The following is a 56849-nucleotide window of genomic DNA, read 5'->3' as shown; positions in this document are numbered from 1 at the left end:
ATCGAGGTGCCGGCGATGTCGACATACTGGCCGGCGAAATAGTGGTCGGCGATGATTTCCTCACCCACTTCGACCAGGTTTTCCTCGGCCACGCGGAATTCCGCGATCTTGCGCTTGGGGGCCACGCTCGCCTTGGCGAAATGGCCGCGCATGGCGCCGGTCACGCGCTTGGCCTTCGCCTCGCCCGCGCCCAGTTGCAGCGCAACGTAACCATCCTTGTCGGTGGTCCGCTGAGCAATGACCTGCACGTTATCGACGTGCAGAACGGTGACGGGAACCTGACGCCCGTCTTCCAGGAACAGCCGGGTCATGCCCAGCTTCTTGGCGATAACACCAGTCCGCAGCATGGGGGCCTCCTTACACCTTGATTTCGACGTCAACGCCGGCGGCGAGGTCGAGCTTCATCAGGGCGTCGACGGTCTGGGGCGTCGGATCGACAATGTCCAGCAGACGCTTATGCGTGCGGATTTCCCACTGGTCGCGGGATTTCTTGTCGATATGCGGGCCGCGCAGAACGGTGAATTTCTCGATCTTGTTGGGCAGCGGGATCGGACCACGGACCTGGGCGCCGGTGCGCTTGGCGGTGTTCACGATTTCCTGCGTGCTGGCATCCAGAACGCGATAATCGAACGCCTTCAGCCGGATGCGGATGTTTTGACTTTGCATCAGTCATCCCTCTATCGGGGAGTTTCAGTTGAGAGGCTGACGACACACCACGCATCGCCAGCGTCGAACCGCAAAAAACAGTGCAGGCCGCCCCATTAGCGGGCGACCCGGCACAAGGCAACCGATTCTTGTGGAATTCGCGATACCGGCTGCGACAGCGGCCCCAATGCCTCATCCGCCGGGGCAAGTCAAGGGCCGGCGCGGGAAATCCCGCGCCTTTCCCCCTAGCCGCCGATCTGATCGTATTTCAGCATCATGTAGCGGGCCGGGCGGTTCTTTTTCTCATTGCCCTCATCGCTCATCAGCAGCAGCCGCGGCTCGCCGTCAATGGTGATCGCGTCGATGGATTCGACATTGTTGAGATTGATGATATCGGGCAGCGCCACCGGCTCGGGCGCGGCATCCGGCTCGCCCGACCATGACCATAGCTGCGAATAGCGGTTGCCCTCGTAGCCCTCGATCTCGTTGACGATCAGGAAGCTGCGCAGCACCGGATCGTAGCTCAGCGCCCGGATGCCGCCGCCCTTCAGATCCAGCAGGATCGGATCGCCAAAGCGCGGCGCGGCTTCGCGTTCGAACACCGCGTCGGGATTGGTGATCACCAGGATCAGCGAACGCTCCTCGATCATCGGCTCGCGCAGGCCGATCAGCAGGTGGCCGGCCTCCCTGTAATAGGACAGGCCCTCGATATTCAGCTTGTCCAAGCTCACCTGGTCGTCGCTCATTGCGGCAAGCCCGGCCCGCAGCCCCTCATCCTGGGTGATCGCGTCGTGCAGCCCGGTGAAACTGCTGATCTCGCCCACAGAATTGCCGAGAATGCGGAAACGCAGCAGTTGTTCACGGTCCGGGCGACGCTGGCCGTCATTGTTTCTGGAATGCGAGGTCACGGTATAGACATAGCCCTCATCGTCGATCGACAGACCCTCCAGATCGTTCATCTTGCGGCCGAATGCGCGGGTGATGCGCAGATCGTTCGCGGGGTTCTCGATCAGGCCGCCATCCTCGCCCAGGGTCATCACGCTCATGGCGCGCGAGGCTTCGTCCTCGACCACCAGCACGCGGCCATCCGCCAGCTGCTGCACGGCCGAGGGCTCGTAGATATCGGTAAACTCGGCGATGCCCAGGTTATGCAGCCGCGTCACGGACTTGCCCGACAGGCCCGGGAACAGGCCCGACAGCGACTTGACGCTGATAAAGGTCAGCACCGAAACCAGCAGCCCCCAGCGAAAGATGGTATAGGACACGTCCAGCAAGCGGAACTTGCGGTCGGCCATCTGCCCCAGCCAGTACAGCTGGTCGCTCATCTGGCGATAGATTTCCTCGCGGTCATTCAGCAGGACCTTCATGCGCTGCCAGTGATCGGCACGGGTCAGCGTCGCGCGGTGCTCATAGATCAGCAGGTTCAGGTCGCCATCCGCGGGACCCGCATTCTGGCGACGCAGATAGGTCCGCAGATCGGACAGCCGCGCCTGCCCGCGAAACAGGTCGACGACCCAGTCGCGCAGGCCCGAAAACAGGCCCACCCGCTCGGGCGAGGCGGCCAGCAGCGCGAATACGATAGAGGCGGCGGTGGTGATCATGAACACCCCCGCCGGCAGCAGGAACGCCACCGTCGAGGCAAAGATGAACGCGCCCGAGATCATCAGCGCCGAAATGATCAGCCCGTTCAGCGAGATCATGATATTGGCCTTGGTGGCGGCCAGCGCGATGATGTCCAGCTCGGCCCGGATGGCATTGCGGAACATCGTCTCGACCGCCTTGGCAGAGCCCAGAGCCTTGTCCTTTTTCGTCGCATCGCCGGCCGGGGCGGATTCCTCGGGCGTTTCGGCTTCGACCGGCGGGGTCACAGGCTGGGCGATGCTATCCTGATCGACCTCTGCCGCGGCCTTTTGATCCTTGTCTTTTTTACTCATCAACGCCCCCTGCTATGTCGTAACAAGGAATACGGCTGTCGCGGGAGGCTATTCCCGGCATTGCGGACAAGCGCGCGGAACTCCGCCGAGAGAACCGCGATCCGGCGATCAGGTCAATACGCCCCGGCAACGAAAAAGCCCGCCCCTTTCGGGACGGGCCTTCGGTCTTTCCGCGCGGGCGGGGCCGCAGCCCCGGCCGCAGGCGCGATCACGCGATGATCTTCGCCACCACGCCGGCGCCGACCGTGCGGCCGCCTTCGCGGATCGCGAAGCGCAGCTTTTCTTCCATCGCGATCGGCGCGATCAGCTCGACCTCGAATTTCAGGTTGTCGCCGGGCATCACCATCTCGGTGCCCTCGGGCAGCTTCACCGTGCCGGTCACGTCCGTCGTGCGGAAGTAGAACTGCGGGCGGTAGTTCGCGAAGAACGGCGTGTGGCGGCCGCCCTCTTCCTTGGTCAGGATATAGGCCTCGGCCTCGAACTTCGTGTGCGGCTTGACCGAACCCGGCTTGCACAGGACCTGACCGCGCTCCACGCCGTCACGCTCGATGCCGCGCAAGAGCGCGCCGATATTGTCGCCCGCCTCGCCGCGATCCAAGAGCTTGCGGAACATCTCGACCCCGGTGCAGGTGGTCTTCTTGGTGTCGCGGATGCCGACGATTTCAAGCTCGTCGCCCACGTTCACCGCGCCACGCTCGACCCGGCCGGTCACAACCGTGCCGCGGCCCGAGATCGAGAACACGTCCTCGATCGGCATCAGGAAGGGCTGGTCCACGGCGCGCTCGGGCGTCGGGATGTATTCGTCCACCGCCGCGATCAGGGCGCGGATCGAGTTCTCGCCGATTTCCGCATCGCGGCCTTCCAGCGCGGCCAGCGCCGAGCCCTTGACGATCGGAATGTCGTCGCCGGGATAGTCGTAGCTGGACAGAAGCTCGCGCACTTCCATCTCGACCAGTTCCAAGAGTTCCTCGTCATCGACCTGGTCGACCTTGTTCAGGTAGACGACCATGAAGGGGATGCCGACCTGGCGGCCCAGAAGGATGTGCTCGCGGGTCTGCGGCATCGGGCCGTCGGCCGCGTTCACCACCAGGATCGCGCCGTCCATCTGCGCCGCGCCGGTGATCATGTTCTTGACGTAGTCGGCGTGGCCGGGGCAGTCGACATGCGCATAGTGGCGCGAGTCGGATTCGTATTCCACATGCGCGGTCGAGATGGTGATGCCGCGGGCCTTTTCCTCGGGCGCGCCGTCGATCTGGTCGTAGGCCTTGAAATCGCCGAAATATTTCGTGATCGCAGCCGTCAGAGTCGTCTTGCCGTGATCGACGTGACCAATGGTCCCGATGTTGACGTGCGGTTTCGTCCGTTCAAACTTTGCCTTTGCCATCCTTGGCCTCCTGAATATTAGTCTGTGCCGTGGTGGTGGGGCCAGTCAGCGCCAGCCGGGCACGTGTCATGAATTGCTGAGCCAGCTGTTCCAGCTCGGTGTTCTTGTCTTCCAGCGACATCACGCCGATGATACCGCCGGCGTAATAGCCACCGCCGCCGGAGCTGATCTCGATCGGGGCGACGATCGGCTCACCGCTGCGCGCGTCGAGCAGGGCCACCGTGCCTAGCATGACGCTTTCGCCGCCGAGCATCATCGACTGGCCGGCGGACAGGATATTGACCGACGTCACCTTGATGCTGACGACCGCCTCGGTCCTGCCGCCGCGCCATTTGACCAGATTCGAGCGGCTTTCCAGCGCCGCCTTGATCTCCTCGGCCGACACCTTGCGTCCACGGCTGCCCTCGGCAACGGCGGAAACGTCGATATCGGCACGCTGGGCGGTATAGAGCTGCGTCTGCTCGGCGGTGAGCGCCGCCTTGTCCGGCGCGGATCCGGCGCAGCCCGCAAGGGCCGCGCCGACCGCCAAGGCGGCCAGAAGCTTCGTATGACGTTTCATCACGCGTATTTCTTCTGGATCTCGTCCGAGATGTTCTGCGGCACGGCCTCGTAATGGTCGAACTGCATCGTGAACACCGCGCGGCCCGAGGACATCGACCGCAGGTTGTTGATATAGCCGAACATATTGGCCAGCGGCACGAAGGCGTCGATGACATTGGCGTTGCCGCGGCTGTCCTGCCCCCGGACCATCCCGCGACGGGAGGTCAGATCGCCGATGATCGAACCCGTATATTCCTCGGGCGTGACCACCTCGACCTTCATGATCGGCTCGAGCAGTTTCGCACCGGCCTTGCGCAGACCTTCACGCATCGCGGCGCGGGCCGCGATCTCGAACGCCAGCACCGAGGAATCGACGTCGTGGAAGGCACCGTCGATCAGGGCCACCTTGAAGTCGATCACCGGGAAGCCGGCCAGCGGACCGGAATCCATCACCGACTTGATGCCCTTTTCGACGCCCGGAATGTATTCCTTGGGCACCGCACCGCCGACGATCTTGGATTCGAAGGAATAGCCCTCGCCCGGCTCGGTCGGGGTGATGATCAGCTTCACGCGCGCGAACTGGCCGGTACCGCCGGTCTGTTTCTTGTGCGTATAGTCGATCTCGGCCTCGGTCGAGATGGTCTCGCGGTAGGCCACCTGCGGGGCGCCGATATTCGCCTCGACCTTGAACTCGCGCTTCATGCGGTCGACGAGGATGTCGAGGTGAAGTTCGCCCATGCCCTTCATGATGGTCTGGCCCGACTCGATGTCGGTCTCGACGCGGAAGGACGGGTCCTCGGCGGCCAGGCGCTGCAGGGCAAGGCCCATCTTTTCCTGGTCGGCCTTGGACTTCGGCTCGACGGCGATCTCGATCACCGGCTCGGGGAAGGTCATGGTTTCCAGAACCACCGGCTTGGCGGGATCGCACAGCGTGTCGCCCGTGGTGGTTTCCTTCAGACCCGCCAGCGCGATGATGTCGCCGGCGAATGCTTCCTCGATTTCCTCGCGGTTGATCGCATGCATGATCATCATGCGGCCGACACGCTCGCGCTTGCCCTTGGTCGAGTTCAGCATCGAGTCGCCCTTCTTGAGCTGACCCGAATAGATCCGCGTGAAGGTCAGCGAGCCGACAAAGGGGTCGTTCATGATCTTGAAGGCCAGCGCCGAGAAGGGTTCGGCATCATCCGCCTTGCGGGGGATGTTGCGCTCTTCCGTCTCGTCATCGGGCGAGAAGCCCATCAGCGTCGGCACGTCCTGCGGACCCGGCAGGAAGTCGATCACCGCGTTCAGCAGCGGCTGCACGCCCTTGTTCTTGAAGGCGGAACCGGCCAGCATCGGGAAGAAGGCCATCGACAGGCAGCCCTTGCGGATCAGCTTGCGCAGCGTGTCCACATCGGGCTCATTGCCTTCCAGGTACTGCTCCATGGCATCATCGTCCTGCTCGACAGCAAGCTCGATCATGTTGGAACGCCATTCGTCGGCCATGTCCTGCAGCTCGGCGCGGATCGGCTGGCGCACCCAGTTGGCGCCCAGATCCTCGCCCTTCCAGACCCATTCTTCCATGGTGATCAGGTCGATGATGCCTTCCAGCTTGTCCTCGGCGCCGATCGGCAGGGCGATCGGGCAGGGAATGCCGCCGGTGCGGTCCTTGACCATGCGCACGCATTTGAAGAAGTCGGCCCCGATCTTGTCCATCTTGTTGACAAAGACCAGACGCGGCACCTTGTAGCGGTCGGCCTGACGCCAGACGGTTTCCGTCTGCGGCTCGACGCCCGCGTTCCCGTCCAGCAGAGCGACAGCACCGTCCAGCACCGCCAGCGAACGCTCGACCTCGATGGTGAAGTCCACGTGGCCGGGGGTGTCGATGATGTTGAAGCGGTACTTGGTCTCCGAGGTCCCCTCGGCGGTCGGATCTTCCTGGCGCTGCCAGAAAGTGGTCGTCGCGGCCGACGAGATGGTGATCCCGCGCTCGGCTTCCTGTTCCATGAAGTCCATGGTCGAGGCGCCGTCATGCGTCTCGCCCATCTTGTGGTTCTTGCCGGTGTAGAACAGGATACGTTCGGTCGTCGTGGTCTTGCCGGCATCGATGTGGGCCATGATGCCGAAGTTCCGATAGCGCTGCAGCGGATATTCGCGTGCCATTAAGGGCCTTCCTTCCGGTTACCAGCGGTAATGGCTGAACGCCTTGTTCGCGTCGGCCATCTTGTGGGTGTCTTCGCGTTTCTTGACGGCGGTGCCGCGGCCGTTCACGGCATCGGCCAGTTCGCCGGCAAGGCGTTCTTCCATGGTGTGTTCGTTGCGGTTCTTGGCCGCGGCGATCAGCCAGCGGATGGCCAGCGCCTCGCGGCGGACGGGACGAACCTCGACCGGCACCTGATAGGTGGCACCGCCAACCCGGCGCGAACGCACCTCGACCGAGGGTTTCACGTTATCGAGGGCCTCGTGGAAGATCTCGATCGGTTCGCGCTTGAGCTTGCCTTCGACGCGATCCAGCGCGCTGTAGACGATACGCTCGGCAACCGATTTCTTGCCGTCAACCATCAGGTTGTTCATGAATTTGGTCAGCACGCGATCGCCATATTTGGCGTCGGGCAGGACTTCGCGCTTTTCAGCGGCGTGACGACGTGACATTGCAGCCTCTCCTTATTTCGGACGCTTGGCGCCGTATTTCGAACGACGCTGACGGCGGTCTTTGACGCCCTGGGTATCCAGCACACCGCGCAGGATGTGATAGCGGACACCCGGAAGGTCCTTCACACGGCCGCCACGGATCAGCACGACGCTGTGCTCCTGGAGGTTGTGCTTTTCGCCCGGAATATAGGAAATGACCTCGAAACCATTGGTCAGGCGCACCTTGGCGACCTTGCGCATGGCCGAGTTCGGCTTTTTCGGCGTCGTGGTATAGACACGCGTACAGACACCACGCTTCTGCGGGCATCCTTGGAGGTGCTGCGACTTCGAGCGCTGCACTTTGGGCTGCCGCGGTTTGCGGATCAGCTGTTGGATCGTCGGCATTCGGTTCCCCGTCTTGCTTTCGTCAATACTCGCAGTCGGCTGACTGCGCCACTTCTCGACGGCGCCCCACGCGAATCGTGAAACGCCAGAACCCATCCAGTCCCTTGACGGGAGGACGGGTCGTTTTCCAGAGGATCAAGGGCTTAACGGCCCGGATCGTGACCATAGATGGTTCTGGGCACCGGGCAGAAACCTGCCGGGTGTGCGGCGTATATGGGGATTCCGGGGGTGAGTCAACAGCCAGCCGGGCAACTGCGGCGCCAAAGCCCGGCCATGGCCGGCGCGTCCCAAGCGTCAGCGTTTCCAGCCCAGTTGCGACTCGCGCAGGATGGTGTAAAGCCCCGCACCGACCACCAGCCCGGCGCCGATCCAGGTCCACAGGTCCGGCCATTCTCCGAACAGCACCAGACCGGCAAGGATGGCGACCAGAAGCGAGGTATAGCGGAACGGCGCGACATAGGAAATCTCGCCGATACGCATGGCGCCGACCGCGCTCATATAGCCCACGGCCAGGAAACAGCCCGCCAGCAGTATCAGCACAAGCTGCAGCGGGCTGGGCGCCACCCAGCCCTCGGCCGCGCTGCCGATGGCCCCCATCAGCGTCACCCCCATCGCCGCGTAAAACGCCACCGCCGTGGTGGTGACCGCGCGGCTGAACTTGCGCGTGGACAGATCGCGCAGCGCCACCATCAGCATCGAGCCAAGCGCGACCAGCGCCCAGATGTCAAAAAGTTCGCCGCCCGGCCGCAGGATGACCAGCACGCCGATCAGCCCGACCAGCGCAGCGCTTGAGCGCCGCCAGCCCAGCCTTTCGCCAAAGACCAGCGCCCCGGCCAGCATGACGACCAGAGGCAATGACTGCATGATCGCCGACAGATTGCCGATGGCCATATTATGCAGCGCATTCAGGAACAGCAGTGTCGAGGCGATCTCGCCGATCAGTCGCAGCGCCATTGCCATGCGATCGCCCGAGCCGACATGCAGCACCCCAAGCCCCTTGCGCAGGGCAAGCGCCAGAAGAAAGACCATGACCACCGCGCCGCGCATGAAGATCGCCTGATATAGCGGCATGTCCTGGATGACGAATTTCATCACCGCGTCGTTGCAGCCGAAACTGACCATCGAGAGTGTCATCAGCCCTGCCCCGCGCAGGTTCTCGCCGGCCTGCGGCGGGGCGGGACGCATCGAGACCGGCCGCACACGCCGGATCGGGGATATGATTGGGGTGCGCATCTCGGATCACCGGGGGACTGTTTCCCAAGCGATATTCGTCTCATGGGTAGAAAGCCAGTGCTCTTGTCCCCGATCCGGTTTTCAGCCCGTCGCCCCGGCCGCAACTCAACGCGTCCCGGCTATGGTGCCGGTCCGGGCGCTCTGCGAAAAATGGAAAGGCCCGGCGCGAGGGCCGGGCCTTTCCGTGGTTTTCCCGCGCGGGCGGCCGCGATCAGTCCTCGCTGCCCGCCGTGACCGGGGCCTCTTCGGGCGCGGCCAGGGCGGCGGCGGCCTCGGCCTCGGCGCGGCGCGCCTCGATCACCTCATTGTCGCGCTCGGTGGCGATGCGGCGCACCCGGGCGGTGGCCCCGCCCGTGCCCGCCGGGATCAGCCGGCCGACGATGACGTTCTCTTTCAGGCCGACCAGCTTGTCGCGCTTGCCCTGAACGGCGGCCTCGGTCAGCACCCGGGTCGTTTCCTGGAACGAGGCGGCCGAGATGAAGCTGCGGGTCTGCAGGCTGGCCTTGGTGATGCCCAGAAGCACCGGCTCGCCCAGTGCCGGCTTGCCGCCCTTGGCCTCGATCTTGGCGTTCTCTTCCTCGAACTCGTCGCGATCGACATGCTCGCCCTTCAGCAGCGTGGTGTCGCCGCTGTCGAGGATCTCGATCTTTTGCAGCATCTGCCGCACGATCACCTCGATATGCTTGTCGTTGATCTTGACGCCCTGCAGGCGATAGACGTCCTGCACCTCGTCGATCAGGTAATCGGCCAGGGCCTCGATCCCGATGATGCGCAGGATGTCATGCGGCGCCGGGTTACCGTCCATGATATAGTCGCCCTTCTGCACGAAGTCGCCTTCCTGCACCGGGATGTGCTTGCCCTTGGGCACCATGTATTCGACCGGCTCAAGGCTGTCATCCGTCGGCTCGATGGCGATGCGGCGCTTGTTCTTGTAATCCTTGCCAAAGCGCACATAGCCGTCGATCTCGGCGATGATCGCGTGATCCTTGGGACGACGGGCCTCGAACAATTCCGCCACGCGGGGCAGACCCCCGGTGATGTCCTTGGTCTTGGCGCCTTCGCGCGGGATCCGGGCCACCACGTCGCCGGCCTTGATCTCCTGCCCGTCCTCGATCGACAGGATCGCGTCGACCGACATCGGATAGGTGACCGGGTTTCCGGCCTCGTTGCGCACCGGCTCGCCCTCGGCATCGACGACGATGATCTCCGGCTTCAGATCGTTGCCCCTGGGCGCCGAGCGCCAGTCGGTCACGATCTTCTGCGTCATGCCGGTGGCGTCGTCGGTCTCGTCCCGGACCGAGATGCCGGTGACCAGATCGACGAATTTCGCCACACCCGCCTTTTCGGCGATGATCGGCAGGGTATAGGGGTCCCATTCGAACATCTTCTGGCCGCGCGCCACGGCATCGCCGTCGCGCACGAACAGTTTCGAGCCGTAGAACAGCTTGTGGCTGGCCAGCACCTCGCCCTGCGCGTTTCTGACATGCAGCTGCATGTTGCGGCTCATCACGATCAGCTCGCCACTGGCGTTTTCCAGCGTGTTCTCGTTCTCGAAGGCCACCACGCCCTCTTGCGCCGCGGCGATGAAGGATTGCTGGCCACCCTGCGCGATCCCGCCGATATGGAAGGTCCGCATGGTCAGCTGGGTGCCCGGCTCGCCGATCGACTGGGCGGCGATGATGCCGACCGCCTCGCCGATATTGACCAGCGTGCCGCGCGCCAGATCGCGACCGTAGCACAGCGCGCAGACGCCATCCTCGGATTCGCAGGTCAGGGCCGAGCGGATGCGCACGGATTGCACGCCCGATGCCTCGATCTCATCGGCCTTGCGCTCGTCGATCAGCTCGTTCTTGCGCACGATGACGACATCCTCGCCCGGCACGACCACGTCATCGGCCGCGACGCGGCCCAGGATGCGTTCGGACAGCGGGCTGACGATTTCGCCGTCATTGATCGCGGCCGAGGCGGTGATCGCCTGATCGGTGCCGCAATCGTGCTCGCGGATGATGCAATCCTGCGCCACGTCCACCAGACGGCGGGTCAGGTAGCCCGAGTTCGCCGTCTTGAGCGCGGTGTCGGACAGGCCCTTCCGCGCGCCGTGGGTCGAGTTGAAGTATTCAAGAACGGTCAGACCCTCCTTGAAGTTCGAGATGATCGGCGTCTCGATGATCTCGCCGTTCGGCTTGGCCATCAGGCCCCGCATGCCGCCCAGCTGCTTCATCTGGCTGACCGAGCCGCGGGCGCCGGAATGGGCCATCATATAGACCGAGTTGGGTTCCTGTTCGGCCCCCGCCTCGTCCCTGCGCGAGGTCGAGATGGTCTTCATCATCGCCTCGGTGACCCGGTCGTTGCATTTCGACCAGGCATCGACGACCTTGTTGTATTTCTCGCCCTGGGTGATCAGACCGTCCAGATATTGCTGTTCGAACTGCTTGACCTGATCCTGGGTTTCCTGGACCAGTTCCCATTTCGTCGGCGGGATGACCATGTCGTCCTTGCCGAAGGAAATGCCGGCGCGGAACGCCTCGCGGAAGCCGAGCCCCATGATCTGGTCGCAGAAGATCACCGACTCTTTCTGGCCGCAATAGCGGTAGACGGTGTCGATGACGTTCTGGATGTCCTTTTTCCGCAACAGCCGGTTGACCAGCTCGAAGGGCGCTTTCGCGTTCTTCGGCAGAAGGGCGCCCAGACGAATACGGCCCGGCGTGGTCTCGAACCGGCGGATCACCTCATTTCCGTTCTCGTCGATCTGCGGCAGGCGCGCGGTGATCCTGGCATGCAGGTGCACCTCGCCGGCGGCAAGGGCGTGCTCGACCTCTTCGAGATCGGCAAAGGCCATGCCTTCGCCCTTCATCCCCTCGCGTTCCATGGTCGTGTAGTAAAGACCCAGAACCATGTCCTGCGACGGCACGATGATCGGCGCGCCGTTGGCAGGCGACAGCACGTTGTTCGTGGACATCATCAGCACGCGCGCCTCAAGCTGGGCTTCCAGCGAGAGGGGGACGTGCACGGCCATCTGGTCGCCGTCGAAATCGGCGTTGAAGGCCGAGCAGACCAGCGGGTGCAGCTGGATCGCCTTGCCCTCGATCAGGATCGGCTCGAAGGCCTGGATGCCCAGACGGTGCAGCGTCGGCGCGCGGTTCAGCAGCACCGGATGCTCGCGGATCACCTCGTCGAGGATATCCCAGACCTCGGGGCGTTCCTTTTCGACCAGCTTCTTGGCCTGCTTGACGGTCGAGGACAGGCCCTTGGCCTCAAGCCGCGAATAGATGAACGGCTTGAACAGCTCCAAGGCCATCTTCTTGGGCAGGCCGCATTGATGCAGCTTCAGCTCGGGCCCGGTCACGATGACCGAGCGGCCCGAAAAGTCCACGCGCTTGCCCAGCAGGTTCTGGCGGAAGCGGCCCTGCTTGCCCTTGAGCATGTCCGAGAGCGATTTCAGCGGGCGGCGGTTGTTGCCGGTGATGACGCGGCCGCGGCGGCCGTTGTCGAACAGCGCATCGACCGATTCCTGCAGCATCCGCTTTTCGTTGCGCACGATGATGTCGGGCGCGCGCAGTTCGATCAGCCGCTTGAGGCGGTTGTTGCGGTTGATCACCCGGCGATAGAGGTCGTTCAGGTCCGAGGTCGCGAAGCGGCCGCCATCCAGCGGCACCAGCGGCCGCAGTTCCGGCGGAATGACCGGGATCACGGTCAGCACCATCCATTCCGGGCGGTTGCCGGATTCCAGGAAGGATTCGACGATCTTCAGCCGCTTGATGATCTTTTTCGGCTTCAACTCGCCGGTGGCCTCTTTCAGGTCCTCGCGCAGCTGCTCGGCGGTCGCGGCCAGGTCGATATTGGCCAGCATGGTGCGGATCGCCTCGGCGCCGATATCGGCGTTGAAGGCGTCGGCGCCGTACTGGTCCTGCGCGTCCATGTATTCTTCTTCGGTCAGCAGCTGACCATAGCTCAGGTCGGTCAGACCCGGCTCGATCACCACGTAGTTTTCGAAATACAGAATGCGTTCCAGATCGCGCAGCGTCATGTCCAGCATCAGACCGATACGGGACGGCAGCGATTTCAGGAACCAGATATGGGCGACCGGCGCGGCCAGTTCGATATGGCCCATGCGCTCGCGCCGGACCTTCTGCAGCGTGACTTCAACGCCGCATTTCTCGCAGACGAGGCCGCGATATTTCATCCGCTTGTACTTGCCGCACAGGCATTCGTAATCCTTGATCGGGCCAAAGATACGCGCGCAGAACAGACCGTCACGCTCGGGCTTGAACGTGCGGTAGTTGATGGTTTCGGGTTTCTTCACCTCGCCAAAGGACCAGGCCAGAATTTCTTCGGGCGAGGCCAGCGAGATCTTGATTTCGTCGAACTGCCGCGGCTGGGCCAGCGGGTTCAGGGGATTGGTGGCGAGTTCCTGGTTCATTTTCAATTCCTGATGAGGGGCGCGTTGGACAAGGCGGCGGGGCATGCGCCCCGCCCGACGGCGGCTGCCGCTATTCCTCGTCCTCCGCATCCAGGAGTTCCATGTTGAGGCCCAGACCCCGGACCTCCTTGACCAGCACGTTGAAGCTTTCCGGCACGCCGGCCTCGAAATTATCCTCGCCCTTGACGATGGATTCGTAGACCTTGGTCCGGCCGGCCACGTCGTCGGACTTGACCGTCAGCATTTCCTGCAGGGTGTAGGCCGCGCCGTAAGCTTCCAGCGCCCAGACCTCCATCTCACCCAGACGCTGACCGCCGAACTGCGCCTTGCCGCCCAGCGGCTGCTGGGTCACCAGGCTGTAGGGGCCGGTCGAGCGGGCATGCATCTTGTCATCGACAAGGTGATGCAGCTTCAGGATATATTTCATGCCCACGGTGACCGGGCGGGCGAACTGCTCGCCGGTGCGACCGTCGAAGACGATGGACTGGCCCGATGTGTCGAAACCGGCCCGCTTCAGCGCGTCGTTCACATCGGCCTCTTTCGCGCCATCGAAGACCGGCGTGGAGATGGGAACGCCGCCGCGCACGGCCTCGGCATGCTCGACCAGCTGCGCGTCATCGACGCCGCCGAAGGTCTCGGCAAAGAACTCCTCGCCATAGCCGTTCTTCATCGCCTCGCGCACCGGGGTCAGGTCGCCGTTGCGGCGATAGTCCTGCAGCGCCTCGTCGATCTTGACGCCCAGGCCGCGCGATGCCCAGCCCATATGGGTTTCAAGGATCTGGCCCACGTTCATCCGCGAGGGCACGCCCAGCGGGTTCAGCACCAGATCGACCGGGGTGCCGTCGGCGAGGAAGGGCATGTCCTCCATCGGCACGACCTTGGAGACGACGCCCTTGTTGCCGTGACGGCCGGCCATCTTGTCGCCCGCCTGCAGCTTGCGCTTCACGGCGACAAAGACCTTGACCATCTTCATCACGCCCGGCGGCAGGTCGTCGCCCTGACGGACCTTTTCGACCTTGTCGTCGAAACGGTTGTCCAGCGCGCGTTTCTGCGCGTCGAATTGCTGGTTCAGCGCCTCGACTTCCTTGGCGGTGTCCTCGTCCGCGACGGCAAGCTGCCACCACTGGCCACGGCTCAGCGGGGCCAGCAGATCGTCGTTCACGGTGGCGCCGGCGCGGATGCCCTTGGGCCCCTTGACGACCTCCTTGCCCATGATCAGCGTTTTCAGGCGCGCATAGATGTTGCGCTCGAGGATCGCCAGCTCGTCGTCCCGGTCGCGGGCCAGACGCTCGACTTCCTCGCGCTCGATCTGAAGCGCGCGCTCGTCCTTGTCGACGCCGTGGCGGTTGAAGACGCGAACCTCGACGATGGTGCCGTAAGCCCCCGGCGGCAGGCGCAGCGAGGTGTCGCGCACATCGCTGGCCTTTTCGCCGAAGATGGCGCGCAGAAGCTTTTCCTCGGGCGTCATCGGGCTTTCGCCCTTGGGGGTGATCTTGCCCACAAGGATGTCGCCCGGGCCGACCTCGGCGCCGATATAGACGATGCCCGCCTCGTCGAGGTTGCGCAGGGCTTCCTCACCGACGTTCGGGATGTCGCGGGTGATTTCCTCGGGACCCAGCTTGGTGTCGCGGGCCGCCACTTCGTATTCGTCGATATGGATCGAGGTGAACACGTCGTCGCGGTGGATCCGCTCGGAGATCAGGATCGAGTCCTCGTAGTTATAGCCGTTCCAGGGCATGAAGGCGACGACCACGTTGCGGCCGATCGCCAGTTCGCCCTGATCGGTCGAGGGACCGTCCGCGACCACCTGCCCCTTGACCACCCGGTCGCCCACCTTGACCAGCGGCCGCTGGTTGATGGTCGAGGACTGGTTCGAGCGCTTGAACTTGCGCAGGCGATAGATGTCCACGCCGGCATCGCCCGCGCCCAGATCCTCGGTCGCGCGGATAACGATCCGCTGCGCATCGACCTGGTCGATGACACCGCCCCGCCGCGCCATGATCGCAGCGCCGGAATCGCGGGCCACGGTGGCCTCCATCCCGGTGCCGACAAAGGGCGCCTCGGCACGCAGCAGCGGCACCGCCTGACGCTGCATGTTCGAGCCCATCAGCGCGCGGTTGGCGTCGTCATTTTCCAGGAAGGGGATCAGCGCCGCGGCGACCGAGACCAGCTGCTTGGGCGAGACGTCGATCAGATCGACGGCCTCGACCGGGTTCAGCATGAAATCGCCCGCCTGCCGGGTGCTGACCAGTTCCTGAACGAACTTGCCGTCGCCATCCAGTTCGGCATTGGCCTGCGCGATGGTATGGCGCATTTCCTCGGTCGCGGACATGTAGACCACGTCATCGGTCACCTGCCCCTCGACCACCTTGCGGTAGGGGGTTTCGATGAAGCCGTATTTGTTGACGCGGGCGAATGTCGCAAGGCTGTTGATCAGGCCGATATTCTGGCCTTCGGGCGTCTCGATCGGGCACATCCGGCCGTAATGGGTCGGGTGCACGTCGCGCACCTCGAAGCCGGCGCGTTCGCGGGTCAGACCGCCCGGCCCAAGCGCCGAGAGACGGCGCTTATGCGTCACCTCGGAAAGCGGGTTGGTCTGGTCCATGAACTGCGAGAGCTGCGACGAGCCGAAGAATTCGCGCACCGCCGCCGCCGCCGGCTTGGCGTTGATCAGGTCCTGCGGCATGACGGTGTCGATCTCGACCCCGGACATGCGCTCGCGGATGGCGCGTTCCATGCGCAGCAGGCCGACGCGATACTGGTTCTCCATCAGCTCGCCGACAGAACGCACGCGGCGGTTGCCGAGATGGTCGATATCGTCGATCTCGCCCTTGCCGTCGCGCAGCTCGACCAGACCGCGCACACAGGCCACGATGTCCTCGTGGCGCAAGGTGCGCTGCGTGTCGGGCGCGTCCAGATCCAGACGCATGTTCATCTTGACCCGGCCCACGGCGGACAGGTCGTAACGCTCGGCGTCGAAGAACAGGCTGTCGAACAGCGCGCTGGCGGCCTCGACCGTCGGCGGCTCGCCCGGGCGCATGACGCGATAGATATCCATCAAGGCGCCTTCGCGGTTCATGTTCTTGTCCGCGGCCATGGTGTTGCGGATATAGGGGCCGACATTGACATGGTCGATGTCGAGGACCGGAATATCGTCGATATCGTTGTCCAGCAGCACCTTGAGCAGGCCGCCCGACAATTCGCCGTCCTTGTCGTATTCGGCGGTGATTTCGTCGCCGGCCTCGGCATAGATGAAACCGGTCTCGTCATTGACGAGATCCTTGGCGACGAAACGGCCGATGATCTTGTCGAAGGGCAGAAGCAGGTTGATCTCGCCCTCGGCCTCGTTCAGCTTCTTGACCAGACGCGGGGTGACCTTGTCGCCGGCCTTGGTGATGACCTCGCCGGTTTCGGCATTGACCAGATCATAGCTGGGACGGGTGCCGCGCACGCGCTCGGGGAAGAAGCGCGTGACCCAGCCGGAATCCTTGCCCTTGCCGGCGCGCTGCAGCCGGTAATCCACCGTGTCGTAGAAGGCATCCATGATGCCTTCCTGATCCATGCCAAGCGCATAAAGCAGCGTCGTCACCGGCAGTTTCCGGCGGCGGTCGATGCGCGCGAAGACCAGATCCTTGGCGTCGAATTCGAAATCCAGCCAGGAGCCGCGATAGGGAATGATGCGGCAGGCGAACAAGAGCTTGCCCGAGCTGTGCGTCTTGCCGCGGTCATGGTCGAAGAACACGCCGGGGCTGCGGTGCATCTGGCTGACCACGACTCGCTCGGTGCCGTTCACGATGAAGGTGCCGTTCTGCGTCATCAGGGGCATGTCGCCCATGTAGACATCCTGTTCCTTGATGTCCTTGACCGATTTGGCGCCGGTGTTTTCATCGACATCGAACACGATCAGGCGCAGCGTCACCTTAAGCGGCGCGGCATAGGTCATGTCGCGCTGCTGGCATTCATCGACGTCGTATTTCGGCTTTTCCAGCTCGTATTTGACGAATTCCAGCGTCGCCGTCTCGTTGAAATCCCGGATCGGGAACACGGACTGGAAGACACCCTGAATGCCTTCGCCATCCTGATGGGCCGCCGCATCGCCCGACCGCAGGAACAGGTCATAGGACGATTTCTGAACCTCGATGAGGTTCGGCATTTCCAGAACTTCGCGGATATTGCCATAGTAACGCCGGATGCGTTTCTGGCCGACATAAGCTTGCGCCATAGAGGGTCTTACCTTTCGTCTTTCGCTTGCAGCGGTCGTCGGGGCCCGACCGGCGCAACGCGGCGAATGAGGGGCGGGGTTCCATTCGTGCCGCGCGTCCCACCGCACGGCTCCCGAACCCCGAACATGCCCTGAAGGAAGGTTTCCCGCGCGATCATGCGAAACCGCCCTTCAAGACAGGCTCGGCAGGGACCGGGAAAACCCCGGACCCTGCCCAATCTTTCAGCACTCGATCGGCCGGCACGGCCAACCGCGCGGCCGATTACTTCAGCTCGACCTTGGCGCCAGCCGCTTCGAGCTTGGTTTTCAGCTCTTCGGCTTCGGCCTTCGAGACGCCTTCTTTCACCTTGCCACCGGCTTCGACCAGGTCCTTGGCTTCTTTCAGGCCCAGGCCGGTGATGCCGCGAACTTCCTTGATCACGTTGATCTTGTTGGCACCGGCTTCGGTCAGGACGACGTCGAATTCGGTCTTTTCCTCGACGGCGGCGGCGTCGCCACCGGCAGCCGGGCCGGCCATCATGACGGCGCCACCGGCGGCCGGCTCGATGCCGTATTCGTCTTTCAGGATGGTTTTCAGTTCCTGGGCTTCCAGCAGGGTCAGGCCCACGATTTCTTCGGCGAGTTTTTTCAGATCAGCCATTTTTCCGTTCTTTCCATTAAGTGTTCCAACGTCGGGGTTTCAACCCCACGGGGAATCGGGATTGCCCTATGCGGCCTCGCGCTCTTCCAGAGTGCTGAGGATGCCCGCGATGTTCGAAGCAGGTGCGCCAATCGCACCGGCGATGTTGCTGGCAGGGGCACCGATGCAACCCACGATCGAAGCGATAAGCTCTTCGCGCGAGGGCATCTGGGCCACGGCTTTCACACCGGCCGGATCAAGCGCCGTGTCGCCCATGGCACCGCCCAGGATCACGAACTTGTCGTTCCCCTTGGCGTATTTATCCGCGACCTTGGCAGCAGCCACAGGGTCCTCGGAATAGGCGAGCACGGTCATACCCGTCAGATAGTCGGCAATGCTGGCGCAAGGCTTTCCATCCAGGGCGATCTTGGCGAGCCTGTTCTTGGCAACGCGAACGGACCCGCCAGCTTCGCGCATCTGCGCGCGCAGGTCCTGCATTTGGGCAACCGTCATTCCCTCGTAGTGGGCAACCACCACGACGCCAGAGGCATCAAAGATCTGGCCGAGTTCTTCGACCACCTGTTCTTTTTGCGCTCTATCCACGGTTTCACTCCAAGTATGGGGGTTTCCCCCCGGCTCTCACTTTCCTGTCGCCAGAACAGCGGCAGGAACGGGTCCGTGACGGTCCCAAGATCACCCGGAAAGCCCCGGAAAATGGTCTTGAACCCATCTCAGGAAGGACATTAAGCAAGGTTTCCCCGGCACCCTCCGTCTCGGACAGGACGGGGCATCGCTGCCCCGCCATCCGCCGCGGGCGACCAGCGCCCTTGGCGAAACTCATACGCGCTTACTGCGCGGCGGCCGTCGAGCCCAGGTCCAGCGACACGCCCGGACCCATGGTCGAGCTGATCGAGACCTTCTTGACATAGGTGCCCTTGGCACCCGAGGGCTTGGCGCGGTTCACCGCCTCGACGAAGGCGCGGATATTCTCGGCCAGCTTGGCGGCGTCGAAGGACGCCTTGCCGACGCCGGCATGCACGACACCGGCCTTTTCGGCCTTGAACTGGACCTCACCGCCCTTGGCGGCCTGCACGGCGGCGGCGACATCCATGGTCACGGTGCCGACCTTGGGGTTCGGCATCAGGTTGCGCGGCCCCAGGATCTTGCCCAGACGGCCGACCACCGGCATCATGTCCGGGGTGGCGATGCAGCGATCGAACTCGATCTTGCCGCTCTGGATGGTCTCCATCAGGTCCTCGGCCCCGACGATCTCGGCGCCGGCCGCCTTTGCCTCGTCAGCCTTGGGGCCGCGGGCAAAAACAGCGACGCGGACATCCTTGCCGGTGCCGTTGGGCAGCGTCACCACGCCGCGAACCATCTGGTCGGCATGGCGCGGATCGACGCCCAGATTCATCGCGATCTCGACGGTCTCGTCGAATTTCGCCTTGGCGTTGTCCTTGACCAGCTTGACGGCATCCTCGACCGAGAGGTTCGACTTGCCTGCGAAGGCGGCGCGGGCGGCGGCCTTGTTTTTCGACAGTTTTGCCATGGCTTAGCCTTTCACCTCGATACCGATCGAACGGGCCGAGCCAAGAATGATCTGCATCGCGGCCTCGACGTCATTCGCGGACAGATCCTTCATCTTGAGTTCGGCGATCTCGCGGACCTGCTTGACGGTCACGGTCGCGGCGGTCTGGCGGCCGGGCTTTTCCGAACCGCGGGCGCGGTTGCGCTTGCCCACCGGCTTCAGGCCGGCGGCCTTTTTCAGCAGGAACGAGGCCGGCGGCGTCTTGGTCTCGAAGGTGAAGGATTTATCGGCGTAATAGGTGATCACCACGGGAATCGGAGCGCCCTGCTCCAGCTCCTGCGTCTTGGCATTGAACGCCTTGCAGAATTCCATGATGTTGATGCCGCGCTGACCCAGTGCGGGACCAACGGGCGGGGACGGGTTCGCCTGACCCGCCTTGATCTGCAGCTTCAGCTGCCCGACGACTTTCTTGGCCATCTGGCCCTCTCCTTATCATCACGCCCCTGCCCGGAATTGGGTATGGGGCCGACTTAGCGGTGCGGCGCATATCCCCAAGGGGACCGGCGCCTCCCGCGAACGATCACGCGGTCTTGGCGACCTGCGTGAATTCCAGCTCGACCGGCGTGGGCCGGCCAAAGATCGAGACGGTGACCTTGATCCGCGCCGCGGCCTCGTCCACCTCTTCGACCATGCCCGAGAAGCCCTCGAAGGGGCCATCGGTCACGTTTACCTTTTCGCCCACGTCGAAGCGGATCAGGTTGCGCGGCGCCACCTCGGCCCCGCCTTCCCCGCTGCGATGCAGGATCGCATTCACCTCGTCGTCGCGCATCGGCATCGGCTTGCCCTGCGCGCCCAGAAACCCGGTGACCCGGTTGATCGAGTTCACCAGATGATAGCTGCGATCCGACAGCTCCATGCGGACCAGCACATAGCCGGGCATGAAGCGGCGCTCGGAAGTCACCTTCTTGCCGCGCCGGATCTCGATCACTTCCTCGGTCGGGACCAGAACTTCCTCGATCTCGTCCTCAAGGCCCTTTTCGGCCACGGCCAGGCGAATCGCCTCGGCGACCTTCTTTTCAAAGTTCGACAGGACACTGACCGAATACCAACGCTTTGCCATGTCTCGATCGACCCCTGTTTCCTTCCGGGCTGGCCAGGCCAACCCCTTGAATTCCCTTACCGCCCCGGCCCGATCGGCGCATGATGCGCGCAGGCTCCGGCCAAATTGAAATCGGCGCGCACGACCGAATCGATGCACGCCGCTTCACGGGCAGGTCGGGCGGACATAACGCCCCCTGCCGCCCAATGCAAGCCCTCTAGCCGACGAGGTTGAGAAGCTGTCCCAGCCCGGTCTTGATCAGCAGGTCGGCGAGAAAGAAGAACACCGCCGCCAGCGTCGCCATGATCAGCACCATGATCGTGGTGGTGACCACCTCGCGCCGGTTGGGCCAGACGATCTTGCCCACTTCCGAGCGGACCTGACTGATGAACTTGGCGGGGCTTTCCATGGAGCTTCCTTTGGTCTTGCAGCGGATCAGATAGCCTGCCCGACCCGGGTTTTCAAGCAGCGATCTGCGCCGCGCGGTTCAGGGTTCCAGAAATTCGACCTTGGGCAGCCGGCGCAGACGCGCGACCTGCCGGGCGTAAAACTCCCGCGAGCGCTGGTAATCGCTATCGGGCAGCGGCCGCAGCGGCGGGTGCCCGTCAGCGCGCCGAAACCGCAGCCGCGCCCGCCGGGCCAGAACGCGCAGGTCGATCTCGCTGTCGTTCAGCGCCCGGCTGACGAACCAGTCGTAGCCGGGCTGGGTCACGCTTTCGTTCACCGGCGGCGGATCGGGCACCCGCGCGGCAAGGCCCGGCGGCAGGAGCCGCGCCAGAAGCTGCGGGCGCAGCGCGGGGTAATCCTCGTAGCGCCAGACCACGATGCGCGCCACGCTGTCGATCGCGCCAAGCCGCCCGATCAGCCCGGCCCAGCCGATCCTTGCCGGGTCGCGGCCGTTCAGATAGGTCTCGAAATCGACCTCGCGGCCCTCGGAAAACTGCAGCGCAAAGGTCGAGACATAGAAGCTGGCCGGATCGCGAATGCCCAGAAACAGCGTCGCCGGCCCCGCCGCCGCCAGCGCGATCATGCGGCGCACCCGGTAGGATGCGGCCGGATAGACAAGGCCCGACCCGCCGCAGATCCATTGCCGGCCGGTGCGGCCCAGGATGTTCTCTTCCGACAGCAGAATTTCGGGAAATGTCTCGCGCGCCGGGGCCAGCCGGTCGCGGACCATCCGCGCCGGCTGCCTGCGCCGGCTGCTCAGCGCATCTGCCAGCGGCAGTTCGTCGCCGCGCAGCGCGGTCGGGCCGGCATAGAATATCCCGGCCCGGCGCAACTCGTCGCTCGCCAGGGCAAGGGAATGCTGCAGATGGCTCGACGCGGTCTTGTGCGCGCCCAGATGAATGGTCAGCGCCATGGGCGGATCGTTTCGGACTGGGAAAACCGGATCAGGCGCGGATGGCACACCGAAGGCGACTGGCAGGGGCAGAGGGACTCGAACCCCCGACCCTCGGTTTTGGAGACCGATGCTCTACCAACTGAGCTATACCCCTAGGCCGCGCGCCTGATTACGGCAGGTCCGGGCGCGGTTCAAGAGGGAAGTCGCGGCCCGCACTCATTCCGCCTCGAGAAATCCGCCGGACTGCCGCGCCCAGAGACCGGCATAGATGCCGCCCCGCGCCAGCAATTCGTGATGCGTGCCCTGTTCGACGATGCGGCCTGCCTCCATCACCACCAGCCGGTCCATCTGCGCGATGGTGGAGAGCCGGTGGGCAATGGCGATCACCGTCTTGCCCTGCATCAGCCGGGCAAGCTGGCTCTGGATCGCGGCCTCGACTTCGCTGTCGAGCGCGCTGGTCGCCTCGTCCAGGACCAGGATCGGCGCGTCCTTCAGCAGCACGCGGGCGATGGCGATGCGCTGGCGCTGACCGCCCGACAGCTTGACGCCGCGCTCGCCGACATGGACATCGAGCCCCTGCCGGCCCTGCGAATCGGTAAGCCCGGTGATGAATTCCGCCGCCTCGGCCATTTCGGCGGCGCGCATGATCTCGGCCTCGCTGGCATCGGGGCGGCCATAGGCGATATTGTCGCGAATCGAGCGGTGCAGCAGCGAAGTATCCTGCGTCACCACCCCGATCGCCGCGCGCAGGCTTTCCTGCGTCACCCCGGCGATATCCTGCCCGTCGATCAGGATGCGGCCGGTCTCCAGATCGTGAAAGCGCAGCATCAGATTGACCAGCGTCGACTTTCCCGCCCCCGAGCGCCCGACAAGCCCGATCCGCTCGCCCGGCGCGATCTTCAGGCTGAGATCGTCCAGCACCGCGCCCCGGCCCGGCCGCGCGACCCCGCCATAACGAAACGTGACGCGGTCGAATTCGACCCCGCCGCCGCCGGCCCGCAGCCCGCGCGCATCGCCCGCGTCGATCACCATGCGCGGCAGGGACAGCGACCCGATGCCGTCGCGCACCGTGCCGATATTTTCGAACAGTCCGGCGAATTCCCACATGATCCAATGCGACATATTCCCCAGCCGCAGGGCCAGCGGCACCGCGATCGCCACCGCGCCGACAGTGATCTGGCCCTGCATCCACAACCACAGGCCCAGGCCCGTGACCGCGAAGGCCAGCACGGAATTCAGCGTCGACAGCGTGATGTTCTGGATCGAGGCCAGCCGCATCTGGATATGGACGGTGCGCAGGAAGCCGTCCATGCTTTCGCGGACATAGGCCTCTTCGCGGGAACTGTGCGAGAACAGCTTGACGGTCGAGATATTGGTATAGCTGTCCACCACCCGCCCGGTCATTACCGCCCGGGCATCGGCCTGTGCCTCGCTGATGCGGCCGATGCGCGGGATCAGCCACCACAGCAGCAGGCCATAGCCGATCCCCCACAGCAGGAAGGGCAGCGCCAGCCAGCCATCCAGCGACGCCGCCAGCACCAGCGCGCCGATGAAATAGACCCCGACATAGGTCAGCACATCGACGAATTTCATCGCCACTTCGCGCACGGCCAGCGCCGTCTGCATCAGCTTGGTGGCGATGCGGCCGGCGAATTCGTCCTGGAAATAGCTCATCGACTGGCGCAGCAGATAGCGATGCGCCTGCCAGCGGATGCGCTGCGGCAGGTTGCCCATCAGCGTCTGATGCATCAGCAGCGAAAAGATGACCTGCAGCAGCGGCAGCCCGATCACCAGGACCGCGCCCATCAGCAGCAGGCGGCGCCCCTCGAGCTGCCAGAATCCGGCCGGATCGGTCTCGGCCAGGCGGTTCACCAGCTCGCCCAGATAGCCGAACAGGACCACCTCGACCACGGCGATGGTCGCGGCGCAGCCCGCCAGGCCCAGCATGTAGATTTCCGCCCCGCGGGCATAATGCAGGATGAAGCGCCACAATCCGCGCGGCGGCATGGCGGGCGCATCGGCGGGATAGGGGTCGAGCCGCTGCTCGAACCAATTGAACATCACTGACCTCGACAAGGAGAGGGGCCGGAAGGCAACGAAAGCAGGGCCGCAATAGGTGGCGCCAGTTCGCAGATCTGTCAAGTCATGGCGGGTATTCGGGACGCGGGCCTACAGGTGCCGCGTCTCGGGCGCCGGCTGCATCCAGTTGTCATGCGCGCCATCGGCGTAATGGACCGGCGCCGCGATCAGTTCGGCCTCGGGCAGGTCGTCCAGCGCGTTGACGCAGACCATCACGAATCGCCCGCCCAGTTCGGCAATATCGCCCTGCGTCCACAACCGGGTGCCGCAGCGGGCACAGAAATAGTGATGCATCTCCATGCGGTCATCCTGCCGGCGCGGCGTCTCGGCCAGATGCTCGGCGCCGCGCAGCAGGTGGAACCCGTCGGGATCGGGCAAGAGCATTTCCCAATAGCGCATCTTGCGGCAGAAGCTGCAATTGCAGCGCATCGTGCCGGCCGCAAGGTCGCCCTCGGCCTGAAAGCCGACGGCGCCGCAGAAGCACGAGCCGTGATAGCTGGTCATGCCGGTTCTCCGTGATGGACGGCCTCGATATTGTTGCCGTCGGGGTCAAGGACAAAGGCGCCGTAATAGCCGGGATGATATTCGGGCCGCAGCCCCGGGGCGCCGTTGTCGCGCCCGCCCGCGGCCAGCGCGGCGCGGTAAAAGGCATCGACCGTGGCGCGATCCGGCGCGGCAAAGGCGACGTGGCAGACCGGGCCGCCCGGCTGGCCGGTCCCGAACCAGAAACGCGGGTTCCGGTCATTGCCCATGCCGATGAACGCGCCCCGCCCGCCGGTCATGTGGGCGCTCACCTCCGCGCAGGTGACGATGCCCAGGGGTTCCAGCGCCGCCTCGTAGAACCCGCGCGAGCGGTCAAGATCGGCGACATTGATCCCGATATGATCGAACATGGCGTTTCCCCTGTCTGCGGTCACATCGTCATCATGCGCCGGCAATGCTGACAAATCGTGTCAGCAGCCGGTTTCAGCGCAGCTTGTCGGCGAAAAAGCCCATGGTCCGCTCCCAGGCCAGTTCCGCCGCCCCGGCATCGTAGCGTGGCGTGCTGTCATTGTGGAAACCGTGATTGACGTCGGGATAGATGAAGGCCTGATATTCCTTGCCGGCATCCTTCAGCGCCTGTTCATAGGCCGGCCAGCCGGCATTGATGCGCTCATCCAGCCCGGCGTAATGGATCATCAGCGGTGCCTGTATCCTTGGCACGTCACCCGTCTCGGGCTGGCGGCCATAGAACGGCACCGAGGCCGCCAGTTCCGGATAGGCCACCGCCAGCGCGTTGCAGACCCCGCCGCCATAGCAAAAGCCCACACAGCCCACCTTGCCGGTCGATCCGTCATGATCGCGCAGGAATTCATGCGCGGCAAAGAAATCCGCCATCAGCCGGGCCGGATCGAGGCTGGCCTGCATCTCGCGCCCTTCGTCGTCATTGCCGGGATAGCCGCCCAGCGGGCTCAGCCCGTCGGGCGCGAATGCCATGTAGCCGGCCTTGCCGACGCGGCGCGCGACATCCTCGATATAGGGGTTGAGGCCGCGATTCTCGTGGATGACCAGCACCGCCGGCAGCCTGCCAGAGGCGCCGGCGGGGCGCACCATCAGGGCGCCGATCGTGCCATTCCCCTCGGGGCTTTGATAGGTCACCGTCTCGACCCGGATCGCCGGGTCATCGGCGGGCACCTGCTGGGCCAGCGCATAATCGGGCCGCAGCGCGTCAAGAATCATCGCGCCGGTCACCCCGGCGGCGGCATAGCGGCCCGCCTGGCCCAGGAATTCGCGCTTGCTGATCTTGCCGTGAACGTAACCGTCAAAGATTTCCAGGATCCGGGGATCGAAATCGGATGCCTTCTTGCGTGCGGGCATGTCGCCTCCTCACATCGGCTGTCGTTTCGGGTTCGGGTGATCATAGCAGAGAAACGCGGAAAAAGCGGCAGGGAATCGGCCCGCGATCCGGCGATCGCCAGGGCGCGTGGACGGCGAGCAAGGCAACGAAAAAGCCCGCCCCTTTCGGGACGGGCCTTCGGTCTTTCCGCGCGGGCGGGGCCGCAGCCCCGGCCGCAGGCGCGATCACGCGATGATCTTCGCCACCACGCCGGCGCCGACCGTGCGGCCGCCTTCGCGGATCGCGAAGCGCAGCTTTTCTTCCATCGCGATCGGCGCGATCAGCTCGACCTCGAATTTCAGGTTGTCGCCGGGCATCACCATCTCGGTGCCCTCGGGCAGCTTCACCGTGCCGGTCACGTCCGTCGTGCGGAAGTAGAACTGCGGGCGGTAGTTCGCGAAGAACGGCGTGTGGCGGCCGCCCTCTTCCTTGGTCAGGATATAGGCCTCGGCCTCGAACTTCGTGTGCGGCTTGACCGAACCCGGCTTGCACAGGACCTGACCGCGCTCCACGCCGTCACGCTCGATGCCGCGCAAGAGCGCGCCGATATTGTCGCCCGCCTCGCCGCGATCCAAGAGCTTGCGGAACATCTCGACCCCGGTGCAGGTGGTCTTCTTGGTGTCGCGGATGCCGACGATTTCAAGCTCGTCGCCCACGTTCACCGCGCCACGCTCGACCCGGCCGGTCACAACCGTGCCGCGGCCCGAGATCGAGAACACGTCCTCGATCGGCATCAGGAAGGGCTGGTCCACGGCGCGCTCGGGCGTCGGGATGTATTCGTCCACCGCCGCGATCAGGGCGCGGATCGAGTTCTCGCCGATTTCCGCATCGCGGCCTTCCAGCGCGGCCAGCGCCGAGCCCTTGACGATCGGAATGTCGTCGCCGGGATAGTCGTAGCTGGACAGAAGCTCGCGCACTTCCATCTCGACCAGTTCCAAGAGTTCCTCGTCATCGACCTGGTCGACCTTGTTCAGGTAGACGACCATGAAGGGGATGCCGACCTGGCGGCCCAGAAGGATGTGCTCGCGGGTCTGCGGCATCGGGCCGTCGGCCGCGTTCACCACCAGGATCGCGCCGTCCATCTGCGCCGCGCCGGTGATCATGTTCTTGACGTAGTCGGCGTGGCCGGGGCAGTCGACATGCGCATAGTGGCGCGAGTCGGATTCGTATTCCACATGCGCGGTCGAGATGGTGATGCCGCGGGCCTTTTCCTCGGGCGCGCCGTCGATCTGGTCGTAGGCCTTGAAATCGCCGAAATATTTCGTGATCGCAGCCGTCAGAGTCGTCTTGCCGTGATCGACGTGACCAATGGTCCCGATGTTGACGTGCGGTTTCGTCCGTTCAAACTTTGCCTTTGCCATCCTTGGCCTCCTATCGAAGGGGGCCAGCCCGCGCATGGGCCCCCGAGTAACATCCGCCGCGACTTATAGCTGCGCCGTGGAAAAATCAAGGGTGTCCGGCCTGCTTGCATCGCCTGTCGCGGGCGGGGAACCGATCCGGCCGAAAGGCGTTTGATTTCCGTCACAAGGCTGCCCATGGGCGCCGCCAACCCTATCCGGAGGATAGTGATGAGTCTGATGAAATCCCTCGCCAAGGTTGCCGCCGGCGTCATGCTGGCGAAAGGCATCGGGACAATGATGAAAAATGCCCAGAACCGTCAGGGTCAGGGCGGCCAACGCCAGTCCTCGGGCGGCTTGCTCGACGATCTGCTGGGCAGCAATACAGGCATGGGCGGCGACCGCCGCACCGGCTCGGGGGGCCTGGGCGACATGCTGGGGCAGGTTCTTGGCGGCGGCGCGGGCGCCGGGGCGCGCTATGGCGGCGCCAATTCGCCGCGCCAGGCCGGCGCGCAGGGCGGGCTTGGCGGCATTCTTGACCAGTTCTCGGGCGGCGCGGCCGCCGGCGGGCTGGGCGGGATGCTGGGTGGCCTGCTTGGCGGCGCCGCCGGCCAGTCGGGCGGCGGGCTCGCGCATCGCGGCTCGCAGCCGCGGAACGACGCAAGCTTCGGCGAGCTGTTCAACGACGCCATCTCCCGGGGGGATGAGCCCGAGGTCGCGCCGACGCCGGAACAGAACGCGATGGCCGGGCTGATGCTCCGCGCGATGATCCAGGCCGCCAAGGCGGATGGTGAGATCGACGAGCAGGAAAAGGCCCGCCTGATGTCCGAATTCGGCGATCTGGACGACGAGGAACGCGCCTTTATCCGCGAACAGATGGCCGCCCCCGTCGATGCCGCCGCGCTGGCGCGCGAGGTGCCCGAAGGCTTCGGCCCGCAGATCTATCTGATGTCCTTGATGGCGATCGAGTTCGACAACCGCAAGGAGGCCGAATACCTGCACGAACTGGCGCAGAATCTGGGCCTCGACAAGGCGACCGTGAACGGCATCCACGAAAAGGTTGGCGTGATCAACCTTTACGCCTGATCCCTAGGGGTCGTCGAACAGACCAAGCTGGCGGGGGGGCGCGTCCTCTCCCGCCGCCGCATCCAGCCCAGACATGGTGATGCCCAAAAGCCGCACCCCGTGGGGATCGGCGAAAACCGGGGCCAGCAGGTCCGAGGCAATCGCCAGCATCTCGTCCCGACTTTCCACCGGCCGGCTCAGCGAGCGGGCCCGGGTGATCTGGCGGAAATCGCCATATTTCACCTTGAGCGTGACGGTCCGCCCGCTGCGCCCGGCATGGCTGGCATGGTGCCAGACCTTGTCGGCCAGCGGCACCAGTTCCGCCAGCGCCTGCCCCAGATCGCGGATATCCTGAAAATAGGTATTCTCGGCCCCGATCGACTTGCGGATGCGGTCGGGCGTGACCTCGCGCGTGTCGATGCCGCGGGCGATATTCCAGTAATAGCTGCCGGATTTGCCGAAATGCGCGGTCAGGAAATCGAGGCTTTGCCGGGCCAGATCGGCGCCGGTCTGGATGCCATGCGCCTGCATCCGCGCCGCCGTCGCCGGGCCGACGCCATGAAAGCGGCCGATGGGCAGGGAGGCTACGAATTCCGGCCCCGCCTCGGGCGGGATCACGAACAGCCCATCCGGCTTGCGCTGGTCCGAGGCCAGTTTCGCCAGGAACTTGTTATAGCTGACCCCGGCCGAGGCGGTCAGCCCGGTCGCCTGCCGGATACGGGCGCGGATCTCCTGCGCGATGCGGGTGGCGGTGCGGCCGGCAAGGTAATCGGTCAGGTCCAGATAGGCCTCGTCCAGGGACAGCGGCTCGATCAGCGGGGTATATTCGGCAAATATCGCGCGGATCTGCTGGCTGATGGCGCGATAGACCTCGAATCGCGGCTTGACGAAGACCAGTGCCGGGCATTGCCGCAGCGCCCGGGCCGAGGGCATGGCCGAGCGCACGCCAAAGCGCCGCGCCTCGTAGCTGGCGGCGGCCACCACGCCACGCCGGATGCCGCCCACGGCCACCGGACGCCCGCGCAGATCGGGATTGTCGCGCTGTTCGACGGATGCGTAAAAGGCGTCCATATCGACATGGACGATGCGGCGGATGCGTTCCTTGCCGGTCACACCCGGATGCGGGCATCCCCCGCCACCAGCCCGTCCACCATGCGGTCAAACCGCATATGGGCAATGGCGCGGCCGCCCGATTGGGTGAACAGCGTGCCGGCCTCGCGCCCGTCGGGCAGCAGGATCGGCGTGCCGACAGGAGCCGCGCCCTCGATCCCGACGCTGACAAGGCCCTTTTTCAGCTGGGTCTTGTGCTTCATGCGGGCGGTGACCTCTTGCCCGACATAGCAGCCCTTGCGGAAATCGACGCCGTGCAGGCGCTCGAACCCGGCCTCGAGGATGAATGTCTCGTTCGGGATCAGCTCGATCAGGCTTTCGGGGATGCAATGCGCGACCCGGATCGCATCGAAATCGCTGCCGTCATCGGCCGGCAGATCGCCCGGCGCGCCGTAAAGCCGCCAGCCCATCGCCGGATGCCGGGGATCGGCAATCGCGCCCTCGGGCGCCGGGCCGGTGCCGCGCGCCACGCCCAGATCGCTGCGCGCGAGCGCAACCTGCGAACGCAGCTTGTACATGGTCAGCCGCTTCAGCAGATCGGGCGCCAGCCTTGCATCCACGTCGATCAGCAGCTCCTGGTCGCGGGGCACGATCAGGAAATCGGCCAGATACTTGCCCTGCGGCGTCAGCAGCGCCGCCCAGACCGGGGCATCGCCCACCTGATTGGTGACCAGCCCCTGAAGAAAGGCGACCCGGTCCGGGCCGGTGACATGCACAAGCTCGCGCATCACGTCTCTCCGAATTGCAGGCGGACCAGCGCGGCATAGGCGCCGTCCTGCGCTATCAACTGGTCATGATTGCCCTCTTCGACAACCCGGCCGGCGTCGATCACCACGATCTTGTCGGCCTGCCGCACGGTGGACAGGCGATGCGCGATGACCAGCGTCGTGCGCCCGACCGACAGACCGTCCAGCGCCTGTTGCACCAGCCGCTCGCTTTGCGCGTCCAGCGCACTCGTCGCCTCGTCCAGCAGCAGGATCGGGGCGTTGCGCAGGACTGCGCGGGCAATCGCCACGCGCTGGCGCTGCCCGCCCGACAGGGCCGAGCCGCGCGGCCCGGCGCTTGTGTCCAGCCCCTGCGGCAGGGCATCGGCGAATTCCGCGACATGGGCGGCCTCGACCGCGCGGCGCAGGGCGGCGTCGTCCTGCGGGTGGCCCAGCAGGATATTCTCGCGCAGGGTTTCGTCGAACAGCGCCGCATCCTGACTGACGGTCGAGAACTGGTCGCGCAGCACCCCCAGATCGAATTCGCGCAAGGGCACGCCGCCCAGCGTGATCTGCCCAGAATCCGGATCAACCATCCGCGTCAGCAGGTTGAATACCGTGGATTTTCCCGCCCCCGAAGGCCCGACCAGCGCCGTGGTATGCCCCGCCTCGGCGGTGAAGCTGAGCCCGTTCAGCACCGGATGGCCGTCATAGGACATGCGCACATCCTCCAGCCGGATCGCGGTATCGGGCGGCGGCTCGCGGCGCGGCCCCGAGGTGATCGCGGGCCGCAGGTCCAGCACGTCATAGATCCGCTCAAGGCTTGCGGCGGCGACCTGCCAGGTGCCCGCCAGACTGCCCAGACGACGCAGCGGCTGAAAGGCCAGCGCCATGGCGGTGAAAAAGGACATGAAATCGCCCACCGTGCGCTCGCCCCGCGTCACCTCGGCGCCGCCAAGCGCCAGCACGCCCAGAAAGCCCAGCCCGGTGACGATATCGACCAGCGCCGGCACCGTCGCGCCAATCGCCGACATCTTGATCTGGCCGCGCCGGATGCTGTCCACGATGCGGGCGAAACGGTCGGTCTGGTAATCCTCCATCCGGTTCAGCTTGACGGCATTGATGCCGTGCAGCACCTCATCCAGCCGGGTGGCGCGCTGACTGGCATTCACGCGGTTCTGCCGCATCTTGCGCCGGATATAGCGCTGCACCAGCAGGGTCGGCAGGATCAGCAGCGGCGCGCCGACCATCGCGGCCAGCGTCCACATCGGATCGACCGCGATGGCCACCCCGAACAGCGACAGCAGCGAGATCACATCCCGCCCCGCCCCCGAGATGAAGGTGGACCAGACGCCCTGCACGGCGATGGTGTCGCCCTGCACGCGCTCGATCAGGGCGCCGGGCGGGTTCTTCTGGAAGAAGTCGCCGTCAAGCGCCATGATATGGCGCAGCATGTCGCGCTGCATCGTGGTCGAGACCGCCAGCGAGACCGAGGTCATCAGGCTGCGGTTGATGACAAAGGTCATGGCCCGGATCAGGAACAGCGTAAATATGACGCCTCCGACCCACCAGATCGCATCGGTATTGCCGCCGACGAAGACCCGGTCGAACAGCGGCTTCAGCATCCAGCTGAGCAGACCCAGCGTCGAGCCTTCGAGGATCAGGAACACCAGGGCCAGCGCGATGCGTGCCCAATAGGGGTGCAGGTAATCGCGCCACATGCGGGCGAACAGATTGGCCGTTTTCTGCAGTCGGTCCGCCATCGCACCCCCGGAAATTCCGTTTGACCGAAAGGGATAAGGCGCAAGCCGCCCGGGGGCAAGCCGCGCGTTCCGCGCCGCGTTGACCCGGGCCGCGCGCCGTCCTACCAGTTGCGGATCGTCCAGAGGATTTCCAGATGAGCTTTGCCCAGGGCCACCCCATTCTGGCCATTCCCGGCCCCTCGCCCGTGCCCGACCGGGTGCTGCGGGCCATGCATCGCGCCTCGCCCGATATCTATGGCGCGGAAATGGCGCAGGAAAACCTTGACCTGATGCGGCGCTTGCGGCGCCTTGCCGGCAGTTCGGGGCAGGTGGCCAGCTATATCGGCAACGGCCATGCCGGGTGGGAGGCCGCGAACTGCAACATGTTCGATCGCGGCGATCGGGCGCTGGTGCTGTGCTCGGGCCATTTCGGCCGGGGCTGGGCGGCCTCGGCCCGCGCCCTGGGCGTCGATGTCGAAGAGATGGATTTCGGCCCTGCCGCCCCCGATCCGCAGCGCCTGGCCGAACGGCTGGCGCAGGACCGCGAAGCCCGTATCCGCGCGGTTCTGGTCTGCCAGATCGACACGGCCAGTTCGGTCCGCGCCGATATCGCGGCGCTGCGCCCGGCGATGGGCGACCACCCGGCGCTGCTTGCCGTCGATGCCATCGCCTCATTGGGATGCGAGCCGCTGCATATGGACGAATGGGGCATCGACGTGCTGGTCTCGGCCAGCCAGAAGGGTCTGATGACGCCGCCGGGCGTGGCGCTGGTCTGGGTCTCCGAACGGGCGCGGGCGCGACCCCGCACGGATCTGGCGACGCCCTATTGGGACTGGACCCCGCGCCTCTCGGCCGAGGCGCTCTGGCAGTTCTGGGGCGGCACCCCGCCAGTGCAGCATATCTTCGGCCTGAACGAGGCGCTGCGCATGCTGCTGGACGAGGAAACCCTGCCCGCCGCCTGGACGCGGCACGAGGGGCTCGCGCGGGCCACATGGGCCGCGATTGAGGCATGGGGCGCACAGGGCACGGGCATTGCCGCGATGGTCGCGGATAGGGGCCAGAGGGCACGCTCGGTCACCGCGGCCAGCCTGCCCGGCGCCACCGCCCTGCGCGAATGGGCAGCGCGGAATGCAGGGGTGACGCTGGGAATCGGTCTGGGGGCGGATGATCCCGACAATGCCCTGCGCATCGCGCATATGGGCTATGCCAATGCGCCGCAAGTGCTGGGGACGTTGGCGGTCATGCAGGCCGGAATGGCCGCGCTGAAGATCCCGCATGGAACCGGTGCGCTGGAACGGGCGGCGGATCAGATCGCGGCTGGGCAAATTTACCACCCCTGATTGCTTTAGAATATTATGAATCATCCCCAGGAAGTGATCGGCCTGGATAGACGCGAATCCGCATCGCCAAATAGTTGACAATTTTACCCTGACGCTAGATAGGAGGGCGCAAACGCGCAGCCAGAGGTCATGGCAGGTATTGTCATGCCGCGACCCAGCAAGCCGCACTGCAACAAGACTGCAAGCACAAGGAATACCATGAGCCAACTGTCGCTGCCGCGGATACGCGGGGGAATCGCTGCCTCGCTTGCCTGCCTGATGCTTGCCAGCCCTGCCAACGCGCAAGAGGCCGCCGAGGGCGGGCAGCCCCCTGCCGCATCCGCAACCGACGCGCCGGCCTCCGCGCCCGCGACAACCGAAACGCCCGCTGCAACCGAAGCGCCCGCTGCAACCGAAGCGCCGGCCGTGACCAGCACCGTGCCGGCCGATCCGGCCCCTGCTGCTGACCCTGCCCCGGCCGCGCCGGAGGCCGCACCCGCCACCCCGGCCGAAGCCGCGACCGAGGCCGGCACAGGCACCGCAACCGCCGCCGACACCGCGACCGAGGCTCCGGCGACGGTCCCGGCCGCGCCGCAAGCCCCTGCGGCAGCGCCCGAACCGGCGCCGGCACCGGAACCCGTCGAGATCCCCGGCGCCAGCCTGCTGCCGCAATCCATGCAGGACGCGATGCAGGACGCCATCGCGCCGATGATGCAACCGCGCGATCCGAACCTGCCGCATGACCTGTCGCCATGGGGCATGTTCCTGGCCGCCGACTGGGTGGTCAAGGCGGTGATGATCGGCCTGGCCATCGCCTCGGTCATCACCTGGACCGTGCTGGTGGTGAAGGTGCTGGAACTGCTCGAAGCCTCGCGCCGCGCGCGGTCGGGCATCCGCCGCCTCGAACGCGCCGGCAACCTCTCTGCCGCCGTCAGCGCCAGCGGCCGCCGCGGCGATCCCGTCTCGCGCATGGTGCGCGCCGCCGCCGGGGAATACGAACGCTCGGCCCCGGCGCTGGACGAGGCCGGCGGCGCGGGCGTCAAGGAACGCGTCGATTCGCATCTGGACCGGATCCAGGCGGTCGCCGGCCGCCGCATGGGTCGCGGCACGGGCGTTCTGGCCACCATCGGCTCGACCGCGCCGTTTGTCGGGCTGTTCGGCACCGTCTGGGGCATCATGAACAGCTTTATCGGCATTTCCGAGGCGCAGACCACCAACCTCGCCGTCGTCGCCCCCGGCATCGCCGAGGCGCTGCTGGCCACCGCCATCGGCCTTGTCGCGGCGATCCCGGCCGTGGTGATCTACAACGCCTTCGCACGCGCCATCACCGGCTACCGGCTGCAGCTTGCCAATGCCGCCGCCGGGGTGAACCGCCTTGTCAGCCGCGATCTCGATTTCCGCGGCGCCCCCCGGCAGGCAGAGGTATAGACCATGGCTGGCGGCATCCGCGAAACCATCGGCGACGATCTGCCCGACAATCACGAGATCAACGTCACCCCCTTCATCGATGTGATCCTGGTGCTGCTGATCATCTTCATGGTCGCGGCGCCGCTGGCCACGGTGGATGTGAATATCGACCTGCCGGTGTCGAACGCCACACCCGCGCAGCGCCCCGATCAGCCGATCTACCTGACCGTCAAGCCCGATCTGACGCTGGCGCTTGGCAATGAGGATATCCCGGCGGGCAATCTGGCAGCAGCCCTCGCGCAGGCCACCGGCGACGATCGCGAACAGCGTATCTTCCTGCGCGCCGACAAGGCCGTCGTCTATGGCGACCTGATGGGCGTGATGAACGAATTGCGCGAGACGGGCTATCTGAAGATCGCGCTGGTCGGGCTGGAAACGACACCGGCCATCCCTGCCCCCGCAGCCGGGGCAGGCCAGACCGCCGATGCCGGGACCGCTCCGCCCTCCGTTTCGGCTTCGGCGCCGTCATCGGCGCAGGCCGGGCCGGCCGCCGCGTCCACGGCACCTGCCGCAACCACAGGCGACGGATCATGAGCATCAGGCCGGGCATCATGCTGCGCGAATCGGCGCTGTGGGGCGGGGCCGCCAGCCTGGTTATCGCCGCCCATGTCAGCGGCGCCATCTGGCTGCTCAGCCGGGCCGAGGCATCAGCACCGCCCGGCCTGCCCGATCCGGTCTATGTCGAGCTGGCGCCGATGCCCACCGCCGCCCCCGAAAAGGGAATCGAGCAGGAGGAGATGGCCGAGGCCGAACCCGAGCCGGAACCAGAACCCGAGCCGGAACCTGACCCCGAGCCCGAGCCGGAACCGGAAATCGCCATGCCGCCGCTGCCGGAGCTTGAGCCCCTGCCGGACATGAATTCGCTGTTTCCGCCGCCGCCCGATGCGGTCGTGCTGCAGAAATCCGAACGCCCCCGCGAGCGCCCCGAGCGCAAGGAGGTCGTCGAGGTCCCGCGCAAGAAAGAGCCCGAGCCGCGGCGCGAACGCCGCCGCGAGCGCGTCGAAAAGGCGCCGGAACAGCAGCCCGCGCGTCAGGCCCGCAGCCAGAACGACGCGCCCCGCGCCGAGCGCAGCGGCGCGCCGCAGGCCCAGCGGGGCCAGCCCAGCAAGCGCGCGATCGCAAGCTGGCAGTCCAAGGTACAATCGGCAGTCGCCCGGCACATGCGCCGCACCCGCGGCCTGCGCGGCGGGCGGGGCGAATCGGCGGTGGTCAATATCCGCTTTTCGGTCACGCCCAGCGGCGGCATCGCCGGGGCGCGGCTGGCCAGCTCGACCGGGAATCCGCAGATCGACTCGGCGCTGAACACGCAGGCCTCGCGCCTTGCGCGGGTGCCCGCGCATCCCTCGGGGCAGACGGTGACGCTGGTCCTGCCGGTGCGCATCGACATGTGATCGCGGCCGCATCCGCCAGAATGAACCAAGGCCCCGCCACGGCGGGGCCTTTGCCTGTCGCGCCCCCTTGACATCAACGCGCCAGGCGCGACACCAGCAGCTTGTCGATACGGTGCCCGTCCATGTCCACCACCTCGATCCGCCAGCCCTGCCAGGCAAAGTGATCGCCGGCCAGCGGCAGCCGCCCCGCCACGTCCAGAACGAGGCCGGCCACGGTGGAATAATCGTGATCCTCGGGCAGCGCGGTGGACAGCCGGTCGGCGAATTCATCCGCCGGCATCCAACCCGCCACCAGCAGCGAGCCGTCCTCGCGCTCGACGATCTTGGGCTCGTCATCGTCGATGCCGGCGAATTCGCCGGTGATCGCCTCGAGCACGTCCATCGGCGTCACGATCCCCTCGAAATGGCCGTATTCGTCATAGACCAGCACCATCTGCCCCGGCGCCGCGCGCAGCCGGGCGATGACCTCGGGCGCGTTCATGGTTTCGGGGATGATCGGCGCGGGATACATGACCTCGCGCAGGTCCATATCCGTTTCCCGCGACTGCCCCAGCAGGTCGATGCTGGCGACGACGCCGATCAGATTGTCCGGATCGCCGTCGCTGACCGGCAGCCGCGTGCGGCGGTTGTCGCGGAACTTGCGCGCCACCACCTGCCAGCTGTCGCCGACATCCACCGGCTCGATATCGCGGCGCGGCGTCATCAGCTGGCGGGCGCTGCGATCGGCGATGCGCATGACGCCGGCGATCATCTCGGTCTCCGCGCGGTGCATGACGCCGGCGCTTTCCGCCTCGGAGATGACCAGCCGGATTTCCTCGTCGCTGATCCCCTGCCTGCCCTCGCCCGGCCTGCCCAGCAGCCTCAGCACCAGCTTGCCGGATCTGTCGAGCAGCCAGACCAGCGGCGCGGCGATCCGCGACACCGTCCGCATCAGCGGCGCGACACGCATCGCCATCCGCTCGGGCGCCTGCAGGGCGATCTGCTTGGGCACCAGCTCGCCCATGATCAGCGAAAGATAGGTGATCGCGACCACCACGCCGCCCATGCCCAGAGGCTGCGCCAGCGCCGCCGGCACCCCCCAGCCGGGCAGCGCCGCCGCCAGCCGCGCGCCCAGCGTCGCGCCGGAAAAGGCGCCCGACAGCACGCCGACCAGCGTGATCCCGATCTGCACCGATGACAGGAAGCGCCCCGGATCCTCGGCCAGCGCCAGTGCGATCCTTGCGCCGCGGTCGCCGCGCTCGGCCCGCAGCTTGAGCCGCGCCGGACGGGCCGAGACGATGGCCAGTTCCGACATGGCCAAAAGCCCGTTCACCAGAATCAGGACAAGAACGATCGCGATTTCAATCCACATCGGGCGGGCTCGGGTCAGGGTGGGGGAATGCCGGCGCAGGCAGGTGGCACAGGGCCGCGCTGCTTGCTGATATATCGTCGATCATGCGCGTATCGGCGGTGTGCTCCGGCTGGGTCAGGGACAAATATAGCCGCTCGGCGGCGCTTGACAATGACGCTTGCCGGGACCCGGAAAAATACCGCCATGACCCCGGCAGGTAGATGACTTGCACAAAACGCAACGGAATTTGCCCCCTGCGCCATTGGTTTACCCGGTTTGGCCTGCTAGAAAGGGTCGCCCATGGTGACGGATTCATGACAAAACACATCCATAACGGCGCGGACAAGTCCGAGCAGATCATCCTTGTCCTGCAGGGCGGCGGCGCGCTTGGCGCCTATCAGGCCGGCGCCTACGAGGCGCTGAGCGGCTCCGGGCAGGAGCCCGAATGGCTGGCCGGCATATCGATCGGATCGGTCAATGCCGCGTTGATCGCGGGCAATGCGCCGGGCGACCGTCTCGATGCGCTGCGCAGCTTCTGGGAAAGCGTGACCGGCGCGCCGTGGCTGACCGCCCACTGGCTTGAAGCAACGCCTTTTTCCGATCACATCAGGTCGATCTTCAACGAAAGCCGCGCCGCGATGAGCACCGTCTTTGGTGCGACCGGCTTCTTCCGGCCGCGCATGCCGGATCTGTTTTCCTTTCTGCCCGGGCTGATGCGCCAGACCAGCTGGTACGACACCTCGCCGTTGCGCGATACGCTGAACCGGCTGGTGGACTGGGATTACCTGAACAGTCGCGGCCCGCGCCTGACCGTCGGCGCGGTCGATGTGCAAAGCGGCAATTTCACCTGTTTCGACAGCCATGAGCAACGCATCACCGTCGATCACATCATGGCCTCGGGTGCGCTGCCGCCGGGCTTTCCCGCGATCGAGATCGATGGCCGGCATTACTGGGATGGCGGGCTGGTCTCGAACTCGCCGCTGCAGGTGGTGCTGTCGCGGCCGAACCAGCGGCCGCTCTGCATCTATCAGATCGACCTGTATCAGGCCAGCGACGGCCTGCCCTACAACATGTCGCAGGTCGAGCAGCGCGAGCGCGAGATCCGGTTTTCCAGCCGCACCCGGCTGAACACCGACGAGTTCCGGGCCCGGCATGCCCTGTCGCAGGCCGCGCGCCGCCTGCATCACCGCCTGCCCGATGAATTGCGCAACGATCCGGATCTTGAGATGCTGATCACGGCGGGACCGGCCTGCCCGGTCAGCCTGATGCATCTGATCTATCGCCACGCCGATCACGAAAGCGGGTCCAAGGATTACGAATTCTCGCGCCTGTCGATGCTGGATCACTGGCGCGACGGGCTGCGCGATGTCGACCGTTCGCTGAAAGATCCGCGCTGGACCGCCCGCGAGGTGCCCGAGGACGGTCTGATGATCTTTGACGCGAGCACGCCGCATCTCGGCAGCAGCCCGGGCTGAGCGGTCAAGGCGGGTTTTGCGGGGCTTAGCGGGCTTTCACTGCCGGTCTGGGCGCGGCAGCGACGAATCGAAAAACTCGATAATCTTCTTGTTGAACAGCTGGTGGAATGCGGCCCTGTCAAAGCCATCGGCATCCACGCATACCATATTCCAGATTTCGGGATTTATTTCCCTGAGGCGCGGATCGCATTCGGCGAGGAAGGCAAAATGCCCGGCATTCTCGACGACGTGAACCTCGGGCATATTGGGTAGATTGGCAGCAATGTTTGCGCCATTCGTGTCATGGGGAACCCGGTCATCAATGGCGCCTGACCAGATCTGAACCGGCACGCTGACATCGGCCAGTGCCGTCTTGTCGAATCCGTAGCCCAGTCCCGGTGCAGCCGCGCTTACAGCGGAAACCCGGTCATCGCCTGCGACATCCCGTAGCCGTGGCCCGAGTTCAGCCGGGTCAACGTCATCCAGCATCCCGATGCCACATGTGAATTCATCGGGCACGTCGAAGCAGCGCTGTCTGGCCAGGGTAAGACCGGGCACAGCGCCCGCGACAACCAATGCGGTATAAGCCCCTGCTGAAAAGCCGAAAACACCCACCCTGCCCGGATCGATACGATCCGCATATGTCCAGTCGGACAGCATGTAGTCGATGGTTTCCGATATGTCGGCAGGGCGCGATATCAGCCATTCCGAAGGTGATGCGCTTTCATCCTCGCCATTGTCACCGGGATGGGTCAGGGCGACCGCGACATAACCCGCTTCAGCCAGCGCCAGCGCTGTATCCGCATGCCCGCCCATCCAGCCGCCATTTCCGTGCGACAGCAGAACCATCGGCAGACCGCTGCCCTCTGGCGTGCCATTCATCGCGACTGCCTGCCGGAATGGCGTGTTGGCTGCATCCGGAACAGGCGAAGAAGAAGGGTACCAGATACCAATATCGATGGCAGGCGAAGACGCCAGGGTAATCCTCTCGAAGCCGGCAGCCTGTAACTGAAATGGAAGTAGGAAAACTGCGGCAGACAGGAACAAGTGGAAATGCATGCTGACGCTCCACATGGATTTGCGATGGACCTTATGTGAAGGCATAAGTTCAGTAAATGTCGAAACGGGCGCATCCCGGCCGCCCTTCCCCGCGAACCTTTTCCGGAGGCACACCGTGAAGAAAATCGGCTTCCTGTCATTCGGCCATTGGTCTGATGGTCACGGATCGCAGACCCGCAGCGCGCAGGACACGCTGCTGCAATCCATCGATCTGGCCGTCGCGGCCGAGGAACTGGGCGCGGACGGCGCCTATTTCCGCGTGCATCATTTCGCGCGGCAGCTGGCCTCACCCTTTCCCCTGCTGGCCGCCATCGGCGCGCGCACCAGCCGCATCGAGATCGGCACCGCCGTCATCGACATGCGTTACGAAAACCCGCTCTACATGGCCGAGGATGCCGGTGCCGCCGATCTGATCGCACGCGGGCGGCTGCAACTGGGCATCAGCCGCGGCTCGCCCGAACAGGTGATCGACGGCTGGCGGCATTTCGGCTATCAGCCTGCCGAGGGCGAAAGCGACGCCGATATGGCCCGTCGCCATGCCGAGGTCTTTCTGCGGATGATCGAAGGCCATGGCTTTGCCCGGCCCAATCCCAGGCCGATGTTCCCCAACCCGCCCGGCCCGTTGCGGCTGGAGCCGCATTCGCCCGGCCTGCGGGGCCGCATCTGGTGGGGGGCGGGATCGAACGCGACGGCGCAATGGGCCGCCGGGCTGGGCCTGAACCTGCAAAGCTCGACCCTCAAGGATGACGAGAACGGCAAGCCCTTCCACGTCCAGCAGGCCGAACAGATCCGCGCCTATCGCGCGGCATGGCAGGCGGCGGGTCATGCGCGCGAGCCGCGGGTTTCGGTCAGCCGTTCGGTCTTTGCGCTGATCGACGACCGCGACCGGATGTATTTCGGACGCGGCGGCAAGGAAAGCGATCAGATCGGCTTTATCGAGGAGACGCGCTCGATCTTTGGCCGGGGCTATGCCGCCGAGCCCGACCGGCTGGTCGATGAACTGGCCCGCGACGAGGCCATCGCCGAGGCGGACACGCTGCTGCTGACGGTCCCCAACCAGCTGGGCGTCGATTACAATACCCATGTGATCGAGGCAATCCTGAAACATGTCGCGCCGGCGCTTGGCTGGCGCTGATCCGGGACGGGCGCAGCGTTCGCCCCGGCAGGCGACGTGACCGCCGATCCCGCCCTTCAGTGTCGGCGCTGTAGACGGGCCATGGCCTCATCTGCCACTAATCCGATGTCGATCCTGAGGAGGAGAAACGATGAAGACAATCGCATTCACGGCCCTGCTGGCCGGACTGATCGCGACATCCGCGCAGGCAGAAACGCGGGTGATCATCCTTGGCTCCGGCACGCCGGTGCCCAATGGCGAGCGCGCCGGCGCCGGGGTCGCAGTGATCCATGACGGCGAGGCCTATATCTTCGATGCCGGTCACGGCACGGTGCAGCGCGCCGTTCAGGCCTGGAAGACCATGGACGCGCCAGAGCTGAACCCGCCCGCCATCAGGCAGGTCTTCCTGTCGCATCTGCACAGCGATCATACGCTGGACTATTCGGAACTGGCGGCAACCTACTGGTGGCGGCGCGAGGCGCGGCTGAACGCCTATGGCCCCAAGGGCCTGCAGGCGATGACCGATGGCTATTACGCCATGCAGGAGGTGGACATCGCGCTGCGGACCGGCGGCAACCAGCCGGTCAGCGATCCGACCATGTATCAGGTCGCGGTGACCGAGATCGCGCAGGATGGCGTGATCTTCGACCAGAACGGCGTCACGGTCGAGGCCTTCAGCGTGCCGCATGGCGATATCAAGCCCGCCTATGGCTACAAGATCACCACCCCCGACAAGACCATCGTGTTTTCCGGCGACACCGCCTATAGCGAGCTTCTGACCGAAAAGGCCAGGGGCGTCGACGTGCTGATCCATGAGGTGATCAGCGAAGAGGGCTGGGGCGCGCTGGAACCGGACTGGCAGGAATATCATCACAGCTCGCATACGCTGACCAGCGAACTGGCCCGGATCGCCATCGACGCGCAGCCCGGCGTGCTGGTCCTGAGCCATATCCTGCATTACGGCGCGCCGATCGAAACCGCGCTGACCGAGGTCCAGGCGCTTTACGACGGCAATGTCGTGCTGGCCAGCGATCTGGATGAATTCTGACCCTGCGGGCCGGCCCTGCGCCCGGCCCGTTTTTTATCCGGGGGTCAAACCCTGCCTGAACGAGACCAGAACCGGCGCGCCATAGCGTCCCCCGACATCTGCCGCGCCGCGGGAGGGGTCAGGCGCGCAGCACGCCGCCGGTGGCCTTGCCGACCTTTTCGACGATCCTGGCGCTGACCGCCTCGATCTCGGCATCGGTCAGGGTCTTCTCGCGCGGTTGCAGCCGGGCGGTGATGGCGATGGATTTCCGGCCATCCTCAAGCCCGGTGAACTGGTCGAAGACCGTCACCCGCTCGATCAGCGCCTTGTCGGCGCCGGCGGCGGCATTGACCAGCGCCAGCGCCTCGACCCCGGCATCGACGACAAAGGCAAAGTCACGCTCGACCGCCTGCAGATCCGACAGGACCAGCGCCGGACGCGAAGGCGTCCGCGTCTTGGGCAGCGGCACATTCGCAATGCGGATGGTAAAGCCGACCGCCGCGCCCTTGATGCCGTAATGGCGCAGGATGCGGGGATGGATTTCGCCGAAAGTCGCCAGCGTGTTCGGCCCCAGGGCGATATTGCCCGCCCGGCCCGGATGCCACCAGCCGTCCAGCTTGCGGTTGATCTGCGATTTTGCCGGCGCGCCGACGGCTTGCAGGATCGCCTCGGCATCGGCCTTGGCGTCGTAGATATCGACCTTGCGGCGCGAGCCATAGGGATCGCGCGCCGCGCTCGCGCCGACCAGCAGGCCGGTCAGGCAGGTCGCCTGCTCGCCCGGCTCGCCACCCGAAAAGACCGGGCCGCATTCGAACAGCGCCAGATCGGCAAAGCCGCGCGCCTGATTGCGCGCCGCCGCTGCCAGCAGGCCGGGCAGCAGGTCGGGGCGCATATGGGTCATCTCGCTGCTGATCGGGTTCTCGACCCGGACCGCATCGGTGCCGCCGCCGAACAGCTCGGCCGCGCGCTGGTCGATAAAGCTGTAGGTCACGCATTCGTTATAGCCCAGCCCCGCCGCCATGCGCCGGGCGGCGCCTTCGCGGCATTGCTGCGCGGTCAGCACCGGCTGCGGCACGCCTGCGCGCGGGCGCGGCAGGGGCTGGCCCTGCAGCCGGCTCAGGCTGGCGATGCGGGCAACCTCTTCGACCAGATCGGCGCTGCCCTGCACATCGGGGCGCCAGCTGGGCACATGTGCCTGATCGCCCTCCAGCCGGAAGCCAAGCGCGGTCAGCGTGGCGCGCTGATCGGCCGGCGCGATCTCCATGCCGACCAGGCTGACCACGCGCGCCGGGTCCAGCGCATAGCTGCGGCTGGTGTCCGGCACCGCGCCGGCGGTCACCACCTCGGATGCCTCGCCGCCGCACAGGTCCAGGATCATCTGCGTCGCCAGTTCCAGCCCCGGCCGGGTGAATTCCGGGTCCACGCCACGCTCGAAGCGGTAACGGGCGTCGGAATTGATCTTCAGCGCGCGGCCCGCCGTCGCAATCGCGATGGGCTGCCAATAGGCGCTTTCCAGAAACACGTTCACCGTGTCGCCGGTGCAGCCCGACAACTCGCCGCCCATGATGCCGGCGATGCTTTCGGGGCCGGCCTCATCGGCGATGATCATCGTGCCGGGGGCAAAGCCATAGGTCTTGCCGTCCAGCGCCAGCAGTTCCTCGCCCTGCACCGAAGCGCGCACGGTCAGGTCGCCCCTGACCTTGTCCGCGTCAAAGACATGCAGCGGCCGGTTCAGGTCATAGGTGAAGAAATTGGTGATATCGACCAGCGTGTTGATGGGGCGCAGCCCGATGGCGGTCAGGCGCTTTTGCAGCCATGCCGGCGAAGGGCCGTTCCGCACCCCGCGGATCACCCGGCCCGCGAAGAACGGCGCCTTGTCCGCAACCTCATCCGCGATCGAGACCCCGATCGGCGAGGCGAAGGCCCCCGGCACCACCACCTCTTTCGCGGGGCGCAGCCTGCCCAGCCCACGCGCCGCCAGATCGCGGGCGATGCCGCGCACGCCAAGCGCATCGGGGCGGTTCGGCGTGATCTTGATATGGATCACCGGGTCGATGGTCTCGGGCCGGTTCGCGGCCAGCCAATCGGTGAAACGCTGGCCCACCTCGCCCGAGGGAAGTTCGATGATGCCGTCATGTTCGTCGGACAGCTCAAGCTCGCGTTCCGAGGCCATCATGCCATGGCTTTCGACGCCGCGGATCTTGCCGACGCCCAGCGTGACGTCGATGCCCGGGACGTAATCGCCCGGCTTCGCCAGCACCACGGTAATGCCCGCGCGGGCATTCGGCGCGCCGCAGACGATCTGCTTTTCGCCCTCATCCGTCAGCACCTTGCAGACGCGCAAGCGGTCGGCATCGGGGTGCTGCTCGGCCTCGAGCACGCGGGCCAGGGTAAAGGCGCCGATGCGCGCGGCGGGATCGGTGACCTCTTCGACCTCAAGGCCGAGATCGGTCAGCGCCTCGGCGATCTGGTCCAGCGTGGCGGCGGTGTCGAGATGCTCTTTGAGCCAGGACAGGGTGAATTTCATAGCGGCGTCCCCGTGACGTTTGCGCGTCACTTAACCCATGGCGCGGCGGAATGGTAGGGTTGTGCATCCGGCACCGGACGCGGGCGCGGAAAAACCGGGATTCGCAGGGAAAACCCGCATGATCGGGTCGCCCCGGACGCATGACGCAGGAGCGCGGGCGCATCTTGTTTCCGGTCGCGGGCCGCCTATATGTAAGCGGCATTAACATGGACAAGGGGCCAATGGACAGCCAAAGGGAAATGCTGATCGAACAGAGGGTGGCGAATGACGCGAAATCGCCGCTGGTCGCCTATCTGCTTTTGTTCCTGCTATGGGGGCTGGGGCTGCACCGGATGTATCTGGGCCGCTGGGTCAGCGGCATCTTCATGGCCGCGCTGTGGGGGCTTGGCTGGCTGACCGCGCCGCTGCTGATCGGTTGGCCGCTGCTGGGGCTGGTCTGCCTGTGGGTGATCCTCGATATCTTTCTGGTCCCCGGCATGATCCAGGAGGACAAGGACGAGATCCGGCGCAGGCTCGGCTCGGAACTGTGGTAACCGCCGGCGGCAAAAGAAAACCCCCGGCAATGCGGGGGCTTCCTGAACCGATGTGGTCGCTGTCTTACAGCGCGCCTTCGCGTTGCGCTTTCTTGCGCGCCAGCTTGCGGGCGCGGCGGACGGCCTCGGCCTTTTCACGGGCCTTCTTGACCGAGGGTTTCTCGAAATGCTGCTTGAGCTTCATTTCACGGAACACCCCCTCGCGCTGAAGTTTCTTCTTCAGAGCACGAAGCGCCTGTTCGACGTTGTTATCGCGAACACTTACCTGCATGTGGTTGTCACCACCTTCCTAGGTTAGAGTTGAACTGAATTGCAGGACGCGGTCTACTAACAGGGAGAATCGGCTTTGTCCAGATTTTCCGTGCCGCAGGGCGAAAGAATCAGGAGGACAATATGACCGACAACCAAGCGCGCCTGATCGAGGCCGCGCTGGAACATGCCGTGTTCGACGGCATGAGCGACCGTGCGATCGCCGCCGGCGCGCGGGATCTGGCGATGAGTCCCGATCTTGCGCGCGTCTATCTGCCGCGCGGCGGCGCCGATCTTGCCGCCGCCTATCACCGCAGGGGTGACGCCGCGCTGCTGGCATGGCTGCGCGGCGCAGCGCCCCCGGGCCGGTTTCGCGACCGCATCGCGCAGGCGGTCATGTACCGGCTGTCGGTCAGCGATCGTGAACTGGCCCGCGCCGGCGCCATCGTTCTGGCGCTGCCGCAGAATGCCGGGCTGGGCGCGCGGCTGATCTGGGAAACCGCCGATGCCATCTGGACCGGGCTGGGCGACCGCTCGCAGGATGTGAACTGGTATTCCAAGCGCGCGACGCTGTCGGCGGTCTATGGCGCCACCGCGCTTTACTGGCTGGGCGACGAGTCGCAGGATGCCGGGGATACGCGCGCCTTCCTGGACCGCCGGATCGAGGGCATCATGCGCTTCGAGACGATCAAGGGGCGCGTCGCGGCGCTGCCCGGAATGGCGGCGCTGACCCAGGCGGCAAGCGGCTGGATACGGCCGCCCGGAACCGGCAGCAGCACCGACCGGGGCGGGATGCCCTCAGACCTGAAGGCTGACGGATGATCCCCGACGTCATGCGCGCCATCGAGATATCCGGCGCCGGAGCGCCCGAGGTTCTGAAACCGGCCAGACGGCCGGTGCCGGTCGCGGGGCACGGGCAGATCCTGATCCGGATCGCCTGGGCCGGGGTGAACCGTCCCGATCTGCTGCAGCGCGCGGGTTTCTATGCGCCGCCGCCCGGCGCATCCGACCTGCCGGGGCTGGAATGCGCGGGCACGGTCCTGTCCGTCGGCCCCGGCGTGACCCGCTGGAAGCCGGGCGACCGCGTCTGCGCCCTGCTGCCCGGCGGTGGCTATGCCGAATACGCGACCTGCGCGGCAGAGCACGCCTTGCCCATTCCCGAGGGGCTGGACCTGCGCGCCGCCGCCGCCCTGCCGGAGACAGCCTATACCGTCTGGTCCAATGTGGTCATGCGCGGCGGCCTGCAATCGGGCGAACGGTTTCTTGTCCATGGCGGCACATCCGGCATCGGCACCATCGCCATACAGGTCGCGCGCGCCCTGGGGGCGACTGTCTGGGCGACCGCCGGATCGGATGCGAAATGCATTGCCTGCGCCGAACTGGGCGCCCGGCCGATCAACTATCGCGAGGAGGATTTCGTCGCCGTCATGCGCAAGGCCGGCGGCGCGGACCTGATCCTTGACATGGTCGGCGGCGACTATATCGAGCGCAATATCACCAGCCTTGCCGATGACGGCCGGCTGGTGATGATCGCCTTTCTCTCGGGGCCGAAGGCCAGAATCAATTTCCTGCCGGTGATGAGCCGGCGCCTGACGCTGACCGGCTCAACCCTGCGGCCGCAATCGGACCACGCCAAGGCCCTGATCGCGCAGGAGCTCGAGGCCAGGCTCTGGCCGCTGATCGCCTCGGGGGCGGTGTGTCCGCTGATCGACAGCACCTTTGCCCTGCAGGATGCGGTCGAAGCCCATCGGCGCATGGAAAGCAGCAATCACGTGGGCAAGATCCTGTTGCAGGTGTCGGAAGAAAGCTGAGCGGCGATGCCGGTGGCACCCGCCGGAGCCTCCGGCGGGGATATTTGAAGATGAAAGAGAAACACACCCTCGCCGCCGTTCAGGGCTTTGCGGGTTGACCCTGATCCATTCGCGCCTGGCGGTGAGCGTCTGCCCGCGTGGGCGCGCGCAAACCTGCCGGGGATGCTGCTCGGCCCATGCCGGCGCGATCAATCGTCGTCGTCATGCCCGCCCCGGCCCCGCCCGCGACCCCGGCGACCGCGATCGTCGTCATCGTCATCGCCGCCCCAGCCGCGCCGGTTCCCCGACCAGCGGCGGTCGTGGCGGTGCCGGTCATCGCGCCAGACGCGACGGACAGGGCGATCGTCCCAACCCGTCAAATCGCGGAACAGCGCCCGCTCAATGCTGAGGCTGCGCCGCAGCCAGTCGTCGTCATCGGCGACGGCAAGGCCCGGCAGGGTGAACAGGGCCAGCGCGGCGAACATCGCGGTCTTGCATGCGAATCTCATGTCATCCGTCCTTTTCAGCGATGCAATATCAACCATTGCAGCATGATTACGGATGGCTCCGGGAATTATTCCCCGCCCCGCCAGCCCGACGGAGCGGAGGCGCCTTGGGGATCAGGCCGCGCCCACCTCGATCCCGCGCTGCACGGCGGGGCGGGCCAGAAAGCGCGCCAGATAGGCCTGGACATTGGCAAAGCCGTCCATGCCGGTTTCGGCCTCGGCCTCGTAATTGACCCGGACGGTGCGCAGCCAGGGGCCGACCGCCATATCGGCGATGGAATATTCGCCGGTGATCCAGTCGCGGCCCTGCAACTGCTTGTCCAGCACGCCCATCAGGCGGCGCGCCTCGTTGTAATAGCGGGTGCGGGGACGCGGGTCCTCGATCTCGCTGCCCTTGTAGCGGTGGAAATAGCCGACCTGCCCGAACATCGGCCCGACGCCGCCCATCTGCCACATCAGCCACTGGATGGTGTGATAGCGCGCCGCGCCCGATTTCGGTAGGAATTTCCCGGTCTTGTCGCCCAGATAGATCAGGATCGCGCCGGTCTCGAAGATGCCCAGCGGCTGACCATCGGGGCCATTGGGGTCGATCATCGCGGGGATCTTGTTGTTCGGGTTCAGCGACAGGAATTCCGGGGTGAACTGATCCTCGGGGTCGGAAATGGAAATGCGGTGCCAGTCGTAATCGAGGCCGCATTCCTCGAGCATGACCGAGGTCTTGATGCCGTTCGGCGTATTCAGCGTGTAAAGCTGGATGACCTCGGGTCGCCTGGGCGGCCAGCGGCGGGTGATCGGATAGTCGGAAAGTACAGCCATGCGTTATCCTATTTTGCTTTTCGCGCCAATTTCGGCGTGATATTGGCGACGCGCGCAAGAACGTGCAACAGGCTGGAAAAGGTAAAACCATGTTAAACGAATTCAAGGAATTCATCGCACGCGGCAATGTCATGGATATGGCCGTCGGCATCATCATCGGCGCGGCCTTCACGGCCATTGTCACTTCGCTGGTCGACGATCTGCTGAACCCGATCATCGGTCTGGTCACCGGCGGCACCGACTTCAGCGGCCTTTACCTCGTCCTGAGCGGCAATGTGCCCGAAGGCGCCAGCCTTGCCGCCGCGCGCGAGGCCGGGGCCTCGGTCTTTGCCTATGGCGCTTTCCTGTCGGCGGTCATCAACTTCCTGATCGTCGCCTGGGTGGTGTTCATGCTGGTCAAGGCGGTGAACCGCGTCAAGGAAGCCGCGAACCGCAACCCGGTCGAGGAAGCGCCCGCCCCTGCCGGCCCGACGCAGGAGGAACTGCTGGCCCAGATCCGCGACGAGCTGCGCGCGCAGCGCGCCTGATCCGGACGGCAAGGCAGAACCGGGCCGGCGCGGCGACAAGCCCGCGCCGGCCCTTTTCCATCCACGTCAGGCGTCCAGAAAGCTGTCGGCCCGGACCCAGTCCAGACCCTGCGCCTGCGCCACCGGGCCGGATGTCAGCGCGCCCTCATGCGTGGCCAGCCCGGCGCGCAGATGGGCGTCGTCGCGCAGCGCCTGCCGCCAGCCCTTGCCCGCCAGTGCCAGCACGAAGGGCAGCGTGGCATTGCCAAGCGCCCGGGTCGAGGTCCGCGCCACCGCGCCCGGCATGTTCGCCACGCAGTAATGCATGATCCCGTCCACCTCATAGATCGGGTCCTGATGGGTCGTGGCGCGCGAGGTCTCGAAACAGCCGCCCTGGTCGATGGCGACATCGACCAGCGCCGAGCCGGGCTTCATCAGGGCAAGCTGCGCGCGCGACACCAGCTTGGGCGCGGCCGCGCCCGGCACCAGCACCGCGCCGATCACCATATCCGTGCCGGGCAGCAATTCCGTGATCGCGCCCTCGGTCGCGTATTGCGTGGTCAGCCGGCCCATGAAGACATCGTCCAGATAGCTCAGCCGCGCGACCGAGCGGTCCAGCACGGTGACATTCGCCCCCATGCCCACCGCCACGCGCGCCGCCGCCGTACCGACGACGCCGCCGCCGACCACCAGCACATTCGCCGGCCGCACCCCCGGCACGCCCCCCAGCAGCACGCCCGAGCCGCCATTGGCCTTTTGCAGCGTCCAGGCGCCCACCTGCGGCGCCAGACGGCCGGCCACCTCGGACATGGGCGCCAGAAGCGGCAGCCCGCCGCGCGTATCGGTCACCGTCTCATAGGCGATGGCCGTCACGCCGCTGGCCAGCAATTCGCGGGTCTGGTCGGGATCGGGTGCCAGATGCAGATAGGTGAACAGCACCTGCCCCTTGCGCAGCATGGCGCGTTCATCGGCCTGCGGCTCCTTGACCTTCACGATCATCTCGGCCTCGGCAAAGACGCTTGCGGCATCGGGCAGGATACGCGCTCCGGCGGCGGAATAATCCTCATCGGCAAAGCCCGAGCCGACGCCCGCGCCCGTCTGGATCAGCACGTCATGGCCATGCGCGACCGCCTCCTGCGCGGCCTCGGGGGTCATGCCGACGCGGAACTCCTGGGATTTGATTTCGGTTGGGCATCCGATCTTCATGGTCATCCTCCTATGTTGCGCCTGGATGGAGACACAGCGATTTTCGCATTTTCTGCTTAAGCTGCGCTTTTTCAACCGTTATGGTCGAAGAAAATTCCCACGCGGGAACCGGCCAGGCAGGGATGTTCGCCGATGATCGAGATGGACGCAACGGATCGCCGCATCCTGTCGGTGCTGCAACGCGACGGGCGGATGACCAATGCCGACCTGGCCGCCGAGATCAACCTGTCGCCCAGTGCCTGCCACCGCCGGGTGCAGCGCCTGGAGGAAATCGGCGTCATCCGCGGCTATGTCGCGCTGCTCGACGCCCGCAAGCTGGAGCGCCCGACCACGGTCTTTGTCGAGATCACCCTGTCGGGTCAGGCGGACGAATTGCTCGAGGCATTCGAGCGCGCGGTGCGCACCATCCCGGACGTGCTGGAATGCCACCTGATGGCCGGCTCGGCCGATTACCTGCTCAAGGTGGTGGCGCAGGATACCGACGATTTCGCCCGCATCCACCGCCAGCGGCTGGCGAAACTGCCCGGGGTCGCGCAGATGCAATCCTCGTTCTCGCTGCGGACGGTGGCGCAGACCACAGCGCTGCCGGTCTAGACAGGGCGTTGAGATCGGCCGGCATCTGGCGCATGCTGGGCGGAACCCACGCCCCCCTGCCCGTTCCCTGCCATGCCCACCGACGATTCCGCATCGCATTACCCCGCCCGCGTCCGCCTGAACACGCGGATGATGGGGGTGATCGCCAGCGCGGTGGCGGCGCGGCGCAATGTGCTGGAACTGATCCCCGAGCTTGCGACGCGTCAGCCGATGGTCTCGGGGCGGACCGGCGCGCGCTGGCACATGGTGATGGACCCGGGCGCGCTGCGCCGCATCCTCAAGGACCAGGTCGAGGATTATCCGAAATCGCTGGTCACCCGCCTGATCCTCGAGCCCGCCATCGGCCAGTCGCTCTTTGTCGCCGAGGGCGCGCATTGGCGCTGGCAGCGGCTGGCCGCCGCGCCCGCCTTCGCGCAGCGCAATGTCGAGGCGCTGGCCCCGGTGATGACCGCCGCCGCCGAGGCCAGCAGCCGCCGTCTGGCTGCCGCGACCGGCCCGGTCGATATCTTCGAGGAAACCGTGGCCGCGACATTCGAGGTGATCTCGGACGTGACCTTTTCCGGCGATGAGGGCTTTGACCGGGACGCCGTGCATCACGCCATCGACGACTATATCGCCGGCGCGGCGCGGGTCTCGGTTCTGGACATCATGGGCCTGCCGGGCTGGATTCCGCGCCCCGGCCGCCTGTTTGCGGGCGGCGATCTGCGCCGCATGAAGCGCTTCGCGGACGAGGCGATCCTCGCCCGCGCCCGCGCGGGGCCGCGCCCGGTGCCGGACCTGCTGGACCTGCTGCGCGCGGGCGAGGACCCCGAGACCCACCGCCGCATGAACGGGGCCGAGCTGCGCGACAATCTGCTGACCTTCATCGTCGCCGGGCACGAGACGACGGCGCTGACGCTGGCCTGGGCGCTCTATCTGCTGGCCTTTGACCCGCAGGTGCAGGACCGCGCCGCGACCGAGGCCCGCGCCGCCCTGGGCGATGATGCCGCCGGCGTCGCGGACCTGCCGCGCCTGACCTATATCCGCCAGATCGTCGAGGAGACGCTGCGCCTTTACCCGCCGGCGGCGTTCCTGTCGCGCACGGCGCGCAGCCCCGATACGCTTTGCGGGCGCGAGGTGCGCCCCCGCGATACCATCGTGCTGCCGATCTATGCGCTGCATCGCCATCACCTGCTATGGGAGGATCCCGACCGTTTCGACCCGGATCGCTTTGCCCCCGAGGCACCGCCGCGCGACCGCTTTGCCTTTCTGCCCTTTGGCGCCGGGCCGCGCATCTGCATCGGCGCCAGCTTCGCCCTGCAAGAGGCGGTCATCATTCTGGCCACGCTGCTGGCGCGGTTCCGCTTTGCCCTGACCGACCGGGCGCCGCAGCCGCGCATGATCCTGACCTTGCGGCCCCATGGCGGCGTCTGGCTGGGCGTCACCGCCCGCTAGACGGCTTGCCCCCATCACGAAACCGTTACACAATCCCCGAAACAAGGGGAGCGTCGCAATGAACGCCATAATCGGTTTTCTCAACACCATCTTCTGGGGCTATGTGCTGATCTATGGCCTGCTGGCGGTCGGGATCTATTTCACCTTTCGGCTGGGCTTCCTCCAGTTCCGCCATTTCGGCGAGATGTTTCGCTGCGTCTTCGGCTCGCGCGAGGGGGACAGGGACGGGATCTCGCCCTTTCAGGCGCTGACCGTCTCGCTGGCCAGCCGCGTCGGCACCGGCAATATCGCGGGCGTCGCGGTCGCCATCACGCTGGGCGGCCCGGGGGCGATCTTCTGGATGTGGATGGTGGCGCTGGTCGGCATGGCCACGGCCTATGCGGAATCGACGCTGGCCCAGCTTTACAAGGAACACGGCCCCGACGGCATGTATCGCGGCGGCCCGGCCATCTATATCCAGAAAGGGCTGGGACAGGGTTGGCTGGCGGCGATCTTCGCCGTCGCGCTGATCCTGGCCTTCGGGCTGATCTTCAACGCCGTGCAGGCCAATTCCATCGCTGAGGCCGCCGCCGGCACACTGGCGATCAACAAGGTCTGGATCGGCCTCGGCCTGGCCGCCCTTTCGGGCATCATCATCTTTGGCGGCATCCCGCAGATCGCGCGTGTCGCGGAATTCGTCGTGCCCTTCATGGCCGGCGCCTATCTGCTGGCCGCGCTCTGGGTGCTGATCACCAATATCGCCGAGGTGCCGGCCGTGCTGGGTTCGATCATCGGCTCGGCCTTCGGCCTGCAGGAGGCCGCCGGCGGCGTCACCGGCGGCGTCATGGCGGCGCTGATGAACGGGGTCAAGCGCGGCCTGTTCTCGAACGAGGCGGGCATGGGCTCGGCGCCCAATATTGCCGCTGTCGCCGTGCCCGATCCGCATCACCCGTCAAGCCAGGGCTTCGTGCAGGCGCTTGGCGTGTTCATCGACACGCTGCTGGTCTGCACCGCGACCGCGATCATGATCCTGCTGTCGGGCGCCATCCCGTCCGAGACGAATACCGGCGTGGTGCTGACCCAGAACGCCTTTGGCGAACATTTCGGCGCCTTTGGCCATTATTTCGTGGCGATCGCGATCTTCTTCTTTGCCTTTACCTCGATCATCGGCAATTACGCCTATGCGGAAAACGCCATGATCTTTCTGGGCCATGGCAGCCAGACGCCGGTCATCGCGCTGCGCGCCGCGGTCATGGCGATGGTCGTCTGGGGCGCGATCCAGAAGGTGCAGACGGTGTTCGACTTTGCCGATGCCTCGATGGGGCTGATGGCCACGATCAACCTGGTCGCCATCGTGGCGCTGTCGGGCACCATCGCCTATGTCACGCAGGATTACCTGCGCCAGCGCCGCGAAGGCCGCAACCCGACCTTCCGCATCGCCGACCACCCCGAGCTTGCCCCGGGCGTCAGCAAAACGATCTGGAGTTGAACGCATGATCGTCATCCATCACAAGCCGACCTGCAGCACCTCGCGCAAGGTGCTGCAGATGATCCGCGATGCCGGGCATGAGCCCTGCGTCATCGACTATGCCAGGGCGGGCTGGAGCCGCGCCCAGTTGCTGGGGCTGTTCGCGGCGGCCGGGCTGACCCCCCGGCAGGCGCTGCGCGTCAAGGGCACCGATGCAAGGGAACGCGGCCTCGAGGCGGCGGATGACGAGGCGATCCTGGCGGCCATGGTCGAAAACCCGCTGCTGGTCGAACGCCCGATCGTCTGCGGCCCCGGCGGCGTGCGCCTGTGCCGGCCCGTGGAACTGGTGGCCGAGACGCTGACCCGCTGAGGCTTTTCCCCGCGCGTCCCGCATGCTAATCGGCTGCCCGAACCGCAGGGAAGACCGCCATGTCCGACATCGAAACGCTTCGCCAGTCCTATCTGACCCGCATCTCGGGCGCCGCCGATACCGAGGCGCTGGAGGAAGTGCGCCTTGCCGCCCTTGGCAAGAAGGGCGAGATCAGCGGCAAGATGAAGGAACTGGGGCGCATGCCCCCCGAGGAGCGCCAGACCACCGGCGCCGCCCTGAACCGCCTCAAGGACGAGATCGACGCCGCCCTGCGCGCCCGCAAGCAGGGGCTTGAGGATGCGGCGCTGGACGTCCGGCTGCGCGACGAATGGCTGGACGTGACCCTGCCCGGGCGGCCGCGTCCGCAGGGCTCGATCCACCCGGTCAGCCAGGTCACCGAGGAGGTCACCACGATCTTCCCCGATATGGGTTTCGCCGTGGCCGAGGGGCCGCAGATCGAAAGCGACTGGTACAATTTCGACGCGCTGAACATCCCGCCCGAACATCCCGCGCGGCAGGAACACGACACCTTCTTCATGGCCCGCGCGGCGGGCGACGACCGCCCGCCGCATGTGCTGCGCACCCATACCTCGCCGGTGCAGATCCGCGCCATGCAGGACAGCGGCGCGCCCATCCGCGTGATCTGCCCGGGCCGCGTCTATCGCATGGACATGGACCAGACCCATACGCCGATGTTTCATCAGGTCGAGGGGCTGGCCCTTGGCCCCGACATTTCCATGGCCAACCTGAAATGGGTGCTCGAGGAATTCTGCCGCGCCTTTTTCGAGGTCGATGAGGTCGAGCTGCGTTTCCGCGCCAGCCATTTCCCCTTTACCGAACCCTCGGCCGAGGTCGATATCCGCTGCTCGTGGGAAGGTGGCAAGCTGAGCATCGGCCAGGGCGACAGCTGGATGGAGATCCTCGGCTCGGGCATGGTTCACCCCAAGGTCCTGGCCGCCGGCGGCATCGACCCCGAGAAATTCCAGGGCTTCGCCTTCGGCATGGGCATCGACCGTCTGGCGATGCTGAAATACGGCATCCCGGACCTGCGCGCCTTTTTCGAAAGCGACCTGCGCTGGCTGCGGCATTACGGCTTCGCCGCAGGGGATGTGCCAAGCGTGGCGGGCGGGTTGAGCCGGTGAAGCTGTCCGGGGCGCCGCCAACAGGCTGAGGATCGCGCCGCCAGGCGGGTTCAATCCGCCGATGATGCGAAAGCGCTTGCTGAATGCGCAGGCTGGCCGCCCGAACCTCGGCGTCGGGTCGCCGGCGAAGCCCCCTCCCCCTGCTTCCCGGCCTCAGTGATCCGGCGCCCGGCCGGTGACCGAGGCATGCCAGGGCGTCAGCCAGCCGCGCAGCTTCGAGATCAGCGTATAGAGCGACAGCCCGATCAGCGTCAGGAACACGATCACCGCGAACAGTCCCGGCACCTGCAATTCCTGCAGCATGGCCACGGCCAGATAGCCCAGCCCCTCGTTGCCGCCGATGAACTCGCCGACGATGGCGCCGATCATCGACATGACCACCGCGACCTCCATCCCCGCCAGGACCACCGGCAGCGCGGTCGGCAGATCCAGCATCAGGAAGCGCTGGAGCGGATTCGCCTGCAGCATGGTGAACACGTCGCGGTCGCCCGGCTCGACCGAGCGGAAGGCGACGAGCGAATTGGAAAAGACCGGAAAGAAGGACAGGGCCGCCGAAATCACGATCTTGGATTCGATGCCGAAGCCGAACCACAGGATGAACAGGGGTGCCAGCGCGATCTTGGGGATCAGCTGCAGGCAGACGATAAACGGCTTGAAGGCCCATTCCAGCATCTCGACCCGCGCCATGGCAAGGCCTTCGGCCAGGGCGCGCGTGCCGTGCGTGCCATCGACCAGCAGTTTCGTCGCGCGTTCCCATATTTCGGGCACGTTGCGCAGGATGTTCTGCTGGCCCTTGGCGGCCCAGTTTTCGGCATTGGCGCGCAGGTCCCTGGTGGCCGTCTCGGTGTTCTTGAGGCTGGAGACATCGTGCTTTTCGCCGATGCGGGTCAGGATCGGGGTCAGATCGCCGGCCTGCACGATTTCGCTGGCGGCGCGATGGGTGGCGCGCAGGAAGGCGATGAACCGGTCGGGATCGGCGGCGATCTGGTCGGGGCGGGCGACATAGACCTGACCCGGCATGCCGTCGTCGATGGGCATCACCACCACGTCGTCGCGGGCCGAACTTGCGATCACCATGGACGAGGTATTGCCCAGAAAGGCGCCCGCGCGACCGGCCTCGATCAGCGCAAAAGAGGCGGCCGAATCCGCCACCTTCACCTTTTCGACCGATTCGGCGGCGATGCCTTCACCGGCCAGCATCATGTTCAGCGTCCCCTCCATCGAGCCGCCCAGCGTGGCCATGCCGACCGTGCGCCCGGCCAGATCGGCGATGCTGTTGACCGGGTTTTCCGCCGAGGAGAGCACATAGAACGGCGACAGCTGCGCGATGGTGGCGATCGAGATCAGCGGCGCGTCGTTCTCGATGCGCGAGATCATGTAATTCGTGCCGCCGGTGCGCCCGGCATCCATCTGCCCCGCGATGGTCATCTGCGCCGCCAGCGCCGCCCCCTTGCCGGCCTGGACATTCGTCTCCAGCCCCTCATCGGCATAGTAGCCGGCGGCATCCGCATAAAGGACGGGGGCGAAGGCCAGCGACAGGGTGAAGGGCGTGATGAAGTTGAAAGCCTTACCTTATGCCTGTCCGGTCCCCGCCAGCGACAGCATCGCCGCGCCGCCGGCCGTACCCAGCATGAAATCGCGTCTCGTCAAGTGCATTTCTCCCCTTACAGTTCA

At 65.7% G+C, this 56849-nt stretch carries 52 protein-coding genes and 1 tRNA gene (1 of these 53 only partly in view); 17 read left to right on the top strand and 36 right to left on the bottom strand.

All coding sequences use genetic code 11. From position 1 onward, the window contains the following. The 24 genes from rplC to tuf (IT41_RS04070) all read right to left on the bottom strand — a co-directional run. On the bottom strand, positions 1-347 hold the beginning of the coding sequence (gene rplC / locus IT41_RS04190; protein ID WP_036738938.1) for a 50S ribosomal protein L3. The gene continues 526 nt to the left of window position 1, outside the view; only the first 347 of its 873 coding nucleotides appear in the window; it begins with the start codon at positions 345-347; its stop codon lies beyond the left edge, outside the window. A 10-nt stretch (positions 348-357) separates the two neighbouring features. Next, complete coding sequence (gene rpsJ / locus IT41_RS04185; protein ID WP_010400227.1) at positions 358-666, bottom strand: 30S ribosomal protein S10; 309 nt, start codon at positions 664-666, stop codon at positions 358-360. Positions 667-890: 224 nt separating this feature from the next. Continuing rightward, entirely contained in the window at positions 891-2579 is a 1689-nt protein-coding gene (locus IT41_RS04180; protein WP_052081267.1) for a Pycsar system effector family protein, read from the bottom strand. A 208-nt stretch (positions 2580-2787) separates the two neighbouring features. Next, complete coding sequence (tuf, locus tag IT41_RS04170; RefSeq protein ID WP_036738921.1) at positions 2788-3963, bottom strand: elongation factor Tu; 1176 nt, start codon at positions 3961-3963, stop codon at positions 2788-2790. Continuing rightward, a complete protein-coding gene (locus IT41_RS04165) occupies positions 3944-4525 on the bottom strand; it encodes a hypothetical protein (protein ID WP_139221769.1) in 582 nt (193 codons plus the stop codon). Before IT41_RS04165 ends, tuf (IT41_RS04170) begins: the two co-directional genes overlap by 20 nt. Then, positions 4522-6645 carry an elongation factor G gene (gene fusA / locus IT41_RS04160; RefSeq protein ID WP_036738935.1) on the bottom strand — a complete coding sequence of 708 codons (2124 nt, stop codon included), beginning with the start codon at positions 6643-6645 and terminating at the stop codon, positions 4522-4524. The genes IT41_RS04165 and fusA overlap by 4 nt, the downstream gene beginning before the upstream one ends. An 18-nt stretch (positions 6646-6663) precedes the next feature. Next, positions 6664-7134 carry a 30S ribosomal protein S7 gene (gene rpsG, locus IT41_RS04155; protein ID WP_036738934.1) on the bottom strand — a complete coding sequence of 157 codons (471 nt, stop codon included), beginning with the start codon at positions 7132-7134 and terminating at the stop codon, positions 6664-6666. Positions 7135-7146: 12 nt separating this feature from the next. Next, complete coding sequence (gene rpsL / locus IT41_RS04150; RefSeq protein WP_022705687.1) at positions 7147-7518, bottom strand: 30S ribosomal protein S12; 372 nt, start codon at positions 7516-7518, stop codon at positions 7147-7149. 294 nt (positions 7519-7812) lie between these two features. Further along, complete coding sequence (locus tag IT41_RS04145) at positions 7813-8751, bottom strand: DMT family transporter (protein WP_081967456.1); 939 nt, start codon at positions 8749-8751, stop codon at positions 7813-7815. A 211-nt stretch (positions 8752-8962) separates the two neighbouring features. Next, positions 8963-13171, bottom strand: coding sequence for a DNA-directed RNA polymerase subunit beta' (gene rpoC, locus IT41_RS04140; protein WP_036738933.1), 4209 nt, complete (start codon positions 13169-13171; stop codon positions 8963-8965). Positions 13172-13241: 70 nt separating this feature from the next. Beyond that, the gene (rpoB, locus tag IT41_RS04135; protein WP_036738932.1) at positions 13242-17393 is read right to left on the bottom strand and encodes a DNA-directed RNA polymerase subunit beta; all 4152 of its coding nucleotides are present in this window, start codon (positions 17391-17393) and stop codon (positions 13242-13244) included. 262 nt (positions 17394-17655) lie between these two features. Further along, on the bottom strand, positions 17656-18033 hold the full coding sequence (rplL, locus tag IT41_RS04130; RefSeq protein WP_036738931.1) for a 50S ribosomal protein L7/L12: 378 nt from the start codon (positions 18031-18033) through the stop codon (positions 17656-17658). A gap of 66 nt (positions 18034-18099) precedes the next feature. Continuing rightward, positions 18100-18615 (bottom strand): 50S ribosomal protein L10, encoded by a 516-nt coding sequence (gene rplJ, locus IT41_RS04125; RefSeq protein ID WP_036738930.1) that lies wholly within the window; start codon positions 18613-18615, stop codon positions 18100-18102. A 244-nt stretch (positions 18616-18859) separates the two neighbouring features. Further along, positions 18860-19561, bottom strand: coding sequence for a 50S ribosomal protein L1 (gene rplA / locus IT41_RS04120; RefSeq protein WP_036738929.1), 702 nt, complete (start codon positions 19559-19561; stop codon positions 18860-18862). A 3-nt stretch (positions 19562-19564) separates the two neighbouring features. Beyond that, positions 19565-20017, bottom strand: coding sequence for a 50S ribosomal protein L11 (rplK, locus tag IT41_RS04115; protein ID WP_036738928.1), 453 nt, complete (start codon positions 20015-20017; stop codon positions 19565-19567). A gap of 103 nt (positions 20018-20120) precedes the next feature. Beyond that, positions 20121-20660 (bottom strand): transcription termination/antitermination protein NusG, encoded by a 540-nt coding sequence (gene nusG / locus IT41_RS04110; RefSeq protein ID WP_036738927.1) that lies wholly within the window; start codon positions 20658-20660, stop codon positions 20121-20123. 196 nt (positions 20661-20856) lie between these two features. Next, complete coding sequence (gene secE / locus IT41_RS04105) at positions 20857-21048, bottom strand: preprotein translocase subunit SecE (protein ID WP_036738926.1); 192 nt, start codon at positions 21046-21048, stop codon at positions 20857-20859. Positions 21049-21126: 78 nt separating this feature from the next. Then, a complete protein-coding gene (locus tag IT41_RS04100; protein ID WP_036738925.1) occupies positions 21127-21999 on the bottom strand; it encodes a hypothetical protein in 873 nt (290 codons plus the stop codon). Between the two features lie 60 nt (positions 22000-22059). Continuing rightward, positions 22060-22135 (bottom strand) — tRNA-Trp (locus IT41_RS04095). Between the two features lie 62 nt (positions 22136-22197). Further along, positions 22198-24042 carry an ABC transporter ATP-binding protein gene (locus IT41_RS04090; protein WP_036738924.1) on the bottom strand — a complete coding sequence of 615 codons (1845 nt, stop codon included), beginning with the start codon at positions 24040-24042 and terminating at the stop codon, positions 22198-22200. Positions 24043-24150: 108 nt separating this feature from the next. Then, complete coding sequence (locus IT41_RS04085) at positions 24151-24564, bottom strand: GFA family protein (protein ID WP_036738923.1); 414 nt, start codon at positions 24562-24564, stop codon at positions 24151-24153. Beyond that, positions 24561-24953: a VOC family protein gene (locus IT41_RS04080; RefSeq protein WP_036739091.1), complete on the bottom strand. Its 393-nt coding sequence runs from the start codon at positions 24951-24953 to the stop codon at positions 24561-24563. The genes IT41_RS04085 and IT41_RS04080 overlap by 4 nt, the downstream gene beginning before the upstream one ends. Before the next feature lie 73 nt (positions 24954-25026). After that, positions 25027-25917, bottom strand: a complete 891-nt coding sequence (gene yghX / locus IT41_RS04075; RefSeq protein ID WP_036738922.1) for a YghX family hydrolase — start codon at positions 25915-25917, stop codon at positions 25027-25029. Positions 25918-26121: 204 nt separating this feature from the next. After that, entirely contained in the window at positions 26122-27297 is a 1176-nt protein-coding gene (gene tuf, locus IT41_RS04070; RefSeq protein WP_036738921.1) for an elongation factor Tu, read from the bottom strand. A gap of 207 nt (positions 27298-27504) precedes the next feature. On the opposite strand from tuf (IT41_RS04070), the gene IT41_RS04065 reads away from it, so the two are divergent. Beyond that, positions 27505-28359, top strand: a complete 855-nt coding sequence (locus tag IT41_RS04065) for a DUF533 domain-containing protein (RefSeq protein WP_036738920.1) — start codon at positions 27505-27507, stop codon at positions 28357-28359. A 3-nt stretch (positions 28360-28362) separates the two neighbouring features. On the opposite strand, the gene dinB is transcribed toward IT41_RS04065, so the two are convergent. From dinB to IT41_RS04050, 3 genes are read right to left on the bottom strand one after another with little or no spacing between them, the layout of a single operon-like run. Next, positions 28363-29451, bottom strand: coding sequence for a DNA polymerase IV (gene dinB, locus IT41_RS04060; protein WP_036738919.1), 1089 nt, complete (start codon positions 29449-29451; stop codon positions 28363-28365). Further along, positions 29448-30176 (bottom strand): CAF17-like 4Fe-4S cluster assembly/insertion protein YgfZ, encoded by a 729-nt coding sequence (gene ygfZ / locus IT41_RS04055; protein WP_036738918.1) that lies wholly within the window; start codon positions 30174-30176, stop codon positions 29448-29450. Before ygfZ ends, dinB begins: the two co-directional genes overlap by 4 nt. Beyond that, complete coding sequence (locus IT41_RS04050; RefSeq protein WP_036738917.1) at positions 30176-31915, bottom strand: ABC transporter ATP-binding protein; 1740 nt, start codon at positions 31913-31915, stop codon at positions 30176-30178. The genes ygfZ and IT41_RS04050 overlap by 1 nt, the downstream gene beginning before the upstream one ends. Positions 31916-32049: 134 nt before the next feature. Between IT41_RS04050 and IT41_RS04045 the strand changes: the two genes are divergently transcribed. From IT41_RS04045 to IT41_RS04030, 4 genes are all read left to right on the top strand, one after another. Beyond that, positions 32050-33234 (top strand): pyridoxal-phosphate-dependent aminotransferase family protein, encoded by a 1185-nt coding sequence (locus IT41_RS04045; protein ID WP_036738916.1) that lies wholly within the window; start codon positions 32050-32052, stop codon positions 33232-33234. A gap of 198 nt (positions 33235-33432) precedes the next feature. Continuing rightward, a complete protein-coding gene (gene exbB / locus IT41_RS04040) occupies positions 33433-34641 on the top strand; it encodes a tonB-system energizer ExbB (protein WP_036738915.1) in 1209 nt (402 codons plus the stop codon). A gap of 3 nt (positions 34642-34644) precedes the next feature. Next, complete coding sequence (gene exbD / locus IT41_RS04035; protein WP_036738914.1) at positions 34645-35214, top strand: TonB system transport protein ExbD; 570 nt, start codon at positions 34645-34647, stop codon at positions 35212-35214. Continuing rightward, the gene (locus IT41_RS04030) at positions 35211-36071 is read left to right on the top strand and encodes an energy transducer TonB family protein (RefSeq protein ID WP_036738913.1); all 861 of its coding nucleotides are present in this window, start codon (positions 35211-35213) and stop codon (positions 36069-36071) included. The genes exbD and IT41_RS04030 overlap by 4 nt, the downstream gene beginning before the upstream one ends. Before the next feature lie 73 nt (positions 36072-36144). On the opposite strand, the gene IT41_RS04025 is transcribed toward IT41_RS04030, so the two are convergent. Next, a complete protein-coding gene (locus IT41_RS04025; RefSeq protein ID WP_036738912.1) occupies positions 36145-37422 on the bottom strand; it encodes a hemolysin family protein in 1278 nt (425 codons plus the stop codon). A 293-nt stretch (positions 37423-37715) separates the two neighbouring features. Between IT41_RS04025 and IT41_RS04020 the strand changes: the two genes are divergently transcribed. After that, positions 37716-38876: a DUF3734 domain-containing protein gene (locus IT41_RS04020; protein ID WP_036738911.1), complete on the top strand. Its 1161-nt coding sequence runs from the start codon at positions 37716-37718 to the stop codon at positions 38874-38876. A 36-nt stretch (positions 38877-38912) separates the two neighbouring features. Here the strand turns inward: IT41_RS04020 and IT41_RS04015 are convergent, their stop codons facing one another. Beyond that, complete coding sequence (locus IT41_RS04015) at positions 38913-39914, bottom strand: alpha/beta hydrolase family protein (RefSeq protein ID WP_036738910.1); 1002 nt, start codon at positions 39912-39914, stop codon at positions 38913-38915. 115 nt (positions 39915-40029) lie between these two features. Between IT41_RS04015 and IT41_RS04010 the strand changes: the two genes are divergently transcribed. Further along, on the top strand, positions 40030-41049 hold the full coding sequence (locus IT41_RS04010) for an LLM class flavin-dependent oxidoreductase (protein ID WP_036738909.1): 1020 nt from the start codon (positions 40030-40032) through the stop codon (positions 41047-41049). Between the two features lie 130 nt (positions 41050-41179). Continuing rightward, the gene (locus IT41_RS04005) at positions 41180-42076 is read left to right on the top strand and encodes an MBL fold metallo-hydrolase (RefSeq protein WP_036738908.1); all 897 of its coding nucleotides are present in this window, start codon (positions 41180-41182) and stop codon (positions 42074-42076) included. 118 nt (positions 42077-42194) lie between these two features. On the opposite strand, the gene pheT is transcribed toward IT41_RS04005, so the two are convergent. Then, positions 42195-44582 (bottom strand): phenylalanine--tRNA ligase subunit beta, encoded by a 2388-nt coding sequence (pheT, locus tag IT41_RS04000; protein WP_036738907.1) that lies wholly within the window; start codon positions 44580-44582, stop codon positions 42195-42197. Between the two features lie 221 nt (positions 44583-44803). On the opposite strand from pheT, the gene IT41_RS03995 reads away from it, so the two are divergent. Further along, the gene (locus tag IT41_RS03995) at positions 44804-45115 is read left to right on the top strand and encodes a TM2 domain-containing protein (RefSeq protein WP_036739090.1); all 312 of its coding nucleotides are present in this window, start codon (positions 44804-44806) and stop codon (positions 45113-45115) included. Positions 45116-45179: 64 nt separating this feature from the next. Here the strand turns inward: IT41_RS03995 and rpsU are convergent, their stop codons facing one another. Next, entirely contained in the window at positions 45180-45386 is a 207-nt protein-coding gene (rpsU, locus tag IT41_RS03990) for a 30S ribosomal protein S21 (RefSeq protein ID WP_011748553.1), read from the bottom strand. Between the two features lie 122 nt (positions 45387-45508). Here rpsU and IT41_RS03985 point away from each other — a divergent pair, with 122 nt between their 5' ends. Both IT41_RS03985 and IT41_RS03980 read left to right on the top strand, forming a co-directional pair. Next, positions 45509-46186: a COQ9 family protein gene (locus IT41_RS03985; protein ID WP_036738906.1), complete on the top strand. Its 678-nt coding sequence runs from the start codon at positions 45509-45511 to the stop codon at positions 46184-46186. Further along, the gene (locus tag IT41_RS03980; protein ID WP_036738905.1) at positions 46183-47175 is read left to right on the top strand and encodes an NAD(P)H-quinone oxidoreductase; all 993 of its coding nucleotides are present in this window, start codon (positions 46183-46185) and stop codon (positions 47173-47175) included. Before IT41_RS03985 ends, IT41_RS03980 begins: the two co-directional genes overlap by 4 nt. A 188-nt stretch (positions 47176-47363) precedes the next feature. Here IT41_RS03980 and IT41_RS03975 read toward each other — a convergent pair whose 3' ends face one another. Beyond that, entirely contained in the window at positions 47364-47663 is a 300-nt protein-coding gene (locus IT41_RS03975) for a hypothetical protein (RefSeq protein WP_139221593.1), read from the bottom strand. 111 nt (positions 47664-47774) lie between these two features. Continuing rightward, positions 47775-48476, bottom strand: coding sequence for a glutathione S-transferase C-terminal domain-containing protein (locus IT41_RS03970; RefSeq protein WP_036738903.1), 702 nt, complete (start codon positions 48474-48476; stop codon positions 47775-47777). An 89-nt stretch (positions 48477-48565) separates the two neighbouring features. Between IT41_RS03970 and mscL the strand changes: the two genes are divergently transcribed. Beyond that, positions 48566-49003: a large conductance mechanosensitive channel protein MscL gene (gene mscL / locus IT41_RS03965; RefSeq protein WP_036738902.1), complete on the top strand. Its 438-nt coding sequence runs from the start codon at positions 48566-48568 to the stop codon at positions 49001-49003. A gap of 66 nt (positions 49004-49069) precedes the next feature. Here mscL and ald read toward each other — a convergent pair whose 3' ends face one another. Further along, complete coding sequence (gene ald, locus IT41_RS03960) at positions 49070-50188, bottom strand: alanine dehydrogenase (RefSeq protein ID WP_036739089.1); 1119 nt, start codon at positions 50186-50188, stop codon at positions 49070-49072. A 132-nt stretch (positions 50189-50320) separates the two neighbouring features. Here ald and IT41_RS03955 point away from each other — a divergent pair, with 132 nt between their 5' ends. The 5 genes from IT41_RS03955 (at position 50321) to pheS (ending at position 55175) form a co-directional block, all read left to right on the top strand. Next, positions 50321-50782, top strand: coding sequence for an Lrp/AsnC family transcriptional regulator (locus IT41_RS03955; protein ID WP_036738901.1), 462 nt, complete (start codon positions 50321-50323; stop codon positions 50780-50782). A gap of 72 nt (positions 50783-50854) precedes the next feature. After that, on the top strand, positions 50855-52216 hold the full coding sequence (locus tag IT41_RS03950; RefSeq protein WP_036738900.1) for a cytochrome P450: 1362 nt from the start codon (positions 50855-50857) through the stop codon (positions 52214-52216). 58 nt (positions 52217-52274) lie between these two features. After that, the gene (locus tag IT41_RS03945; RefSeq protein WP_036738899.1) at positions 52275-53684 is read left to right on the top strand and encodes an alanine/glycine:cation symporter family protein; all 1410 of its coding nucleotides are present in this window, start codon (positions 52275-52277) and stop codon (positions 53682-53684) included. Positions 53685-53688: 4 nt separating this feature from the next. Beyond that, positions 53689-54033 (top strand): arsenate reductase family protein, encoded by a 345-nt coding sequence (locus IT41_RS03940; RefSeq protein WP_036738898.1) that lies wholly within the window; start codon positions 53689-53691, stop codon positions 54031-54033. 59 nt (positions 54034-54092) lie between these two features. Continuing rightward, positions 54093-55175 (top strand): phenylalanine--tRNA ligase subunit alpha, encoded by a 1083-nt coding sequence (pheS, locus tag IT41_RS03935; protein WP_139221594.1) that lies wholly within the window; start codon positions 54093-54095, stop codon positions 55173-55175. A 153-nt stretch (positions 55176-55328) separates the two neighbouring features. On the opposite strand, the gene IT41_RS21260 is transcribed toward pheS, so the two are convergent. Together IT41_RS21260 and IT41_RS22000 are read right to left on the bottom strand one after the other, a co-directional pair. Beyond that, complete coding sequence (locus tag IT41_RS21260; protein ID WP_269429289.1) at positions 55329-56708, bottom strand: ABC transporter substrate-binding protein; 1380 nt, start codon at positions 56706-56708, stop codon at positions 55329-55331. 39 nt (positions 56709-56747) lie between these two features. Next, positions 56748-56831 carry a twin-arginine translocation signal domain-containing protein gene (locus tag IT41_RS22000; RefSeq protein ID WP_139221602.1) on the bottom strand — a complete coding sequence of 28 codons (84 nt, stop codon included), beginning with the start codon at positions 56829-56831 and terminating at the stop codon, positions 56748-56750. Positions 56832-56849: the final 18 nt, after the last annotated feature.

This window comes from Paracoccus halophilus (assembly GCF_000763905.1).
Lineage (GTDB): Bacteria > Pseudomonadota > Alphaproteobacteria > Rhodobacterales > Rhodobacteraceae > Paracoccus > Paracoccus halophilus.
This window is presented reverse-complemented; position numbering and strand designations above follow the sequence as displayed.

What these genes read in the sequence shown, in the direction of transcription:
- IT41_RS04015 (WP_036738910.1), bottom strand. Translation starts at nt 39,914, where the DNA reads ATGCATTTCCACTTGTTCCTGTCTGCCGCAGTTTTCCTACTTCCATTT.
- ygfZ (WP_036738918.1), bottom strand. Translation starts at nt 30,176, where the DNA reads ATGCGCGAGCTTGTGCATGTCACCGGCCCGGACCGGGTCGCCTTTCTT.
- IT41_RS03955 (WP_036738901.1), top strand. Translation starts at nt 50,321, where the DNA reads ATGATCGAGATGGACGCAACGGATCGCCGCATCCTGTCGGTGCTGCAA.
- IT41_RS04065 (WP_036738920.1), top strand. Translation starts at nt 27,505, where the DNA reads ATGAGTCTGATGAAATCCCTCGCCAAGGTTGCCGCCGGCGTCATGCTG.
- IT41_RS03940 (WP_036738898.1), top strand. Translation starts at nt 53,689, where the DNA reads ATGATCGTCATCCATCACAAGCCGACCTGCAGCACCTCGCGCAAGGTG.
- tuf (WP_036738921.1), bottom strand. Translation starts at nt 27,297, where the DNA reads ATGGCAAAGGCAAAGTTTGAACGGACGAAACCGCACGTCAACATCGGG.
- IT41_RS03995 (WP_036739090.1), top strand. Translation starts at nt 44,804, where the DNA reads ATGGACAGCCAAAGGGAAATGCTGATCGAACAGAGGGTGGCGAATGAC.
- IT41_RS03985 (WP_036738906.1), top strand. Translation starts at nt 45,509, where the DNA reads ATGACCGACAACCAAGCGCGCCTGATCGAGGCCGCGCTGGAACATGCC.
- tuf (WP_036738921.1), bottom strand. Translation starts at nt 3,963, where the DNA reads ATGGCAAAGGCAAAGTTTGAACGGACGAAACCGCACGTCAACATCGGG.
- IT41_RS04085 (WP_036738923.1), bottom strand. Translation starts at nt 24,564, where the DNA reads ATGACCAGCTATCACGGCTCGTGCTTCTGCGGCGCCGTCGGCTTTCAG.
- fusA (WP_036738935.1), bottom strand. Translation starts at nt 6,645, where the DNA reads ATGGCACGCGAATATCCGCTGCAGCGCTATCGGAACTTCGGCATCATG.
- pheS (WP_139221594.1), top strand. Translation starts at nt 54,093, where the DNA reads ATGTCCGACATCGAAACGCTTCGCCAGTCCTATCTGACCCGCATCTCG.
- secE (WP_036738926.1), bottom strand. Translation starts at nt 21,048, where the DNA reads ATGGAAAGCCCCGCCAAGTTCATCAGTCAGGTCCGCTCGGAAGTGGGC.
- IT41_RS04180 (WP_052081267.1), bottom strand. Translation starts at nt 2,579, where the DNA reads ATGAGTAAAAAAGACAAGGATCAAAAGGCCGCGGCAGAGGTCGATCAG.
- IT41_RS04145 (WP_081967456.1), bottom strand. Translation starts at nt 8,751, where the DNA reads ATGCGCACCCCAATCATATCCCCGATCCGGCGTGTGCGGCCGGTCTCG.
- rpsL (WP_022705687.1), bottom strand. Translation starts at nt 7,518, where the DNA reads ATGCCGACGATCCAACAGCTGATCCGCAAACCGCGGCAGCCCAAAGTG.
- yghX (WP_036738922.1), bottom strand. Translation starts at nt 25,917, where the DNA reads ATGCCCGCACGCAAGAAGGCATCCGATTTCGATCCCCGGATCCTGGAA.
- ald (WP_036739089.1), bottom strand. Translation starts at nt 50,188, where the DNA reads ATGAAGATCGGATGCCCAACCGAAATCAAATCCCAGGAGTTCCGCGTC.
- exbB (WP_036738915.1), top strand. Translation starts at nt 33,433, where the DNA reads ATGAGCCAACTGTCGCTGCCGCGGATACGCGGGGGAATCGCTGCCTCG.
- IT41_RS03975 (WP_139221593.1), bottom strand. Translation starts at nt 47,663, where the DNA reads ATGAGATTCGCATGCAAGACCGCGATGTTCGCCGCGCTGGCCCTGTTC.
- rplK (WP_036738928.1), bottom strand. Translation starts at nt 20,017, where the DNA reads ATGGCCAAGAAAGTCGTCGGGCAGCTGAAGCTGCAGATCAAGGCGGGT.
- IT41_RS03945 (WP_036738899.1), top strand. Translation starts at nt 52,275, where the DNA reads ATGAACGCCATAATCGGTTTTCTCAACACCATCTTCTGGGGCTATGTG.
- pheT (WP_036738907.1), bottom strand. Translation starts at nt 44,582, where the DNA reads ATGAAATTCACCCTGTCCTGGCTCAAAGAGCATCTCGACACCGCCGCC.
- IT41_RS04005 (WP_036738908.1), top strand. Translation starts at nt 41,180, where the DNA reads ATGAAGACAATCGCATTCACGGCCCTGCTGGCCGGACTGATCGCGACA.
- IT41_RS22000 (WP_139221602.1), bottom strand. Translation starts at nt 56,831, where the DNA reads ATGCACTTGACGAGACGCGATTTCATGCTGGGTACGGCCGGCGGCGCG.
- IT41_RS03950 (WP_036738900.1), top strand. Translation starts at nt 50,855, where the DNA reads ATGCCCACCGACGATTCCGCATCGCATTACCCCGCCCGCGTCCGCCTG.
- rpsU (WP_011748553.1), bottom strand. Translation starts at nt 45,386, where the DNA reads ATGCAGGTAAGTGTTCGCGATAACAACGTCGAACAGGCGCTTCGTGCT.
- IT41_RS04020 (WP_036738911.1), top strand. Translation starts at nt 37,716, where the DNA reads ATGACAAAACACATCCATAACGGCGCGGACAAGTCCGAGCAGATCATC.
- rpsG (WP_036738934.1), bottom strand. Translation starts at nt 7,134, where the DNA reads ATGTCACGTCGTCACGCCGCTGAAAAGCGCGAAGTCCTGCCCGACGCC.
- IT41_RS04100 (WP_036738925.1), bottom strand. Translation starts at nt 21,999, where the DNA reads ATGGCGCTGACCATTCATCTGGGCGCGCACAAGACCGCGTCGAGCCAT.
- nusG (WP_036738927.1), bottom strand. Translation starts at nt 20,660, where the DNA reads ATGGCAAAGCGTTGGTATTCGGTCAGTGTCCTGTCGAACTTTGAAAAG.
- exbD (WP_036738914.1), top strand. Translation starts at nt 34,645, where the DNA reads ATGGCTGGCGGCATCCGCGAAACCATCGGCGACGATCTGCCCGACAAT.
- mscL (WP_036738902.1), top strand. Translation starts at nt 48,566, where the DNA reads ATGTTAAACGAATTCAAGGAATTCATCGCACGCGGCAATGTCATGGAT.
- IT41_RS04050 (WP_036738917.1), bottom strand. Translation starts at nt 31,915, where the DNA reads ATGGCGGACCGACTGCAGAAAACGGCCAATCTGTTCGCCCGCATGTGG.
- rpsJ (WP_010400227.1), bottom strand. Translation starts at nt 666, where the DNA reads ATGCAAAGTCAAAACATCCGCATCCGGCTGAAGGCGTTCGATTATCGC.
- rplA (WP_036738929.1), bottom strand. Translation starts at nt 19,561, where the DNA reads ATGGCAAAACTGTCGAAAAACAAGGCCGCCGCCCGCGCCGCCTTCGCA.
- rpoC (WP_036738933.1), bottom strand. Translation starts at nt 13,171, where the DNA reads ATGAACCAGGAACTCGCCACCAATCCCCTGAACCCGCTGGCCCAGCCG.
- IT41_RS04090 (WP_036738924.1), bottom strand. Translation starts at nt 24,042, where the DNA reads ATGTTCAATTGGTTCGAGCAGCGGCTCGACCCCTATCCCGCCGATGCG.
- IT41_RS04025 (WP_036738912.1), bottom strand. Translation starts at nt 37,422, where the DNA reads ATGTGGATTGAAATCGCGATCGTTCTTGTCCTGATTCTGGTGAACGGG.
- rpoB (WP_036738932.1), bottom strand. Translation starts at nt 17,393, where the DNA reads ATGGCGCAAGCTTATGTCGGCCAGAAACGCATCCGGCGTTACTATGGC.
- IT41_RS04030 (WP_036738913.1), top strand. Translation starts at nt 35,211, where the DNA reads ATGAGCATCAGGCCGGGCATCATGCTGCGCGAATCGGCGCTGTGGGGC.
- IT41_RS03970 (WP_036738903.1), bottom strand. Translation starts at nt 48,476, where the DNA reads ATGGCTGTACTTTCCGACTATCCGATCACCCGCCGCTGGCCGCCCAGG.
- IT41_RS03980 (WP_036738905.1), top strand. Translation starts at nt 46,183, where the DNA reads ATGATCCCCGACGTCATGCGCGCCATCGAGATATCCGGCGCCGGAGCG.
- IT41_RS04080 (WP_036739091.1), bottom strand. Translation starts at nt 24,953, where the DNA reads ATGTTCGATCATATCGGGATCAATGTCGCCGATCTTGACCGCTCGCGC.
- rplL (WP_036738931.1), bottom strand. Translation starts at nt 18,033, where the DNA reads ATGGCTGATCTGAAAAAACTCGCCGAAGAAATCGTGGGCCTGACCCTG.
- IT41_RS04045 (WP_036738916.1), top strand. Translation starts at nt 32,050, where the DNA reads ATGAGCTTTGCCCAGGGCCACCCCATTCTGGCCATTCCCGGCCCCTCG.